At 57.0% G+C, this 57,671-nt stretch carries 50 protein-coding genes (2 of these 50 running past the window's edge); 38 read left to right on the top strand and 12 right to left on the bottom strand.

Annotated elements, in window-relative coordinates; all coding sequences use genetic code 11:
- Positions 1–815 carry the 3' portion of an Rpn family recombination-promoting nuclease/putative transposase gene (locus ERE07_RS12905; RefSeq protein WP_167670881.1) on the top strand. The gene continues 187 nt to the left of window position 1, outside the view, so only the last 815 of its 1,002 coding nucleotides appear in the window; its start codon lies off the left edge, out of view; the stop codon is at positions 813–815.
- A gap of 98 nt (positions 816–913) precedes the next feature.
- On the opposite strand, the gene ERE07_RS12900 is transcribed toward ERE07_RS12905, so the two are convergent.
- The 3 genes from ERE07_RS12900 to ERE07_RS12890 form a co-directional block, all read right to left on the bottom strand.
- Positions 914–2,377, bottom strand: coding sequence for a glutamate synthase subunit beta (locus ERE07_RS12900; protein WP_130009343.1), 1,464 nt, complete (start codon positions 2,375–2,377; stop codon positions 914–916).
- Between the two features lie 10 nt (positions 2,378–2,387).
- Positions 2,388–7,136: a glutamate synthase-related protein gene (locus ERE07_RS12895; protein ID WP_130009341.1), complete on the bottom strand. Its 4,749-nt coding sequence runs from the start codon at positions 7,134–7,136 to the stop codon at positions 2,388–2,390.
- Between the two features lie 288 nt (positions 7,137–7,424).
- On the bottom strand, positions 7,425–8,330 hold the full coding sequence (locus tag ERE07_RS12890) for a LysR family transcriptional regulator (protein ID WP_130009339.1): 906 nt from the start codon (positions 8,328–8,330) through the stop codon (positions 7,425–7,427).
- 137 nt (positions 8,331–8,467) lie between these two features.
- Here ERE07_RS12890 and ERE07_RS12885 point away from each other — a divergent pair, with 137 nt between their 5' ends.
- The 6 genes from ERE07_RS12885 to ERE07_RS12860 all read left to right on the top strand — a co-directional run bounded on the left by ERE07_RS12885 (position 8,468) and on the right by ERE07_RS12860 (position 16,479).
- Positions 8,468–9,250 (top strand): enoyl-CoA hydratase-related protein, encoded by a 783-nt coding sequence (locus tag ERE07_RS12885; protein WP_130009337.1) that lies wholly within the window; start codon positions 8,468–8,470, stop codon positions 9,248–9,250.
- Positions 9,251–9,252: 2 nt separating this feature from the next.
- The gene (locus ERE07_RS12880; protein ID WP_130009335.1) at positions 9,253–10,788 is read left to right on the top strand and encodes a 3-hydroxyacyl-CoA dehydrogenase; all 1,536 of its coding nucleotides are present in this window, start codon (positions 9,253–9,255) and stop codon (positions 10,786–10,788) included.
- Positions 10,789–10,814: 26 nt separating this feature from the next.
- Positions 10,815–12,014 carry an acetyl-CoA C-acyltransferase gene (locus ERE07_RS12875; protein WP_130009333.1) on the top strand — a complete coding sequence of 400 codons (1,200 nt, stop codon included), beginning with the start codon at positions 10,815–10,817 and terminating at the stop codon, positions 12,012–12,014.
- 72 nt (positions 12,015–12,086) lie between these two features.
- Positions 12,087–13,262, top strand: a complete 1,176-nt coding sequence (locus ERE07_RS12870; protein ID WP_130009451.1) for an acyl-CoA dehydrogenase — start codon at positions 12,087–12,089, stop codon at positions 13,260–13,262.
- Between the two features lie 32 nt (positions 13,263–13,294).
- Positions 13,295–15,403 (top strand): acetate--CoA ligase family protein, encoded by a 2,109-nt coding sequence (locus ERE07_RS12865; protein ID WP_245153697.1) that lies wholly within the window; start codon positions 13,295–13,297, stop codon positions 15,401–15,403.
- Between the two features lie 62 nt (positions 15,404–15,465).
- A complete protein-coding gene (locus ERE07_RS12860; protein ID WP_130009329.1) occupies positions 15,466–16,479 on the top strand; it encodes a Bug family tripartite tricarboxylate transporter substrate binding protein in 1,014 nt (337 codons plus the stop codon).
- Between the two features lie 38 nt (positions 16,480–16,517).
- Here the strand turns inward: ERE07_RS12860 and ERE07_RS12855 are convergent, their stop codons facing one another.
- On the bottom strand, positions 16,518–17,414 hold the full coding sequence (locus tag ERE07_RS12855; RefSeq protein WP_130009327.1) for a LysR family transcriptional regulator: 897 nt from the start codon (positions 17,412–17,414) through the stop codon (positions 16,518–16,520).
- Between the two features lie 109 nt (positions 17,415–17,523).
- Here ERE07_RS12855 and ERE07_RS12850 point away from each other — a divergent pair, with 109 nt between their 5' ends.
- From ERE07_RS12850 to ERE07_RS12815, 8 genes are all read left to right on the top strand, one after another.
- A complete protein-coding gene (locus ERE07_RS12850) occupies positions 17,524–18,270 on the top strand; it encodes a succinate dehydrogenase/fumarate reductase iron-sulfur subunit (RefSeq protein WP_130009325.1) in 747 nt (248 codons plus the stop codon).
- The gene (locus ERE07_RS12845; RefSeq protein WP_245153695.1) at positions 18,267–18,626 is read left to right on the top strand and encodes a succinate dehydrogenase/fumarate reductase transmembrane subunit; all 360 of its coding nucleotides are present in this window, start codon (positions 18,267–18,269) and stop codon (positions 18,624–18,626) included. The genes ERE07_RS12850 and ERE07_RS12845 overlap by 4 nt, the downstream gene beginning before the upstream one ends.
- The gene (gene sdhC, locus ERE07_RS12840) at positions 18,623–18,976 is read left to right on the top strand and encodes a succinate dehydrogenase, cytochrome b556 subunit (RefSeq protein ID WP_130009323.1); all 354 of its coding nucleotides are present in this window, start codon (positions 18,623–18,625) and stop codon (positions 18,974–18,976) included. Before ERE07_RS12845 ends, sdhC begins: the two co-directional genes overlap by 4 nt.
- A gap of 8 nt (positions 18,977–18,984) precedes the next feature.
- Positions 18,985–19,863, top strand: a complete 879-nt coding sequence (locus tag ERE07_RS12835; RefSeq protein ID WP_130009321.1) for a fumarate hydratase — start codon at positions 18,985–18,987, stop codon at positions 19,861–19,863.
- An 18-nt stretch (positions 19,864–19,881) separates the two neighbouring features.
- Positions 19,882–20,490: a FumA C-terminus/TtdB family hydratase beta subunit gene (locus ERE07_RS12830; protein ID WP_130009319.1), complete on the top strand. Its 609-nt coding sequence runs from the start codon at positions 19,882–19,884 to the stop codon at positions 20,488–20,490.
- Entirely contained in the window at positions 20,487–22,232 is a 1,746-nt protein-coding gene (locus ERE07_RS12825; protein ID WP_245153694.1) for an L-aspartate oxidase, read from the top strand. The genes ERE07_RS12830 and ERE07_RS12825 overlap by 4 nt, the downstream gene beginning before the upstream one ends.
- An 82-nt stretch (positions 22,233–22,314) precedes the next feature.
- Positions 22,315–23,952, top strand: a complete 1,638-nt coding sequence (locus ERE07_RS12820; RefSeq protein ID WP_130009317.1) for a thiamine pyrophosphate-binding protein — start codon at positions 22,315–22,317, stop codon at positions 23,950–23,952.
- A 21-nt stretch (positions 23,953–23,973) separates the two neighbouring features.
- The gene (locus ERE07_RS12815) at positions 23,974–24,723 is read left to right on the top strand and encodes a sulfite exporter TauE/SafE family protein (protein WP_130009315.1); all 750 of its coding nucleotides are present in this window, start codon (positions 23,974–23,976) and stop codon (positions 24,721–24,723) included.
- 24 nt (positions 24,724–24,747) lie between these two features.
- Here ERE07_RS12815 and ERE07_RS12810 read toward each other — a convergent pair whose 3' ends face one another.
- The 3 genes from ERE07_RS12810 to ERE07_RS12800 all read right to left on the bottom strand — a co-directional run bounded on the left by ERE07_RS12810 (position 24,748) and on the right by ERE07_RS12800 (position 27,405).
- Positions 24,748–25,743 carry a Bug family tripartite tricarboxylate transporter substrate binding protein gene (locus tag ERE07_RS12810; protein ID WP_130009313.1) on the bottom strand — a complete coding sequence of 332 codons (996 nt, stop codon included), beginning with the start codon at positions 25,741–25,743 and terminating at the stop codon, positions 24,748–24,750.
- A 150-nt stretch (positions 25,744–25,893) separates the two neighbouring features.
- On the bottom strand, positions 25,894–27,069 hold the full coding sequence (locus ERE07_RS12805) for a UxaA family hydrolase (protein WP_130009311.1): 1,176 nt from the start codon (positions 27,067–27,069) through the stop codon (positions 25,894–25,896).
- A 54-nt stretch (positions 27,070–27,123) separates the two neighbouring features.
- Positions 27,124–27,405: a UxaA family hydrolase gene (locus ERE07_RS12800; protein WP_130009309.1), complete on the bottom strand. Its 282-nt coding sequence runs from the start codon at positions 27,403–27,405 to the stop codon at positions 27,124–27,126.
- A gap of 217 nt (positions 27,406–27,622) precedes the next feature.
- On the opposite strand from ERE07_RS12800, the gene ERE07_RS12795 reads away from it, so the two are divergent.
- The 3 genes from ERE07_RS12795 to ERE07_RS12785 all read left to right on the top strand — a co-directional run bounded on the left by ERE07_RS12795 (position 27,623) and on the right by ERE07_RS12785 (position 30,381).
- On the top strand, positions 27,623–28,372 hold the full coding sequence (locus ERE07_RS12795) for a GntR family transcriptional regulator (RefSeq protein WP_130009307.1): 750 nt from the start codon (positions 27,623–27,625) through the stop codon (positions 28,370–28,372).
- A 64-nt stretch (positions 28,373–28,436) separates the two neighbouring features.
- Complete coding sequence (locus tag ERE07_RS12790) at positions 28,437–29,363, top strand: hydroxyacid dehydrogenase (RefSeq protein ID WP_130009305.1); 927 nt, start codon at positions 28,437–28,439, stop codon at positions 29,361–29,363.
- A gap of 25 nt (positions 29,364–29,388) precedes the next feature.
- A complete protein-coding gene (locus ERE07_RS12785; protein WP_130009303.1) occupies positions 29,389–30,381 on the top strand; it encodes an Ldh family oxidoreductase in 993 nt (330 codons plus the stop codon).
- Between the two features lie 31 nt (positions 30,382–30,412).
- Here ERE07_RS12785 and rfbB read toward each other — a convergent pair whose 3' ends face one another.
- A complete protein-coding gene (gene rfbB / locus ERE07_RS12780) occupies positions 30,413–31,435 on the bottom strand; it encodes a dTDP-glucose 4,6-dehydratase (RefSeq protein WP_130009301.1) in 1,023 nt (340 codons plus the stop codon).
- A 552-nt stretch (positions 31,436–31,987) separates the two neighbouring features.
- Between rfbB and infA the strand changes: the two genes are divergently transcribed.
- From infA to ERE07_RS12765, 3 genes are all read left to right on the top strand, one after another.
- Positions 31,988–32,245 (top strand): translation initiation factor IF-1, encoded by a 258-nt coding sequence (gene infA / locus ERE07_RS12775; protein WP_130009299.1) that lies wholly within the window; start codon positions 31,988–31,990, stop codon positions 32,243–32,245.
- A 77-nt stretch (positions 32,246–32,322) separates the two neighbouring features.
- Positions 32,323–33,918: a glucose-6-phosphate isomerase gene (gene pgi, locus ERE07_RS12770; protein ID WP_130009297.1), complete on the top strand. Its 1,596-nt coding sequence runs from the start codon at positions 32,323–32,325 to the stop codon at positions 33,916–33,918.
- 2 nt (positions 33,919–33,920) lie between these two features.
- Positions 33,921–35,051 (top strand): zinc-dependent alcohol dehydrogenase family protein, encoded by a 1,131-nt coding sequence (locus ERE07_RS12765; RefSeq protein WP_130009446.1) that lies wholly within the window; start codon positions 33,921–33,923, stop codon positions 35,049–35,051.
- Here ERE07_RS12765 and ERE07_RS12760 read toward each other — a convergent pair.
- Both ERE07_RS12760 and rfbC read right to left on the bottom strand, forming a co-directional pair.
- On the bottom strand, positions 35,000–36,037 hold the full coding sequence (locus ERE07_RS12760; RefSeq protein ID WP_130009295.1) for an SDR family oxidoreductase: 1,038 nt from the start codon (positions 36,035–36,037) through the stop codon (positions 35,000–35,002). The genes ERE07_RS12765 and ERE07_RS12760 overlap by 52 nt on opposite strands.
- 34 nt (positions 36,038–36,071) lie before the next feature.
- A complete protein-coding gene (gene rfbC, locus ERE07_RS12755; protein ID WP_130009293.1) occupies positions 36,072–36,641 on the bottom strand; it encodes a dTDP-4-dehydrorhamnose 3,5-epimerase in 570 nt (189 codons plus the stop codon).
- A gap of 167 nt (positions 36,642–36,808) precedes the next feature.
- Between rfbC and ERE07_RS12750 the strand changes: the two genes are divergently transcribed.
- Complete coding sequence (locus ERE07_RS12750) at positions 36,809–37,765, top strand: Rpn family recombination-promoting nuclease/putative transposase (protein WP_130009291.1); 957 nt, start codon at positions 36,809–36,811, stop codon at positions 37,763–37,765.
- Between the two features lie 4 nt (positions 37,766–37,769).
- Here ERE07_RS12750 and ERE07_RS12745 read toward each other — a convergent pair whose 3' ends face one another.
- The gene (locus ERE07_RS12745) at positions 37,770–38,984 is read right to left on the bottom strand and encodes an acetyl-CoA C-acyltransferase (protein ID WP_130009289.1); all 1,215 of its coding nucleotides are present in this window, start codon (positions 38,982–38,984) and stop codon (positions 37,770–37,772) included.
- Positions 38,985–39,008: 24 nt separating this feature from the next.
- Complete coding sequence (locus tag ERE07_RS12740) at positions 39,009–41,411, bottom strand: 3-hydroxyacyl-CoA dehydrogenase/enoyl-CoA hydratase family protein (protein WP_425330980.1); 2,403 nt, start codon at positions 41,409–41,411, stop codon at positions 39,009–39,011.
- 179 nt (positions 41,412–41,590) lie between these two features.
- Here ERE07_RS12740 and ERE07_RS12735 point away from each other — a divergent pair, with 179 nt between their 5' ends.
- From ERE07_RS12735 to ERE07_RS12660, 16 genes are all read left to right on the top strand, one after another.
- A complete protein-coding gene (locus ERE07_RS12735) occupies positions 41,591–42,301 on the top strand; it encodes a hypothetical protein (protein ID WP_130009288.1) in 711 nt (236 codons plus the stop codon).
- Between the two features lie 263 nt (positions 42,302–42,564).
- Positions 42,565–43,890 carry an O-antigen ligase family protein gene (locus ERE07_RS12730; protein WP_130009286.1) on the top strand — a complete coding sequence of 442 codons (1,326 nt, stop codon included), beginning with the start codon at positions 42,565–42,567 and terminating at the stop codon, positions 43,888–43,890.
- A complete protein-coding gene (gene galE, locus ERE07_RS12725; protein WP_130009284.1) occupies positions 43,883–44,896 on the top strand; it encodes a UDP-glucose 4-epimerase GalE in 1,014 nt (337 codons plus the stop codon). Before ERE07_RS12730 ends, galE begins: the two co-directional genes overlap by 8 nt.
- Positions 44,897–45,030: 134 nt before the next feature.
- A complete protein-coding gene (locus ERE07_RS12720) occupies positions 45,031–45,399 on the top strand; it encodes a MarR family EPS-associated transcriptional regulator (RefSeq protein ID WP_342366242.1) in 369 nt (122 codons plus the stop codon).
- The gene (locus ERE07_RS12715) at positions 45,396–46,340 is read left to right on the top strand and encodes a Gfo/Idh/MocA family oxidoreductase (protein ID WP_130009280.1); all 945 of its coding nucleotides are present in this window, start codon (positions 45,396–45,398) and stop codon (positions 46,338–46,340) included. The genes ERE07_RS12720 and ERE07_RS12715 overlap by 4 nt, the downstream gene beginning before the upstream one ends.
- Positions 46,337–46,918 carry a UDP-2-acetamido-3-amino-2,3-dideoxy-D-glucuronate N-acetyltransferase gene (gene wbpD, locus ERE07_RS12710; protein ID WP_130009278.1) on the top strand — a complete coding sequence of 194 codons (582 nt, stop codon included), beginning with the start codon at positions 46,337–46,339 and terminating at the stop codon, positions 46,916–46,918. Before ERE07_RS12715 ends, wbpD begins: the two co-directional genes overlap by 4 nt.
- A 1-nt stretch (position 46,919) precedes the next feature.
- Positions 46,920–48,005 carry a DegT/DnrJ/EryC1/StrS family aminotransferase gene (locus ERE07_RS12705; RefSeq protein ID WP_130009276.1) on the top strand — a complete coding sequence of 362 codons (1,086 nt, stop codon included), beginning with the start codon at positions 46,920–46,922 and terminating at the stop codon, positions 48,003–48,005.
- Between the two features lie 133 nt (positions 48,006–48,138).
- The gene (locus ERE07_RS12700; protein WP_167670878.1) at positions 48,139–49,299 is read left to right on the top strand and encodes an oligosaccharide flippase family protein; all 1,161 of its coding nucleotides are present in this window, start codon (positions 48,139–48,141) and stop codon (positions 49,297–49,299) included.
- 20 nt (positions 49,300–49,319) lie between these two features.
- Positions 49,320–50,690: a hypothetical protein gene (locus ERE07_RS12695; protein ID WP_130009272.1), complete on the top strand. Its 1,371-nt coding sequence runs from the start codon at positions 49,320–49,322 to the stop codon at positions 50,688–50,690.
- A 9-nt stretch (positions 50,691–50,699) separates the two neighbouring features.
- Complete coding sequence (gene hisH / locus ERE07_RS12690; RefSeq protein ID WP_130009270.1) at positions 50,700–51,323, top strand: imidazole glycerol phosphate synthase subunit HisH; 624 nt, start codon at positions 50,700–50,702, stop codon at positions 51,321–51,323.
- Positions 51,317–52,084, top strand: coding sequence for an AglZ/HisF2 family acetamidino modification protein (locus tag ERE07_RS12685; RefSeq protein WP_130009268.1), 768 nt, complete (start codon positions 51,317–51,319; stop codon positions 52,082–52,084). The genes hisH and ERE07_RS12685 overlap by 7 nt, the downstream gene beginning before the upstream one ends.
- Positions 52,084–53,229, top strand: coding sequence for an N-acetyl sugar amidotransferase (locus tag ERE07_RS12680; protein WP_130009266.1), 1,146 nt, complete (start codon positions 52,084–52,086; stop codon positions 53,227–53,229). The genes ERE07_RS12685 and ERE07_RS12680 overlap by 1 nt, the downstream gene beginning before the upstream one ends.
- 34 nt (positions 53,230–53,263) lie before the next feature.
- Positions 53,264–54,388 carry a glycosyltransferase family 4 protein gene (locus tag ERE07_RS12675; protein ID WP_130009264.1) on the top strand — a complete coding sequence of 375 codons (1,125 nt, stop codon included), beginning with the start codon at positions 53,264–53,266 and terminating at the stop codon, positions 54,386–54,388.
- Positions 54,389–54,393: 5 nt separating this feature from the next.
- Positions 54,394–55,458: a non-hydrolyzing UDP-N-acetylglucosamine 2-epimerase gene (gene wecB / locus ERE07_RS12670; protein WP_130009262.1), complete on the top strand. Its 1,065-nt coding sequence runs from the start codon at positions 54,394–54,396 to the stop codon at positions 55,456–55,458.
- A gap of 72 nt (positions 55,459–55,530) precedes the next feature.
- On the top strand, positions 55,531–56,760 hold the full coding sequence (locus ERE07_RS12665; RefSeq protein WP_130009442.1) for a glycosyltransferase family 4 protein: 1,230 nt from the start codon (positions 55,531–55,533) through the stop codon (positions 56,758–56,760).
- A gap of 122 nt (positions 56,761–56,882) precedes the next feature.
- Positions 56,883–57,671, top strand: the start of a protein-coding gene (locus ERE07_RS12660) for a D-glucuronyl C5-epimerase family protein (protein ID WP_130009260.1). 879 nt of this gene lie beyond the right edge of the window; 789 of the gene's 1,668 nt are visible here — the first part of the coding sequence; the start codon lies at positions 56,883–56,885; the stop codon falls past the right edge of the window.

Below are 57,671 nucleotides of genomic sequence, written 5' to 3'. Positions count from 1 at the left end.
CCTGCAGCGAGGGGTCGGACGCGCATGTGTTGCTAATGCTGGAACACCAGTCGTCATGCGAGCGATTCATGGCGCTGCGCATGGCGTCCTATTGCAGCTTGCTGTGTGAAAGCCTGTTGCAGCGACGCGTTCAAAAGCCGCAGCGGCAGTTGCCGCGCCTGCTGCCCGTGGTGCTCTATAGCGGTGTTCGTCCATGGCGCGCGCCTACCAGCACGCGCCATCTGTTTGATGCACTGCCCGCGGCGCTCGAACCGTATCTTCCACAGTTCGAATACCTGTTGATCGACGAGGGTGAGTGGGTGCGGTCAGGCAAACTGCCGGATCAAAACCTGGCTGCATTGCTCTTTCGTCTTGAACACAATCGCGGTATTGAAGATACGATTAATTTAATGCAGACTATTGGCCTGTGCACGCAGGGGGAAGCGCATGCTGAACTGCGGAACGCTTTTGCAAATTGGATACGCCGCGTGTTGCTGCCGCGCTCGCTGCCTGCGGTTCAGCTGCCGGCCATAGACGATTTCATGGAGATCAAGAATATGCTTGACCATCAGTCCCGATCCTGGACGCATCAATGGAAGATGCAGGGTCTGAGCGAAGGCCGCAAAGAGGGCCGCAAAGAAGGTCGCAAAGAAGGCGGAGCAGTATTGTTGCAGCGTCAATTGGCCCATAAGTTTGGCCCTCTGCCTGCCTCGGTGGCACAACGCCTGGCGACAGCATCCATACGGCAGATGGAAAAGTGGTCTGTACAACTGCTCGGCGCGTCAACGCTGGACGAGGTCTTTGCCGATAGCCGGCGGCCGCGCTCCCGCCCTTAAGCCCGGCCACGAGCAACCTGTATCCCGGCGCCAGATCCATGCGACAAGGCCGCTTCTAAAGTAGCGGCCTTGTTCATCTTCATCGTGATGCGCAACGGTTAGCGGGGCAACGTCGTGCTACCCATCAGGAACTCATCCACCGACCGCGCGCATTGCCGGCCTTCCCGAATCGCCCAGACGACCAGCGACTGTCCGCGCCGCATATCGCCGGCTGCGAACACTTTGGCGTCACTGCTGCGATAGTCCTCCGTATTGGCCTGAGCATTGCCGCGGGCGTCCAGGTCCAGGCCAAAGGCATCAAGCACATTGCGAACAGGCGACACAAAGCCCATGGCCAGCAATACCAGATCGGCAGGCAGCTCGAATTGCGAGCCCTCCACTTCGCGCATCTTCAGTTGTCCGGTTGCCTTGTCCTTGATCCATTCCAGGCGGACCGCGATCAGCTTGTTGATCTTGCCGTCCTTACCTTCGAAGCACTTGGTGGACACCGCCCAGTCGCGCTCGCAGCCTTCTTCATGCGACGATGAACTGCGCATCTTGGCGGGCCAGTAAGGCCAGGTCAGTTCTTTGTTCTCCACATCGGGCAGGCGTGGCATCAGCTCGAATTGCGTGACGGACGCAGCCCCCTGGCGGTTGCTGGTGCCGACACAGTCCGACCCGGTGTCGCCACCCCCGATGACAATGACGTGCTTGCCCTTGGCGGTAATCTGCTTGCTGATCCGATCGCCATTATTCACCTTGTTCTGCTGGCGCAGGAAATCCATTGCAAAATGAATGCCCTGCAACTCCCGGCCAGGGGCGGGCAGGTCACGAGGCGTTTCGGCCCCACCCGCCAGGACGATCGCGTCAAACTCTTCACGCAGCGAATCGGGCGTGCGAACCGTCAGGCCTTCCTGGGCGTCTTCGGGGGCGCCGACATACGTGGAGGGCGAGAATTCCACGCCCTCGGCCTCCATCTGTGCCAGGCGCCGGTCGATATGGAATTTTTCGAGCTTGAAGTCTGGAATGCCATAGCGCAGCAGGCCACCAATGCGATTGCTTTTTTCGAAGACAGTCACTGAATGGCCGACCCGTGCCAGTTGCTGGGCGCAAGCCAGCCCGGCAGGGCCGGAACCGACAACGGCCACTTTTTTTCCCGTGCGCCGATGTGGTGGCTGAGGCGTGACCCAGCCCTCGTTCCAGCCTCTGTCGATGATGGCATGCTCAATAGACTTGATACCGACAGCATCGTCATTGATATTCAGTGTACAGGCCGCTTCGCAAGGGGCCGGGCAGATCCGGCCGGTAAACTCCGGAAAGTTATTGGTGGAGTGCAGTACAGCCAGCGCCTGACGCCATTCCTGCCGATACACCAGATCGTTCCAGTCCGGAATGATGTTGTTGACCGGGCATCCGTTGTTGCAGAAGGGTATGCCGCAGTCCATGCAGCGAGCACCCTGCTTTTTTGCTTCCGCGTCAGTCAGTGGCGCAACGAACTCGCGCCAATGTTTCAGCCGCGTCAGTGGTGCCTCATAGGTCTCTTTGACACGTTGAAACTCCAGAAAACCAGTAATCTTGCCCATCTTAAGACCCTCAGGCAGCAATTTGTTGTGGATTGGCTGCGCGCCAGAGCTCACCGAGCGCGCGTTTATACTCAATAGGCATGACTTTGAGGAAAGTCAGGCGGCTGCGGCTCCAGTCGTCCAGGATGTCCCGGGCCCGGAAGCTGCCGGTCAGGCGGTAGTGTTCTTCGATCATACGGCGCAGTATGGTTTCGTCCGTTTCCCGTTCAGCGCCCCGCGTTTGACTGTGCCAGCCTTGGACCTGTCCCTGATCCTCCTGCTCCTGATGCGACATCATGCGTTCCAGCTCTACCATGGACAGATTGCAGTTGCGGCGGAAGTTGTCCTGCGGATCCCAAATGTAGGCCACCCCACCGGACATGCCCGCCGCAAAGTTGCGGCCCGTTTGGCCCAGTACGACGACGGTGCCGCCCGTCATGTATTCACAACCATGGTCGCCTGTGCCCTCGACCACCGTCGCCGCGCCGGAATTACGCACCGCAAACCGTTCGCCCGCTACGCCGTTGAAATAAGCTTCGCCCGCCAGCGCGCCATACAGCACCGTATTGCCGACAATGATGTGATCAGGGCCGAATCCCCTGAAATCGTTGGGAGAGCGCACGATGATGCGGCCTCCCGACAGGCCCTTGCCGACATAGTCATTGGCCTCGCCCACCAGATCCAGGGTAATGCCCTGGGCCAGGAATGCGCCGAAACTCTGCCCGGCAGTGCCGTTGCATTGAATGTGTATCGTGTCGTCAGGCAGCCCGTCATGTCCATAGCGTGACGCGACGACGCCGGACAGCATGGCGCCGATGGTGCGGTTGCGGTTCCGAACGGGCGTAATGAACGATACTTTCTCGCCACGCTCTATGGCTGCCTTGCTGCGCTCGATCAGTTGATGATCCAAGGCATGATCCAGTGCATGGTCCTGGCTTTCGGTCTGATGCAGCGCGCCTTGCGCCTGGACGGCGTGAAAAACGCGGCTGAAATCCAGGCCCTGCGCTTTCCAGTGCTCTATCCCCTTGCGCATATCCAGCAGGTCGACACGCCCAATCATGTCATCGAAGCGGCGAATACCGAGCTGCGCCATGATTTCTCTTACTTCTTCGGCGATGAAGAAAAAGAAGTTCACCACGTGCTCCGGCTTGCCCTGAAACTTCTTGCGCAACACCGGATCCTGCGTCGCGACGCCCACCGGGCAGGTATTCAGATGGCATTTGCGCATCATGATGCAGCCTTCGACCACCAGCGGCGCTGTGGCGAAGCCGAACTCATCGGCGCCCAGCAGCGCGCCGATCACGACATCGCGGCCGGTTTTCATCTGGCCGTCGGCCTGCACACGGATGCGAGTCCGCAGGTTGTTCAACAGCAAGGTCTGCTGCGTTTCGGCCAGGCCAAGCTCCCAGGGCGTACCCGCGTGCTTGATGGATGACACCGGAGACGCACCGGTGCCGCCATCGTGGCCGGCAATCACCACATGATCGGCCTTGGCCTTGGCGACGCCGGTTGCGACGGTGCCCACGCCTACTTCCGACACAAGCTTGACTGAAATAGACGCCCTGGGATTGACGTTCTTGAGATCGTGAATGAGCTGCGCCAAATCCTCGATGGAATAAATATCGTGATGGGGCGGTGGTGAAATCAACCCGACGCCAGGGACTGAATAGCGCAGCTTGGCGATATAGTCTGTAACCTTGTGTCCAGGCAACTGGCCGCCTTCGCCGGGCTTGGCGCCCTGCGCCATCTTGATCTGTATTTGGTCTGCACTGCTCAGGTATTCGGCCGACACGCCAAAGCGCCCGGAGGCCACTTGCTTGATCCGTGAACGCAGCGAATCGCCTGCGGCCAGCGCAATATCCGCTTCAATGCGCTCATGGCCCAACACCGACGCCATGGTGTCGCCCTTCTTGATGGTTTGCTTACCCGTGCGCATTTCCTGACGATAGCGCAGTTCATCTTCACCGCCTTCGCCCGTATTCGACTTGCCGCCAATGCGATTCATCGCCACCGCGAGCACAGCATGCGCCTCGGTGGAAATAGACCCCAGCGACATGGCGCCTGTTGCAAATCGCTTGACGATTTCCTTGGCGGGTTCGACCTCGCTGAGCGGGATTGCACGCGCAGGGTCAACCTTGAATTCAAACAGGCCGCGCAGCGTCATGTGGCGGCGTGTCTGGTCGTTGATCAGTTGAGCATATTCCTTGTAGGTGCTGTAGTTGTTGGCGCGCGCCGAGTGCTGGAGCTTGGCGATGGAGTCTGGCGTCCACATATGGTCTTCGCCGCGGACACGCCAGGCATAATCGCCGCCCGCATCCAGATCGTTGGCCAGCACCGGGTCATCGCTGAATGCCGCATGATGCACGCGCAGCGCCTCCTGCGCGACTTCGAAGATGTTGATCCCTTCGATATTGCTGGGGGTGCCGGTAAAGTACTTCTGTACCAACGCGGAGCTCAGGCCTACGGCCTCGAAAATCTGTGCGCCGGTATAGGACATATAGGTCGAGATGCCCATCTTGGACATGACTTTGTTCAAGCCCTTGCCTATGGCCTTGATGTATTGCTTGATGGCCTGTTGCGGTTGTGGCAGCGTGGCCAGTGTTTCAAGGGCCAGGTAGGGGTGGATGGCTTCGGCGCCGTAACCGCCCAGCAAGGCAAAATGGTGCACTTCGCGCGCCGATCCCGTCTCGACGACCAGGCCGGTATTGGTGCGCAAGCCTGCGCGAATCAGATGCAGATGGATGGCGGATGTTGCCAGCAAGGCTGGAATCGCCACGTGTTCGCTGTCGACGTTGCGGTCAGTAATAAGCAGGATGTTGTAGCCGCTGCGTACGGCATCCGCCGCATTGGAACAGAGCCCGGCAATACAGGCCTCGATGCCGTCCGGGCCCCAGGCAACTGGATAAGTGATGTCCAGTTCCAGGCAGCGGAATTTGTTGGAGGTAATGTCGGCAATATGACGGATCTGCGCCATGGCCGAGAAATCCAGGATGGGCTGGCTGACCTCCAGCCGCAGCGGCGGATTCACATTATTGATGTCGAGCAGGTTGGGTTTGGGGCCGATGAACGACACCAGGGACATCACCAGTTGTTCGCGAATCGGATCGATCGGTGGGTTGGTCACCTGGGCAAACAGCTGGCGGAAATAGTTGTAGAAAGGCTTGGCGCGGCTCGACAGCACGGCGAGCGGCGCATCGTTGCCCATAGACCCGGTGCATTCTTCGCCATTGGCGGACATGGGCTGAAGGACGAACTTGAAGTCTTCTTGTGTCCAGCCAAAAGCCTGCTGGCGATCCAGCAGTGAAACATCCCTGCGCGCATCTTCGACTTTCTGGGCGGGCAGAGACTCAAGCTTCAGGCGCAGGCGCTCAATCCACTGCCGATACGGCCGCATATTGGCCAACTGCGACTTGATTTCGACATCGTCGATGATGCGGCCTTGCTGCAGGTCGATCAGAAACATCTTGCCAGGCTGCAGGCGCCACTTCTTGACGATGCGATGCTCGGAAATCTGCAGCGTGCCGGCTTCCGAGGCCATGATCACCATGTCGTCATCGGTGATCAGGTAGCGGGCGGGGCGAAGGCCGTTGCGGTCAAGTGTTGCGCCGATTTGCCTGCCATCGGTAAACGCCACCGCCGCGGGGCCATCCCAGGGCTCCATCATGGCCGCATGGTATTCGTAGAACGCGCGGCGGTTTTCATCCATGTCGTCATGCTGTTCCCAGGCTTCGGGAATCATCATCATCATGGCATGGGCGAGTGAATAGCCCGACATCACCAAGAGTTCAAGACAGTTGTCGAAGGTGGCTGTGTCCGACTGCCCCTCATACACAATGGGGTACAGCTTGGGCAAGTCGTCTCCGAGCACGGCTGACTGCATCATGCCTTCGCGGGCGCGCAGCCAGTTGAAGTTGCCCTTTACCGTATTGATTTCGCCATTGTGCGCAATCATGCGATAGGGGTGGGCGAGCGGCCAGGCAGGGAAGGTATTGGTGGAAAAGCGCTGGTGTACCAGCGCCAGCGCCGACACCGCGCGCGTATCCGCCAGATCGCGGTAATAGCAGCCCACCTGATTGGCCAGCAGCAAGCCTTTGTACACCACGGTACGCACGGAAATAGACGGCACAAAATACTCTTGCCCGTGCGCCAGCTCCATGTGCTGGATGGCGTGGCTGGCTGTTTTTCGGATGACGTAGAGCTTGCGCTCGAGCGCATCAGGCACCATGATGTCCGCGCCACGCCCAATGAAGAGCTGACGGATCACCGGCTCACAGGCGTGCACAGTGGGAGACATGGGCATGTCGCGGTCGATCGGCACGTCGCGCCATCCCAGCACGACCTGGCCTTCGTCGCGCACGGCGCGCTCGAGCTCTTGCTCACAGGCCAGCCGCGAGGCGGTTTCCTTGGGCAAAAACACCATCGCAACGCCGTATTCGTCGGGCGGGGGCAGCTCGATGCCTTGCGCCGCCATTTCCTCGCGATACAGCTGGTCTGGTATCTGTATGAGTATGCCGGCGCCGTCGCCCATGAGCTCATCGGCCCCGACCGCGCCGCGGTGATCAAGGTTTTCGAGGATCTTCAGACCCTGCTGGATGATCGCATGGCTTTTGCGCCCCTTGATGTGGGCCACAAAACCAACCCCACAGGCATCATGTTCGTTTTCGGGGTGATATAGGCCCTGGCGCGACGGCGCGCGCTGGCGATCACTTTGTTGGTCGGCGAGGCGAGCAGCGGGCGCGCGAGGTACCACGGTGGGAGTGGGTGCATAAGACTGTGACATGGCGGACTCGTGTATTGGTGCGGTGCGCAAAGATGGGCGCAGAAGATTGAAGATACCGCGTAAGTCCAGTGTGCGCAACAGAAATTTGATGGTGCGTCCCTTATTTTATATGCACAAAAATAGTGCGTAATTAAATAGGGACGCATCTAAATAGCTACATCATAATGATTTATCTAACCCCGTTTAAGGGATGTCGGTGGAAAATCGCGCGCCCGCGGTTCTCGATATTGCACCCTCGCTGTTGACGCGCTGCCGGAACGCCGAGCCGTTATGTTGCGCCGAACAACGCTATAGCTGTTTGCATAAGTCGATGAACGATTCTCTGAGCCACCGGTGCGCGACATCGTCGTTGGCGGATTGATGCCAGATCAGATAGACCGGAAAGTCCGGGGTTCGCACAGGAGGCAGATAGTGCTGCAAGCCGAAGTTGTCGGCATACAGAAGCGCCATGCGTTTGGGCATTGTGCAAAGCAAGTTCGTGTTCTGCACTATCACAGGCATGGATTGGAAATAGGGCACCTGTACGGCAATATGGCGCTGCAATCCTCGTTTGGCCAGCGCAAGGTCAATCATCGGCGTGCTTTTGGTCCGGGGAATCAGCGCAGCATGTCCCAGCGTCAGAAAGGTATCCAGGGTGAGGCGGTCCGCGATGGCGGGATGGTCGCGGCGGGCCAGGCTGAGCAAGGTATCGGTCATGACGCAGTGATTGCGGAATTCGGTCATGCCTGGAACAAAGTAGCTCAAAGCCAGATCCACGGCTCCTTGCCGCAACTCGTCTCGCAACTGGATGCCTGGCTCGGGTCGGATAACGATCCGTATGCCCGGCGCAGCCAGGTTCAGCCATTTGAGAAAGCGGGGCAGGATGACATTTTCGCCATAGTCTTCCAGGGCAAACTCAAATGTGCGTGTGGAACTGCTGAAATCGAACCCGCTGCGTGAACTCAGGCCCTCCCGCAGAAGGTCGAGTGCGCGCTGTATGGGTTCGGCAATCGTTTTTGCCCGCGGCGTCGGTGCCATGCCTTCCGCCGTTCTTTCGAACAAGGGATCGCCTACTCTGTCGCGCAGCCTGGCCAGTGCATTGCTCACGGCCGGTTGGGTGAGATTCAGGCGCAATGCGGCTTTCGATATGCTGCGTTCAATATAAATGGCATCGAATACTCGGAGCAGGTTCAGGTCGAATGTTTCAAGATTCACATCGAACTCCCGGGAAAGCAACGGATCTTCAATTTATATTCATGTGATGAATATAAATTATTATGAAAATAAATTTCAAAAATACACCTCCGCTTTCTACTATAGCTTTATTGATTTCAATGTACGGAGGCGGTTCGATGCCAGACGTCACGGATAATCTACTTTGCCACATCGGCGATTCAGGGGTGGCGCTTGTGCAGTTGAATCGGCCTGATGCACGCAATGCATTAAATCTTCCATTGCGCAGGCTTCTTTCAGAAACGTTTACCACGCTTCGGGCTGATGACCGCGTCAGGTGTGTCGTGATCGCTGGAAAAGGCCCCTGCTTCGCCGCTGGAGCGGACCTGCGAGAGATGGCCGGTTTGGGGCCATCTTCAGTCTGGGCGATGGACGTATTGAGCTATTGGCACACCATCAGCGATTTTCCGAAGCCGCTGATTGCCGCGGTTCATGGCGCGGCGTTGGGTGGCGGTTGCGAGCTGGCCATGCATGCGGACATTATCGTTGCCGAAGACAGTGCGCGGTTTGGGCAACCGGAAGTCGCCGTCGGCATCATGCCGGGGGGCGGTGCGACGCAAAGGCTGATGCGTGCGATAGGCAAGTTCAGGGCCATGCAAATGCTGCTGACAGGCGAGGCAATATCGGCGCAGCGCGCGTACGAGGTCGGGCTGGCCAGCGAGCTGACGCCAGACGGCAAAGCCCTTGAACGGGCGATGCAGATTGCCGACACCATCGCCAGGCGACCGGCCATTGCGGTCAGGCTGACGAAAGAGGTCGCGCTGGCCGGCGCCGATGCGCCGCTTGCTACCGGATTAATGCTGGAACGCAGGGCATTCGAGACGTTGTTCGATACGCAGGATCAGAAAGAGGGCATGCGTGCATTTCTCGAGCGTCGAGCCGCAAATTTCAAAGGAGCATGAGAATGTCGTCTGGAATTTCGCGCGTTGGTGTCGTCGGGTCGGGCGCAATGGGCCGCGGCATAGCGCAAATATGTGCGTTGTCGGGCAAAACCGTCATGCTGTTCGATGCGGGCCATCAGGTTGTTGAAAAAGCCCTGGCCGGCATCGCCCAAGCGATCAGCATCGATGTACAGAAAGGGCGCCTGGATGACCGTGCCGCGCAACAGGCGGCAAAGGCGCTAATCGCCATAGACAACCTAGAGGCACTTCGAGATTGCGAACTGGTGATCGAGGCCATTACCGAAGACCTGGATGCCAAGCTCCATCTACTTTCGTCGTTGGACGATGTGGTCGACGCATCGTGCATACTCGCGTCCAACACTTCGTCGTTGTCGATTACATCGCTCGCCTCGAAATGCCGGTATCCAGGGCGAGTGGCGGGTATGCATTTCTTCAACCCGGTGCCACGCATGCGTCTGGTGGAAGTGATTCGCGGCCTGAAGACAGAGGATGCCGTTATCGCGCAGCTCAAGGCGGTGGGGCACGATATCGGCAAGGAGGTCGTGGAGGTCAACGACACCCCTGGCTTTCTGGTGAATCAGATCGGGCGCGGCTATACGCTGGAAGCGGTCAACGTGGTCGCGGAAGGCGTGGCGAGCTATGCGCAGATCGATCAGATTATGCGCGAGGCGGCGGGCTTTCGCATGGGGCCGTTCGAGTTGCTTGATCTGGTCGGGCTTGACGTCAACCACCCTGCGACGGAACTCATTTACAACCAGCTTTTTCAAGAGCCACGCTACCGACCTTCTTCGCTGATGAGCCTGCGTTTGCAAGCGGGAACGCTGGGACGAAAAACCGGAGAAGGGTATTACCGTTATGAGGTTGGCGCTCCAGGTAAGCATGGAGCGAAGCCATTGCAGGCAAATTTGCCTGCTCCCAGCGCGCCCCACGTGAGTGCCCCTGTGTGGGTTAGCTCGGCAACGCCCGAGGCGGGTGACACGCTGCGCGCATTGGCCTCCTCGCTCGGTGCCAGCATAGAAGCGGGAACGCGTCCGAGTGACAAAGCACTGTGCCTGGTGACGCCGATGGGTCGCGATGCTTCACGCACAGCGGCGATCGAGGGCTTGGATCCAGTGCGTACGGTCGCCGTTGATACGCTGTTTGGCTTGCAGACACATCGCACGCTGATGACTACCTGCGTCACGAGTCGCGCATGGCGCGACATGGCTCATGCGATTTTCAGTGCGGATGGTGTGCCGGTCACTGTTATTCGCGACAGTCCGGGCTTTGTTGCTCAGCGGATTGTTGCCATGATCATGAACATCGGCGGCGCCTTGGCGCAATCGCGCACTGCGGCGCCCCAGGATATCGATCGTGCAGTCGTGCTGGCGCTGGCTTATCCGCACGGCCCGCTGGGATTCGCCAATCGCCTTGGCGCGGCGTCTGTGAGCCGGCTGCTTGACGGACTATACGAAAGTTTTCGTGATCCTCGTTACCGCCCCGCTTTGTGGCTGGCACGTCGGGCTGCGCTGGATATGGATTTTTGCGAGGGTGATTGACGCTCGCAACACGTTGGAGAAACAACATGCTGGATGCCTACATTTATGACGGAATTCGATCTCCCTTTGGCAAGCAGGCGGGTGCTTTGGCAAGCATGCGCCCGGATGATCTCCTGGCGCAGGTGTTTGCAAAGCTCCTGACCCGTAGCGGTGTGGATCCCGCACAACTGGATGACATCGTTGTCGGTTGCGCGAATCAGGCAGGCGAAGATAGCCGGTGCGTGGCGCGCCACGCCGGGCTGCTCGCCGGATTGCCGGTTGAACTTGGCGGCACCGTGGTGCAGCGCAACTGCGGTAGCGGGTTGGGCGCGCTCATTACGGCGGCGCACGCATTGACGTCAGGAGAGGGCGCGCTGATGCTTGTGGGGGGTGTGGAAAGCATGAGTCGCGCGCCATTTGTGGTGGGCAAGGCGGAAGCCGCCTACAGCAGAGCCATGACGGTGTTTGACTCTGCGGTGGGCGTGCGTTTTCCCAATCCAGAAATCAGTGCCGCATATGGCGACGACAGCATGCCTCAGACGGCCGACAATCTGGCCATTGAATATGGCATAACGAGAGAGCACGCAGACAACTTTGCTCACGCATCGCAGGAAAAATACCGCGAGGCCAACGAACGCGGCTGGTTCGACGACGAGCGGACCGCGATCGATTTGCCTGCCAAAGGCAGAAGGGCCGCTGCCAGCGTGGTCGGCGATGAACACCCAAGATCTACCACGGTGCAGGCACTCGCCTCGTTGCGAACATTGAACGCTCAAGGTGTGACCACTGCAGGCAACGCATCCGGCATCAATGATGGGGCTGCGGCACTGTTGGTGGGCAATTCGGCGATCGGGGAGCGCTTGGGGCTCATGCCGCTGGCGCGGATTGTATCGAGTGCCGTCTGTGGTGTACCGCCCCGGATCATGGGTATCGGTCCGGTGCCCGCGACCGTGAAAGCGCTGGCCCGCGCGCAGCTCGATGTTGCCGACCTTGGGGTCATTGAGATCAATGAAGCGTTCGCGGCTCAGGCACTTGCCTGCATGAAAGGATTGGGCATGTCGCTGGACGATGAGCGTGTCAATCCAAATGGTGGCGCAATCGCATTGGGCCACCCACTGGGCGCCTCTGGGGTAAGGCTGGCGTTGACCGCAAGCAGGCAATTGCACACGGCAGGAGAAAAATATGCAGTGGCCACGATGTGCATCGGGGTAGGCCAGGGGATCAGTGTTGTGCTTGAACGCTGCTGACATGTTATGCAAGGACACTTTATGCAAGCACAAACTTATGAGCAGAATGAAGCCGCGCGAGATGCGGTGAGCATGGGCAATAGCGGCTTTGACTGGCGTGATCCTTTCCTCATTGACCAGTTTCTTACTGATGATGAGCGCATGATGCGCGATAGCGTGGCAGCTTACGCCAAACAAAAGTTAATGCCCAGGATAGTGCAGGCGCATCGGCATGAAACCTTCGATATCGAGATAATGCGCGAAATGGCGGAGCTTGGCCTATTGGGTGCAAATCTTCAAGGGTACGGCTGTGCCGGCATAGGCTATGTCGCGTATGGCCTGATATCCCGCGAGCTGGAGAGAATAGACTCCAGCTATCGGTCTGCCCTCGGCGTGCAAAGCACGTTGACCATGGTTCCCATTTACCTGTTCGGCACTGAAGCGCAGCGCACGCACTGGTTGCCCAAACTGGCCCGGGCGGACGTGCTGGGCTGCTTTGGTCTGACCGAGCCGCAGTCGGGATCAGACCCTGCCTCCATGGCATCCAGGGCTCGAAAAGTGGACGGCGGGTATCGTCTGAGCGGAGCCAAGACCTGGGTAAGCCACGCCAACATTGCCGACTTGTTCATTATCTGGGCCAAGGATGACACCGGTATGGTCCGGGGATTCATCCTGGAGCGCGGGATGGATGGGCTGGCAACGGCGAAGATCGAGGGTAAGTTCGCCGTCAGGGCTTCGCCCACCGGCCAGATTTTCATGGACGATGTATTTGTGCCGGAGGACCATGTGTTGCCTGCCGCCCAAGGGCTTTCCGCGCCCTTTGCCTGCCTGGCCAATGCGCGCTTTGGCATATGCTGGGGAGCGATCGGGGCGGCTGAGTTCTGCTGGCATACAGCCAGGGATTATGTGCTGGAGCGGCAGCAGTTTGGCAGACCTCTCGCAGCGAGCCAGCTTATACAGAAAAAACTGGCTGACATGCAGACTGAAATTACCCTTGGACTGCTGGCCTGCCTGCATGTCAGCAGGCTGCGGGAGGCTCAGAAGGCCACGCCGGAGATGATTTCGCTGCTCAAGCGAAACTGTGCCGGCAAAGCGCTGGAGGTGGCACGGACCGCCCGCGACATGCTGGGGGGCAATGGCATCAGCGACGAATATCATGTGGTGCGCCATCTGATGAATCTCGAGGCGGTCAATACGCTCGAAGGCACACACGATATTCATGCGTTGGTCTTAGGGCGTGCGCAGACAGGCATCGCCGCTTTTTCCTGAGGACACACATGAGCGCCGTTATGAGCAAAACCATGAAAGCACTATCTCGCCATGACATATTGGCCAGGATGCTGCGCCCTGGCTCCATTGCAATTGTCGGTGCCTCATCGCAACTGTCCAAAGTCAATGGTCGGCCGCTCAAGCACCTGCTGGAAAAGGGCTATCCGGGTCGCATTTACCCAGTCAATCCTAAGTACCAGGAGATTGCCGGTCTGACGTGCTATCCCAGCGTTGATGCGTTGCCGGAAGCCCCTGATCTGGCTGTCGTCGTCGTTCCGGCACAAGAAGTCGCGACAAGCCTGATAGCCTTGGGAAAAAAGGGTGCGCGAGCCGCGGTCGTATTCAGCTCGGGATTTGGCGAGACGGGAGAACACGGCCTTGCCAATGAACATATGCTGCGCGACATCGCACGGGAATATGGGATGGTGGTTTGCGGCCCTAACTGTCTCGGCTTTATCAATGCGTTCGAACAGGTGTATGCCACCTTTAGTCAATATGCCGATGGCGACGTCGATTCCGGACCAGTGGGTTTTGTCACTCAGTCGGGGGCATTCGGAACCGCCATTGCGGCGTTGGCGAGAGACCGGGGACTTGGCTTGGGCTACTTCGTCAATACGGGCAACGAAGCGGATGCAACGTTCTGCGAGTTGATGCATGTTGTCGTGGAGGACCCCAGGATAAGCGTTGTAGCCGGTTATCTTGAAGGTATTCGGGATGGCGAAAGCCTGATCAACCTGGCGAGACGTTGTCATGCACTTGGAAAGCCACTGGTGCTGGTAAAAGTGGGGAGAACGACGTCTGGCGCCCGGGCTGCCTCATCGCATACCGGCGCGCTGGCTGTCGAGGACGCGCTGTTCGACTCGGTCGCAAGACAATATGGCATTCTGCGCGCCGGCAATGAAGAGCAACTGCTTGACATGGTTCAGGCTTTATCGGGATGCGCACTCCCTGCGGGGAATGGGCTTGGAATTGTGACGCAATCTGGTGGCGCGGGCGTCATGATGACTGATCGCGCAGAGGAACTGGGCATGACTGTACCCGCTCCACAAGCTGAAACCAGCGTTGCGCTGGCAGCGGTCATGCCCGCGTTCGGATCCAGCGGCAACCCGGTTGATGTGACAGGGCAGTTTGTCGCAGAGCCGCAGTTACTTCGAGATGCTGTCTTGCTGCTGCTGGCGGATGCGCGGGTTCATGTAGGCATTATCTGGATACAGCTGATGCATGCGCATGCGGACATGCTGGTCGATCTGCTTGCAGAGATTCGCGCAAGAACGGATACCCCCTTTCTGATCTGTTGGGTGGCGGCGCCGTCGGGCATGGCCAGACGGTTGCGCGAGAAAGGCGTCGTGATGTTTGGCGCTGGCGAACGTGCTGTGGAGGCTGCCGCCGCGCTGTCGCGGTACGCCGTCATACGCGAAGCCTGGGCTTGTCCAGAGCATGAGATGCGTGACCCGCCGCCCGCGCATCTGGCGCTGAAGGATGGACCGGTGCCTACCGTTGAAGCGGTGGCGTTGCTGAGCCGCGCGGGGGTCACCATGGCTCCGGTTGTGCTGGCGAAAAATGCCGGTCAGGCCGTGCAGGCGTGGCGCCAGTTCAGTGCGCCGGTTGCACTCAAAATCGAGTCGCCGGACATTCTGCATAAAACCGACATTAGTGGTGTGGTGCTCAACCTGAATGACGCGGCAGATATTCAGTCAGCGTTTGACTCGCTCATGGATCGCAGCCATGCCCGTGTGCCAGAGGCCAAGCTGCTGGGCGTCATTGTTCAGCCAATGCAGGCAGGCGACATTGAGCTTGTAGTGGGCATCAAGCGCGATAACGTATTTGGCGCCATGGTCATGGTTGGCTACGGCGGCATTTTTCTGGAAACGTTGCGCGATGTGGTTTTTCGTCGCGCTCCGTTCACAGAACGCGAGGCGCGGAGCATGCTGGCGGAGATGCGCATGCGGCCGATACTGGATGGCGTTCGTGGGCGACCGGGCGCGGACATCGACAAACTGTGCAGCCTGCTGTCCCGTTTATCGTACTGGGCAGCATCGGTCGCGTCGCAGCTGGCAGAGCTGGATCTGAATCCTTTATTAATAGACTCCGATGGTCCGGTTGGAGTCGATAGCATCATGATCATTCGGACCAAAACATAGCATATATAGGCCCAGGAATAGGCCTCAATACCGAATTCCGCAAGGCGGAAGAGGAGACAAGCATGTTACAGGAGAGTTTCAGAGCGATCGCAATACCCTCATTATTTTCAATAACCGCATTGGCAGGCAGCCTGGCAGCGACACCGTCATGGGCTCAGGACAAGTACCCTTCTCATGCGATTACGCTGATCACACCCTACAGCACGGGCGGTGATTCGGACCTCGCCGCCCGAAATTTCAGCGCTGTTGCGCAGAAGCACTTTGGACAGCCCGTTGTGGTCATCAACAAGCCGGGTGCCAGCGGCGTGATCGGTTCCGAGCAGGGCAGAATGGCACCGCCAGATGGATATACCCTGCTGCTTTCAAGACCTGGTTCACAAGCGATTCTTCCTGCGATAGCGCCGTCGAAAACCAACTACAAGTGGAGCGACTTCACGCCAATAGGGTTGTTGGAGCTGAACCCCTACGGCTGTTATGTAAAGGGTACGTCCTCCTACAAGACATATAAAGACCTGGAAACCGCATTGCGCACCAATGCCGGCAAAATGAATTATGGGTCGGCCGGTTCCTTGACGACCAATGACATGGGGCCGAAGCTGCTCTTCAACATCCTTGGCCTGAAGACTTTACCTACACAGATACCCTACAAAGGCACCGGAGAAGCGACCAGTGCCCTGTTGGCTGGGCAAGTCGATTTTTCCTGCAGCAGCATAGGACCAGCCTATGGTCTGATCAAGGCTGGCAACCTGCGCGCCTTGTTTGTGACAACGCCTGAGCGTCTGAAAACCCTGCCTGATGTGCCCACTGCGTCCGAACTGGGCATAAAGAAGATGAATCAAATCACCGGGTGGAGTGGCATTTCGGGGCCGCCGAATATGCCACCTGAATTGGTACAGAAGATCTGGTCGTTTATGGAGCAGACCGGTAAAGATCCAAAATGGATCCAGGCTACCGAAAATGCCGGCTCGGTTCCTTACATGAAAGGTCCGGACGAGGCAGCGGCATTTACCGAGGAGCAGTTCAAGGTCTATCGTGAACTTGGCGAATCTCTGGACATGATAGACAAGACGATGTAAAGACAGGAGAGGCGCAGTGGCTTGCGCGCCTCTCCTTTCTATAACGGCGATTCGGCGTGATAACGCGTATGGTTCTGCTCATCGAACAGCGCGCACAAAGCCTGTGTGATGGGCTTCTTGCTGTGCTGAAGGCGCTCGAGCATACCCACCGCGCGCATAATGGGGCGACCCGGCAGCGGCTTGACGATAAGCTGCTGCTCGGACCATTCTGCATTGGCAAGATGGGGCACGATGGCCACGCCATAGTGCTGTCGAACCAATTGTGCAATGGCCTCGATAGAGTTGAGTTCCATGGCGATGGTTGGGGCGACTTCCAGCATGTCCAGTGCGTAGTTCACGAGCCGCCCTGTCCATAGCGACCTATCGAACTGCAGAAAAGGTTCGGTGCGGAGCAATTCGAGCACGGGCTTGCGGCCAGACGCCAAGGGCGCAATGAGTACCAGGGGCTCCTGGTAGAACGGCGTCCACATCAGCCCGTCCGGCACGAAACCCGGCGGTTCGGTCACTACCGCCGCATCCAGCTCGCCCTCGGAAACCATTCTCGCGAATTGCGCCGATTGGCCTGCAAACAGGCGAACATCCAGGGCGGGATAATCCCGTTTGATGTGCGCCAGCGCACTGCCAAAAGAACCCATCAGTGCCGATACCAGGGCGCCGATGTGCAAGGTGCCCCGCAGAACGCCATCGGCGCGAATACGCAGGCTGTCGTAGTCCGAAACGATGGCATTCAGCCGCGCCAGTACTTGCCGGCCGTCGGGGGTTACGGTGAGTGAATGTGCGCCGCGCTCAAACATCCTGATCTCAAGCTCGTTTTCGAGATTCTTGATCTGCAGGCTGACGGCTGCCTGGGTCAAACCGATCTGGCGGCCAGCCTCGGCAAAACTGCCCAGCCGGGCTGCGGCAAGCGCCGTGCGAAATTGCCGTATGGAAGACATGATTGCCTATAAAAAATACTTGGTCTGAACAAAATAATTAATAGTTTTACTTTTGTCAAAGAGAAAGGCATGATGACTTATCCCCTTCCAGGCATTTGGACGCGAGGCAATGGCTAATCCAACCGAAACTTTACATGTGGATGTGTGGCGCGGTGGCGCGCAAGGCGAGTACCAAACGTTTGAGGTGCCGCGCCGCGAAAGCCAGACCGTGCTGGATGTTGTGACCTATATCCAACGCTATCAGGACGCCACGCTCTCTTACCGGTTTGCCTGCCGGGTAGGGATGTGCGGCTCGTGCGCCATGCAGGTCAATGGCGTTGCCCGCTGGACCTGTCGGACTCATGTTGCCAAGGTGTGCCCGGGCAACCGCTTGCAATTGGCGCCATTGTCCAACCTGCCTGTTGTCAAGGATCTGGTTGTCAACATGGATGATTTTTTCAACAAAATGCAGGCGGCGCGGGGGCGGTTTCTGGGCGCAAGCACGCGCGATGAACCTGTCGCCCTGGTAAAGCCGGACTCGCCTGCCCGGCAGGAGGCTGAAGCGGGCATCGAATGCATAGGCTGCGGCGTGTGTTATTCCTCATGCGATGTCGTGAGCTGGCGGCCTGACTTTCTTGGCCCTGCCGCGCTGAATCGCGCCTGGACACTGGTGAATGATGAGCGGGATATCGACGGGCAAATGCGTCTGGCCGCGGTGGCAGGCGATGCGGGCTGCCACGCCTGTCACACACAAGGTTCCTGTACGGTGCGTTGTCCCAAGCATCTGTCGCCAACTGCCAGTATTGCGGGACTCAAGCGTACGGTGAGCAGGGCGGTCATGCGCGGCGAGCGGTTTGAAACAACCGGAGAGTCATGATGAATAGCCATGCCATCAAATCTGTTCGTCGCTGGTACTGGCAGCGCGTGACCGCCATGGTGATGACGGTGTTTGTGCTGATTCATATCGTCGTCATTGTGTACGCCATACAGGGAGGGCTGAGCGCCGAAGAGATTCTTGCCCGTACACGCGCAAGCCTGATCTGGGGACTCTTTTATACGGTGTTTGTCGGACTCGTGGCGGTGCATGCTTCCATTGGTTCGCGAACGGTATTGCTTGAGTGGTTCAGACTGAAGGACAGCACGGCGGGGATTGCCGCCAACCTGTTGGCCTTGGCGCTGCTGGTATTGGGATGGCGGGCGGTCTGGGCCGTTACGTTCGGAGGCGCAGCGTGAAGAGGAATGATTTTCGCGCACGATCGCATGCCAGTTGGATCGCATTCTGCATCCACCGCATTTCGGGAATATTGCTCACGCTGTTTCTGCCGATTCACTTCTGGACGTTGGGGCTTGCGCTGGAAGGCGAGGCAAGCCTGGATTCGGCGCTGAGATGGTACGAGGCACCCGTCTTCAAATTCGGAGAATGGGCCTTGGTGTTTCTGCTGGCCGCTCACGCGCTGGGAGGCTTGCGTATTTTGCTGATCGAGTTCCGCCCGTGGCGCGGACTGCGGCGGGGTTGGATTGCCGCCAGTCTTGGCACCGCATTGGCGGTCTCTGTCGTTTTCATTGTTGCAGCACTGAATTGAGTCACATCATGAAAGAAATCGATTATGGCCAGGTGGAGGAAGCGTCCCGCGAACTGTACATACGAGCATTGAAATTGTTGCCCGACGATATCAAGCAAGGATTCGGCACCTTGCAGGGTATGGAAACATCGGAACGCGCGCGCACTATTCTCGACACCATGGTCACCAATATCAAGGTCGCCGAGTCCAACAACAATCTGCTGTGCCAGGATACGGGGATACCGATATACAACGTATTTCTCGGGCGCAATGTCGCTGTGGATGGCTGGCGCCTGAAACAGGCCATACGCAAGGGCTGCGAACGCGCAACGCGGGAACATCCGTTGCGCTCCAGCGTGGTTCATCCGATTAGCCGGGAAAACAATCACACCTCCTGTGGCATCGGCGTGCCGGTGATTCACGTGGATTTCGTCGAAGCGCCCGACACGCTGGAAATTCAGATGATTCCAAAAGGCAGCGGATCCGAGAACAACTCCTTTCTGCGAATGGCGATACCTGCTGAAGGCCTGGCGGCGGTCAAGCGTTTTGTGATCGACTGCGTCATCAATGCTGGCGGTCGCACCTGTCCACCGACCATTGTGGGTGTTGGCGTGGGAGGAACATCCGACCTATGTGTTCATCTGGCCAAAATGGCCGCAACGCGAAAACTCGGCTCAGCCTGTGATGACCCCTTGGGCGCGGAACTGGAGCGGGAACTGTCTGTTGCGGTCAACAAGCTGGGCGTTGGGCCGCAGGGTCTGGGAGGCGATGCGACTTCCTTTGCCGTGCATGTGGAGTTGGCTGCCACGCATATCACCATGAATCCTGTGGCCGTGAACATGCAATGCCATTCGGCGCGGCGCGCCCTGGCGCGATTGGGCAATGGCGAGATCGAATACGGATTCTGAAAAGAGAGAGGCGCGATCATGGCTCATTACGAACTCGATATGCCCGTGACGCAGGCCCAGATACGGGAACTGCATGTCGGGGATACGGTAACACTGCAGAAAACCCTTTTTGGAATACGCGACGCGACGTATATCGCGATGTTCGACAAGGGGAGAACAACGCGTTTTGACTTGGAAGGTCATGCTGTCATCCACACGGCGCCCAATGTGCGCAAGGTGGAGGTGTCCGAAGAATTCCCGGCAGGCTATCAGTCGGTCTGCATCGGCACAACGACCTCTTCCCGCATGGAACGCTTTACCCGTCAGCTGATGTCACAGTGCGGTGTGCGCATCATTATCGGAAAAGGGGGAATGCATGAGGGATCGCTCAAGGCATTCCAGGAACTCGGGGGGGTCTACCTTGGCATTGTCGGCGGCACCGCCGCGCTGGAAACAACCTGGATAGAGCAGATCGAGGATGTGGACCTGGATGACCTGAATCCAGAATCATTATGGAAGTTTCGCATACGCGACTTTGGCCCGTTGCTGGTCGCCATGGACAGTCATGGCGCTTCGCTGTACGACCAGATCAGCGACGACGTTCAAAGCCGCCGGGACGCGATTCTTGCGTCGCTGGGGGCCTCATGATGCCCGCTGTCGACGTGGTCACGACGGATGTCCTGATCCTGGGCTCAGGCGGGGCGGGGCTGTTTGCAGCATTGCATGCGCACGATGCAGATCCCTCGCTGGACATCACGGTAGCAGTTAAAGGGTTGCTGGGGAAATGCGGCTGTACCCGTATGGTTCAGGGCGGCTACAACGTTGCGCTCGCGGCGGGTGACTCGCCCGAACGGCATTTCATGGACACCATCACCGGCGGCAAATGGCTGCCCGATCAAGACTTGGCGTGGACATTGGTCAATACGGCAATCAAGCGGATTCACGAGCTCGAAAATGAGCTGGGCTGCTTTTTCGATCGCAATCCAGACGGCTCCCTGCATCAGAAAGCGTTTGCCGGCCAGACATTCGACCGTACCGTTCACAAAGGCGATCTCACTGGCATAGAGATCATCAATCGTTTGGCTGAGCAGGTCTGGGCGCGCAACATCAAGCGTTTGGAAGAGCATCGCGCCATTGAGCTGATTCCTTGCGCCGACGGCAGTGCGATCGCGGGCGTCCTGATGATCGACATACGCACGGGCAGCTATCGCCTGGTGCGGGCTAAAGCGGTCTTGCTTGCCACGGGTGGCGGGCCCACGATGTATAAATTCCATACCCCATCAGGCGACAAAAGCTGCGACGGGCTGGCCATGGCCTTGAGGGCGGGGCTCGGCCTTCGCGACATGGAGATGGTGCAGTTTCATCCCACCGGCCTGTTGGCCGGGCCGGATACGCGCATGACGGGCACGGTGCTGGAAGAAGGCTTGCGCGGTGCGGGCGGCCATCTGTTGAATGGCGATCACGAGCGTTTCATGCACAACGTGGACGCGCGTGGCGAGCGGGCCACGCGCGATGTTGTCTCGCGAGGCATCTTCGCGGAGATGCGTGCCGGCCGCACGTCGCCCCATGGCGGTGTATACATCAAGATGAGCCATCTTGGCGCAGACAAAGTGCGTAAGCAGTTCAAAGGCATGGTGGAGCGTTGTGCGGACTGTGGATTCGATTTGGCCGGAGGCCTGGTAGAGGTGGTTCCCACCGCGCACTACATGATGGGGGGCGTGGTCTTCAAGCCCGATTGCAGTACAGCATGGCCCGGGCTGTTTGCCGCCGGGGAGGACACAGGCGGCGTGCATGGCGCCAACCGTCTGGGTGGCAATGGGGTTGCCAACTCCACTGTATTTGGCGGCATTGCGGGCGACAGTATCGCAAAATGGGTCAAGGACAAGCCGCTGAGGGAGTACAGGCAAGAGAAGATCGAACATGCCATCGAAGCTGTCGAACGGCCTTTCGGCGTGCCGGCGGGGGATCTTCATGGATTGCGGGAAAGGCTGGCCGAATGTATGTGGAACGATGCCGGCATTGTTCGCGATCAGGCGGGACTGCGGCGCGCCGCTGCTGAGCTGGAGGTGCTGCATGAGGCGCTGTTGAACACCGGTCTGGAGGACAGCAACCGCGCGTTCAACCTGACCTGGCAAGACTGGCTTAACATCGACAGCCTGATTCATGTCAGCAAGGCGATTGTTCATGCAGCGCTTGCACGCGAGGATTCTCGTGGCGCGCATTTTCGCGAAGACTTCCCGGAGGTGCGCGACCTTGAGAACTCCTGGTTTTCGGTCATCCATCTACACAATGACAGCTTGCAGCTTACGCGCCAGCCTGTCATGTTCACACGCGTATCCCCTGGCAATACAATTCTGAACGATCAAGATCTTGCGGCAGCCCAGGCTTGATGGTCGAAATCATGCATGCCGGCACAACTGTTGCACGCGATACCGCAGGCAAGACACATAGTATTCATATAAGGAGTGATTGATGAGCGGCCCCATGCGTGGTTCAGATATGCTGGTAAGTTCAATGAGGCAGGCAGGCATTCACACACTGTTCAGCCTGTCTGGCAATCACATCATGCCTATCTATGACGCTTTGCTCGGTCAGAACATCAGGTTGGTGCATGCACGACACGAAGGCGCGGCAGTGCATATGGCTGACGCTTGGGCTCGCCTGAAAGGCGAGGTGGGCGTCGCCCTGGTAACGGGCGGCCCGGGCCACGCCAATGCCGTGTCCGCGCTGTACACGGCATTGATGTCCGAGTCTCCGGTGATATTGCTGTCTGGCCATGCACCTCTGTCGCGTCGAGGCTATGGCGCCTTCCAGGAAATGGATCAGGTGGCGATGGCCTTGCCCGCGGTCAAGGCGGCGTGGGTCTGCGGCAGCGCCGACGAGCTCGCCCATGATTTTGCCAAGGCCTGCCAGATTGCGCTATCAGGCAGACCAGGGCCCGTGCATCTCAGTCTGCCAACGGATGTACTGGAGGCGCTCGCCAATAACCAGCAATTGCCCGCTGCCGACCGCTACCAGGCCGTTGCCCAAGCCTTGCCGGACACAGCGGCACTGGAAATGTTGACGCAATTGCGGCAAGCCGAACGCCCTATGGTGGTGCTTGGCCCCCAAGGCTTGACCGATGCCGGTCGCGCCGCCGTTGCATCGCTTCAGGCGGCCCTGGGGATACCGGTTGTGGCCACAGAAAGCCCGCGCGGCGGCAATGATCCCAGCCTTGGCGCCTGGGCGTCGGCATTAAGCCAGGCGGATTGCATTTTGCTTGTCGGCAAGAAGCTGGACTTCACGCTTGGTTTCGGACAAGCGCCGGTCGTTGCGCCAGAATGCATCTTCCTTCAAGTCGATGCCGATGAGGCAGAGTTCGCGCGATCCGTCCAGGCCGTGGGAAAGCGATTGCAGTTGCGCCATCAGGCAGATGTGCCCGCTGCGCTGCAAACGTTTACCCGTCTGGCGGCGGGTCAGCAAAGTGACGCCCATCGGGCATGGCAAAAGCAAGTGGCGTCCGATCTCGCCTATCGGCCCTTCGGCTGGCATGAGGCCGCTCCGGATCCCAGCGGCTCTGTGCATCCCGCTCAAGTATGCCGGTGCGTGCAGGATGTGCTCAACCGCCACAAGGACGCTGTACTCGTGGTCGACGGCGGCGAGTTTGGCCAGTGGGCCCAGGCCTGCCTGACAGCGCCTCACAGGATCATCAACGGTGCGGCAGGCGCCATCGGCGCTGCCCTGCCTATGGCCGTGGCGGCCAAGCTGGCTTATCCCGAAGCGCCTGTCGTTGCCCTGATGGGAGATGGCACGTTCGGCTTTCATTGCGCGGAGCTGGATACGGCGTTGCGCAATCAGGCGCCCATCCTTTGCGTGGTGGGCAATGATGCGCGCTGGAATGCGGAATATCAAATTCAGGTTAGAGACTACGGCGCGGATCGCACGATAGGCTGCGAACTGTTGCCTTCGCGTTACGATAAGGTTGCCGCGGCCTTTGGCGGCCATGGCGAATGGGTGGCGTCATTGCAGGCCCTGCCTGTGGCCTTGGACGATGCGGCCGCATCGGGCTTGCCCGCATGCATCAACGTGATGCTGGCAGGTCTTCCCGCGCCCGTCATGCGACGTGCGTAGCCTTATCCGGACAACGAATTGATGAGTATTTGGCTGGTTCTGGCTGTGGGCAGTATTGCTGCGGGCTTTGTGCAAGGCCTGGCGGGCTTTGGCTTCGGGCTGGTGGCGTTGAGCGTATGGTCGTGGTTCATCCAGCCCAGCATGATGGTGCCGCTGATCGTGTTCGGATCGCTGGTCGGGCAGTTGCTGGCAGTTGGATCCCTTCGCCATGGATTCAGCCTGCGCCGTCTTTTTCCTTTTTTGATAGGCGGCATCCTGGGCGTGCCAACCGGGTTATGGCTCTTGACCCTGATGGATCCCTTGTTCTTCAAGTTCGGTGTGGGATTGCTGCTGGCGGTGTATTGCCTGACCGCATTATGGATAGCGCATATTCCACGTATTACAGTGGGCGGCCGCGTTGCCGACGGCGTGATTGGATGGGTAGGCGGAACCATGAGCGGGTTTGGGGGCTTGCCGGGGGCCGTGCCTACCTTGTGGTGTCAGCTCAGAGGCTGGCCTAAAGACCAGCAGCGCACTGTCTTTCAAGCATTCAACTTATTCATGCACATGCTGACCATCACCGCATTTGCGGCAAATGGCCTGATCACGCGCGAGATGACAGGGTATTTTGCAGTGGTCGGTGCAGCCATTCTCTTACCCTCCCTGCTCGGCATTCGCCTGTACAGGCGTTTTTCCGACAGTTCCTTCAGAGGCATGGTCTTAGTCATGCTGACGATATCGGGGATCATGCTGCTGATCTCGACGGCGCCCCAGGTTTGGCGCTTGCTCTAACTGAAAGGCCTGGGGCGCAGAGGCTTACTGTGCAATGCTGATATTGCGTTCCGCAATGACACCGGCCCACATCTTGGATTCCTTGTCGATTTCCTGGGCGAACGCTTCCGGCGTATTGGCAATGGGCGTCATCCCTTGATCGGCCAGGCGCTTCTTGATGTCTGGTTGCGCCAGTACGTCGGCTGTATCCTGCTGGATTTTGTGAATGATCTCATTTGGCGTGCCTGCCGGAGCAATAAAGCCGAACCAGCCATAGTTCTCGAACCCCTTCAGGCCAGCCTCGTCGGCGGTGGGAACATTGGGCAGCATGGGCGCGCGCTTGCTGCTGGTGACCGCCAGCGCGTTGATACGTCCAGATTCGTACAAGGGTGTGACGGCGCCGATATTGCCGACCACAACATCAATCTGACCCGCCATCAGGTCCGTATACGAGGCGGCTTCCCCCCGATAAGGCACGTGCGTCATGTCTATGCCTGCGGAGTATGAAAAGTTCTCTCCGGCCATATGCACCTGGCTCCCCAGGCCCGCGGAACCCATATTGATCGTCTTTGGATTCTTCTTGGCCATGTCGATCAGTTCTTTCAGCGTCTTGGCTTTCAGCTGCGTGGAGGTCGCGATGACCATGGGTCCACTGGCGACGTTTGTAATGGGCGCGAAATCCTTTTTGATGTCGAAAGGCAGGTCTTTGTACAAGTGAGGGTTGACAGTCAGTATGCTGCCGGAAGCCATCAGAATGGTATAGCCATCAGGCCGGGCCTTTGCGACAGTGGCGGTGCCTATGTTCCCGCCTGCGCCCAGCTTGTTGTCGACGACAACGGATTGCCCCCATTTCTGGCCGAGCTTGTCGCCAACGAGACGAGCGACGATGTCTGTCGTGCCGCCTGCGGAAAATGGCACAACAATGGTCACGGTGCGCTCGGGCCATGATGCCGCACAGGCGGCCGACATAAAGCCGAGCGAAGCGAGCGTGACGACAGCGAGTTTTTTGATGCGAGCCTGCGTAGTGAATCGGTATTGCATGGACGTCTCCTGATCGGTGTGGGTGGCATTGATTGCCATCTAACGGGCGATACCCAGAACAAACACAGCGACCTCTTTATTGGAAGCCGCTGCGTCTGGGATAGTGCTGATACGGTGTGACCCTGTGCTGCTTTGATTCCGGAACTGTGCTTAGGCGCTTTCGAACAGCCTGGTCAGCACAAACTCGCGATGACCCAGGACTTCAGCCGCTGTCCAACGCCCGTTTGCGGTTTCCAGCATGCATTCAAGCAGCTTGTCTCCTGCTTGATCGAGATCCAGCTCACGTTGAAGCAACGCCGACGTATCCACGTCGATGTGTTCCGACATGGTGCGTACCGTACGAGGATTGGCGCAAAGCTTGATAACCGGCAGAATCGGGTTGCCGATCACGTTGCCCTGGCCGGTGGGGAAGAAGTGAACGGCATAGCCCGAGGCGGCGCACAGTGTCACCATTTCTGCGGCAGCCGAGGACGAATCCATGAACCACAGGCCTTTGCCGGTAGGGGTTTCGGCTTTGTCGAGGACGCCGTCCACCTTGCACTTTTTGCCTATCTTTTGGATATTGCCCATCGCCTTCTCTTCGATGGTTGTCAGGCCACCCGCGATATTGCCCTTGGTGGGCTGGGATTCGGACAAGTCACTGGTCTTCCAGCGGTTGATCATGTCCTGATACCGGTTGAACATGAACATGAAGCGCTCTCGCACTTCGTCATTGGCGCAGCGGTCTGCCACAAACTGCTCGCCGCCGGTGATTTCCGACGTTTCGCCAAAGCACAGCGTGCTGCCAAGCTCATAAAGCTTGTCAAACGCGTTGCCGACCGTCGGATTGCTGCCACAGCCGGATGTCGTGTCGGATTCTCCGCATTTGGTCGATACCCATAGATCGCTGATCGGGCAGGCGGTCCGAGAGAGCCCGGTGGCATAGTGCACGAATTCCTTCGCCTTCTTGGACGCACGCATGATGGTGTCGTGGTCGCCATGCAACTCAATACTGAAACCGGCGACCGGCTTTCCTGTGGCGGCGATGCCATCGACGATGCGCTTAGTCCATCCTTCTTCGATGCCGATCACGATGACAGCTGCCACATTGGGATTGCTGCCCGTGCCGATGAGCGTGCGGAAATGCAGATCCAGATCTTCGCCGAATTGCAGGCGACCATAAGGATGCGGCAGCGCGATCGTGCCTTTGATGTTGTTGGAGACGGCTTCGACTGCTGCGTTGGAGATATCGTCCACGGGCAGAATGACGACGTGGTTGCGGACACCCACGCGCCCGTTGTCGCGACGATACCCCATGAATGTGGTGGATGATGAGATGACGGCCATGTTGAAAATCCTTTCGCTCTAAAGGCGGACTATGTGTGTAGTGGAGACAGCGGCTTACCAGCGCTTGGTCTTGATGTTCTGTACGTGGGCGTGATCCCCCGCCGAGATCGGCGCGACAACCTTGCCAATATCCACGCCGTACTTGAACACTGTGTCGCCGACTTTCATGTCTTTCAGGGCGACCTTATGGCCGATAGGGATGTCCTGTTTTGCGGTTACATGGATCATCTTGTCTTCGTCCATGATCCATGCGGTCAGTTCGGTGCCGGCGGTAAGCCCCTCCACGACGGCGACCGCCACCGTATCTTTAGCGTCATGCAATATGGCGTGAATCATTTTTCCCTCTCTCTAGAAAAGAAGCCGCCGAATGAACCGGGATGGTCGGCCGGCCGATATGCAATTATTAGATAAGCTACTGATATATGTCAAGCAGATCATCTATATGAATTATAAGATATGGGTTAATATAAACTACAACGCAGGAACCGCTGCACGCGATCGCTGATCCGATGACGCTGCGGCGGCTTGTGATGACGTTTTTTCAGGAATAACCATGAGTGCAACGATTTCGCATCTCAGTCCGTCTGGCACCCCGCTGTATCAGCAGGTAAAGCGGGCCGTACTCGGCACGCTTGCGTCCGGAGAATGGAATCAGGGGGAGGCGATCCCCCCCGAGAAAATGCTCGCCCAGCGTTTTGGCGTATCCATAGGCACCTTGCGCAAGGCGATCGATGAGTTGGTCCTCGAGAACATACTCATACGGCATCAGGGGCGCGGCACATTCGTTGCCATCCATGCCCATAACCAGCATTTTTTTCGCTACTTCCGCATCGTTCGCCAGGACGGCGTCAAAACCTATCCAACACCGCAGTTATTGAGTTTTCGGCGCATGCGGGCGAATGGCGAGGCCCGCGAGAAACTGCTGCTGGGGCCGGGTGCCTATGTCTTTGAGTTTGTCAATCTGCTGACGCTGCACGATTCCCAAGTGATGGTCGATACGATTTGCGTGCCGGAAGCCCTGTTCAGCGGGTTGAGCGAAGAGCAAGTCCGCAACCGGCCTGGCACCGTCTATAGCCTGTATCAGGAAGATTTCGGCATCAACGTCATTGGCACCGTCGAGAACGTAAGGGCATGCACTGCGGATGCGGACCATGCGGGCTGGCTGCATGTGCCTCGTGAGACGGCATTGCTGGAAATCCGCAGATTGGCGTTTTCGTACAACCAGCAGCCTGTGGAGTGGCGAGTGTCGCGCGTCAACACAGAGCATTACGAGTATATAGGGCAGGAACACCAGAGCCACTGACGAATGTCGGCGGTCCTCGCATGGCCCCGCTCGTTGTTTTCAACACTGCTTTCGGAGTCCGTTTATGAACATCGTTATTTCAGAATTCATGGATGCTGCGGCTGTGGATGTCCTGCGCCAGCGTTTCGATGTCGTTTACGACCCTGAGCTGGTCGACCGGCCCGACGCGTTGCGGGCGGCTCTGCCCGGCGCGCACGCCTGGATTGTCCGCAATCGCAGTCAGGTGGATGAGTCTATGCTGGCCATCGCCCCTGCGCTCAAAGTGGTGGGCCGGCTGGGGGTGGGGCTGGACAATATCGCGGTACAGGCCTGCCAGAGCAGAAACATAGCGGTGATTCCCGCCGTGGGCGCAAACGCTCAGGCAGTGGCGGAATACGTGATTGCGACAAGCATGATGCTGTTGCGCCGGAGCTATGCCTCTTCTTCCGACGTCGCCAATGGGCGCTGGCCCAGAGCGGAACTGTCCCAGGGCCGGGAAACTGCCGGCAAAACCCTGGGTCTGGTGGGTTTTGGCGGCATCGGCCAGTTGGTAGCGAAGCTGGCACGCGCCTTAGGCATGGAAATCGTCGCCTACGACCCTGCAATTCCCGACAACGCCTCACTTTGGCAAGATTCGGGTGCGAAGCCCATGCCGCTTGATGATCTGCTTGGCGAAGCCGATGTGGTCAGCCTGCATGTGCCCCTGCTTGACAGCACCCGCAAGCTGTTTGATGCCCAGCGTCTGCGCAGGATGAAACAGGGCGCCATTCTGATCAATACCGCCAGAGGCGGCATCGTGGACGAACCCGCGCTGGCCCAGGTGTTGGTGTCCGGGCATTTGGGCGGGGCCGCGCTGGATGTCTATGAAGACGAACCATTGCCGGCCGGCACGGCGCTTTCAGGCATACCAAGCCTGATTCTGACGCCGCATGTCGCAGGCGTGACGAACGAGTCCAACCAGCGCGTCAGCTGGCTGATCGCCGATCGGGTAAGCGCTTATCTACAACAATAATCCAACCCCTTATACAGGAACGCACATGGCAATTTACCAGGCTGATGTCCTTACAGAACGCGTCACGAAGACACTCCTCGCAGCGGGCGCATCCGCTGAAATGGCCCGCAGCACGGCGGAGGCGCTCGTGGCGGCGGAAATGCAGGGGCTGAGTTCCCATGGGCTTTCGAGGGTTGGGCAGTACGCTTCGCATATACGCAGTGGCCGTGTCAACGCTCAGGCCTGCCCCACCATCTTGCGATCACATGGGGCAGGGGTGCTCATAGATGCCGATGAAGGACTGGCATTCCCGGCCTGCGAGCTTGCCGTCCAGGAAGGCATCCGCAGAGCACGGGCGTTCACCATCGCTTTTTCCGGCGTCACCCGCAGTCATCATTTCGGTGCCGCCGGCTTGCATCTGGATGCGGTTGCGCGGGCGAACATGATAGGCTTTGCATTCACCAACTCACCCGCCGCGATGCCGGCATGGGGCGGCCGCCGGGCGTTATTTGGCACAAACCCCATCGCTGCTGTTTTTCCCCGTCGCAATGATGCAGCCGTCAGCATTGATTTGTCGCTGTCCGAAGTGGCGCGCGGCAAACTGATGGTCGCCGCGCGCGAGGGCAAGACTATTCCCGAAGGCTGGGCGCTGGACAAGCAGGGCCTGCCAACAACGGATCCCAAGGTTGGCCTTGACGGCATGATGTGTCCAGCGGGGGGCGTTAAAGGTGCGATGTTGGCCCTCATGGTGGAAATGTTGTGCGTATCGCTGACGGGCGCGTCCTTTGGTTTCGAAGCGGATTCGTTTTTCTCGGACGAGGGCAACCGGCCTCACATAGGCCATGTCTTTCTGGTGATAGACCCGGCAGCGCTGGGTGGCTTGGATACCTATTACGCGCGCACGGAAACCTTGCTGGCCGCCATGCTGGCCGATGATCAGGTGCGTTTGCCCGGCAGCCGCCGTCAGCAACTGGCGCAGCAGGCTGCCCAAGCGGGCATCGACGTGCCGGATGCCATTGCCAGTGAACTGGTTGCGTAAGCGCTGATTCACCGTAGGTACGGCGCGCCGACTACGCGCGCCTCAGCCAATCTCTATTCGCCAGATACCACGCGACCGTCGTCCGCAAACCGAGGGCGAAATCGTAAGTGGGGCGCCATCCCAGCTCATGCTGAATCCGGGACGCGTCGATGGCATAGCGGCGGTCATGGCCAGGCCGGTCCGTCACATGCGCAATCAGCGCCGCATAATGGGACACACCGGCAGGCTTTTCCGGCGCCAGCTCCTCCAGCAAGGCACACAGACTGCGCACAACATCGATATTGCGCTGCTCGTTCTGGCCGCCAATGTTGTAGCGGGCGCCGGGCGCAGCCTGGGTAAGCACCAAATGCAAGGCGCGCGCGTGGTCGTCTGCATATAGCCAGTCGCGCACCTGCAGGCCATCTCCAAATACGGGCAAGGGCAGTCCGAGCAGGGCTCGTTTGATGATCAGCGGAATGAGCTTTTCGGGGTACTGCCAGGGGCCATAATTGTTCGAGCAGTGGGTAACGACGGTGGGCAGGCCATAGCTGCGGGCCCAGGCGCTCACCAGGTGATCCGCGCCTGCCTTGCTGGCGGAATACGGAGAGCTGGGCGAATAGCGGCTGGTCTCGGAAAAGCAGCCGCCATCCTTCCCCAGATCGCCAAACACTTCGTCGGTGGACACATGATGAAAGCGGAACGCCTTGCGCGCCGCGGGTGCGAGCTCCTCATAGTAGGCGCGTGCCACCTCGAGCAGTATATAGGTGCCGATAATATTGGTTTCGATGAAGGCGGCGGGGCCGGCCAGCGAGCGATCCACATGCGATTCGGCGGCCAGGTGTATGACCGCGTCCGGCCGGTGCTTGCGAAAGATGCGCTCCAGGCCAGTACGGTTGCAGATATCCAGATGCTCAAACGCATAGCGCGGACTGTCCGCGACTGCGGCGAGGCTGTCCAGGCTGCCGGCATAGGTAAGCTTGTCAATATTGATCGCCGCATCGCCCGTGTGCTGAATGATATGGCGAATGAGTGCCGAGCCGATAAAGCCAGCGCCACCTGTGACCAGGATTTTCATTTAAATGCTCCGTCACGCGTCACCGTGTCTCCCGCAGCACGCTTGCCAGGGGGAGCCCGGGGTGTTTTCAGGCAGGCAGTGTACCGCTCAGCGGTCTCGAGTGTTGTTTGCGGTGCACAAAACCATGGTGTAAAACACCCTGCTGTGGTAACATGTAAAAGCTAAATGCTTGTGCATTCAGCAAAAAGTAGCCCATCAAGATCCCGTCAATACAAGCGGGCACGCCTCAAACGCGTATCGCTTGCCACGCATTTAACCCTAGCGTCCTTCTCGTTTCGTAGCAAGGTAAACCAGCAGGTCTTGCGCGCTGCTTGGATATTTCCGGTAAATGCTTTTCCGAAGCGCAGCATCGGACACCTTTGCCGGTGTCATCGCAGCAATCTTTATCCTCTTGTCCATAGCGGACGACAGGCGCCGTTCCAGACGCGGCCTGCCCGCATCGGTACGCTGGCTTCATGGGTCACGGCACGGTTGCAGCACGGTTTGACTGGTAGATCCACAGTCCGGATCCCGTCTACGTGCACATCTATTGGCTTTTTACAGGAGTAATCTATGGCTAAAGAAGAACTGATTGAAATGGGCGGGCTCGTCACAGAAGTCCTCCCGGATTCTCGCTTTCGCGTTACCCTGGACAACGGACACCCTGTCGTTGCCTACACTGGCGGAAAAATGCGCAAGCACCATATCCGCATTCTCGCTGGCGACAAAGTGTCGCTTGAAATGTCGCCCTATGACCTGACCAAGGGCCGTATCACCTATCGTCACATCGCCGGCCGTGCGCCTGGCGCGAGCAGCCAGCGCCGCCGTTAATACCGATTTTTGCGGCATCACCGCTGCGCTCCTCTGGCATTACAATCAATCGATAAACATGCCAACAAGGAGCGTCAGTGGTCAGCACCTCTCCCTCAAGCGGTTCTGCCGAATTTCGCGCGTTGCGCGACCTGCCCGAATGGCAGGCTTTTGAGAGCGCCGCAACACAATCCCCCATTCACGTACATCGCCTGCGCATTCTCAGCGCGGCGGGCCTTGATGTGGACATCAGCGGCCAAGGCTCATCGCCGGAACTGGCGCAAGCCACCCGTGCACTGCTGGAGGCGCGGCGCTTCACCGCCATGCGCGAACAATTGCTCGACGGCGGTATCGTCAACATAACGGAACATCGGGCCGCCTGGCACACAGCCTTACGCGCGCCGGATCCTGTCGACGAAATTGCCATAGAACGCCAGCGCCTCACCGAGTTCGTTCGGCAGGCCGATTCTGAGCGCCGTTGGCGCAATATCGTTCATATTGGTATTGGCGGCAGCGATTGGGGCGTGCGCCTGGCGGTCAACGCGTTCGGTTATGCGGGGGCATGGAGAACCGTGCATTTTGTGGCCAATATTGATGGCCATGCGATGCAGGGCGGATTGTCCGGCTTTGATCCACATGACACGCTCATTGTCATGGCATCCAAGTCTTTTACCACAGCCGAAACACTGCAAAATGGCACGCGCGCACTGGAATGGCTTCAGGCTGCGGGCATTCAGAACCCTTACGATCAGGTCGTTGCGGTTACCGCGCGCGCAGACGTTGCCGAAAAATGGGGCATCCCCAAGAGCCATATATTTCGATTATGGGACTGGGTAGGAGGTCGGTTCTCCCTGTGGTCGTCGGTCAGCCTGACAACCGCGCTTGCCGTCGATACCGATGTCGTCGCGGGCATGCAGGCAGGCGCAGCGGCCATGGACACGCACTTTGCCGAGGCGCCGCTTGAAGATAACGCACCCGTGCAAATGGCAATTTCGGGGATCGTCAACCGCAGCGTGCTGGGTTATGGCTCGCTCAATATTGCGCCTTATGATTTTCGCCTGGCCGAACTCGTGCCTTACCTGCAGCAACTCGAAATGGAGTCGCTGGGCAAGTCGGTGGATGTGTCCGGCGCACCGGTGGGTGTCCCTACTGGTCCCGCTGTCTGGGGCATGCCTGGTACGGATGCACAGCACACTTTTTTCCAATGGCTGCACCAGGGCAGCGATGGTGCACCGGTAGACTTCATTGTGTGCCGTCACGCGGATCACGGTTGGCCGGCCCACCACCAGAGCCTGCTCGCCAATTGCCTGGCCCAGCGCGAAGCCTTGCTCAAAGGCAAAACCTACGAAGAAGCCTTGCAGCAATGCCTCGATTCGGGCATGGCGCCAGACCAGGCCAAGTGGCTGGCGCATCATAAAGTGCATGCCGGCGGGCGTCCTTCCAATCTCATTGTTCTGCCGCGCCTTTCTCCTTACGCCCTGGGGGCGCTGCTTGCGCTCTACGAGCACAAGATCTTTGTGCAGGGTCTGGTATGGGGCATCAACCCTTTCGATCAGTGGGGCGTTGAATATGGCAAGGTGCTGGCGCAGGGGATCGCCTCTGAACTCGCAGGCACATCGCCGGTGGATCCCAATCACGACGCCTCGACGGCGCATTGGGTCAATTTGCTGGCCACTTCGAAGGAGGCAACGTGAGCATGTCAATCCGGGCTGCGATATTGCGGGAGATGGGCTTGCCCGCGCCTTACGCAAACAGCCGGCCGCTGGCCGTTGCCGACATCGAGCTCGATCCGCCGGGCGTTGGCGAAGTGCTGGTCAGGATCAAGGTTGCAGGGCTCTGTCATTCCGACCTTTCGGTCATCAATGGAGATCGCCCGCGCGGCTTGCCCATGGTACTGGGGCATGAGTCCTCGGCCGAAGTGGTGGAGGCCGGCGCTGGCGTGACCGATTTGAAAGCCGGTGACCATGTGGTGACGGTGTTCGTGCCCAGTTGTGGCTGTTGCCAGCCTTGCATGAAAGGCCGTCCCGCCTTGTGCGAGCCCGGCGCGGCGGCGAACGCCGCAGGTACGCTGCTCAATGGCGGGCGACGCGTCCGTATCGGCGATGAATATCTCAATCATCATATCGGCGTGTCGTGTTTTGCCGAATATGCTGTCGTATCGCGCCGATCATGCATAAAAGTTGAGGCTGAAATCTCTCATCGCGAAGCCGCGCTATTCGGCTGTGCTGTGCTCACTGGGGCGGGTGCCGTGATCAATCGCGCCAAGCTCAAGGCTGGCGATACGGCAGCGGTGGTCGGCATGGGCGGCGTTGGATTGAGCGCATTGATCGCTTGCGTGGCATCGGGCGCGCGCCGCGTGGTCGCGGTAGACTTGAGCAACGACAAACTCGCGTTGGCCAAGCAGCTTGGCGCAACGCATTTGGTCAATCCGCGCGATATAAAGTCTGATGCAGCGCTTGTCGACGCCGCTGGCGGGCGCGTCGATATCGGATTCGATATGGCTGGCGCGTTACCAGCTTTCGAGACGGCTTATAAGTTGACGGATCGGGGCGGGGCAACGGTTACCTCTGGTTTGCCCAATCCCAGCATCAATTTTGCCTTGCCGCTTGCGCAGATGGTTGGAGAAGAGCGCGAAGTTCTCGGTAGCTACCTGGGCTCGGGCGTGCCATCCGTCGATATCTCCCGGTATATCGGCCTGTACCAGGAAGGCCGGTTACCTGTCGATAAACTGCTGGGCAATACCTTCACGCTGGATCAGATCAATGAAGGCTTCGATCATCTGGCATCAGGCAATGGATTGCGAGACGCGATCATCTTTGATGACTGATCAAGCCACTGCTTGACGACTTTTGCAAGGCTGCGTTCCAGCGGCCGGCTGACAATGCCCATTGCCTCTATTTTCTTGCATGACAGCACCGACATTGCCGGACGGGCGGCGGGTGCCGCGTAATCCAGCGTCTTGATCGCATGCAGTTCGGGCATGATCAGCGACTCGTTCAGCGCTTTTGCACAGGCGAGAATTTGCTGCGCGAACGCATACCATGTCATGGCGTTTGCGCCGCAGTAATGATAGATCCGGTTCGTGTCAGGCTCATTGGCGTGAGGCGTTTTGGTGTCCACAGAAGAAGTATTGGGGTTCTGCCCGGCGCTCTGCCTTGAGGCCAGCGTGATAATCGCTTCGGCCAGGTCGCCGGCATAGGTGGGGCAGCCGGTCTGGTCATCCACCACACGCAGTGGCGCAAGTTGTGCTGCCGCATGCATATCGGGCTTGTTCTGCCGACTCGCGCCAGTGTCCGCATTCGTGCTGTCCAGGACCAGCTTGAGTATGGTGCGTACAAAATTGTGCCCATATTCGCTGTACAGCCATGAGGTCCTGATCACGATGGAATCCGGCAGTGTGCTCAATACGTTTTGCTCTCCCAGCATTTTGCTGAGTCCATATTGATTGATCGGAAATGGCGCGTCGGGTTCGATATAGGGGTGCGATGCCTTACCGTCAAAGACATAATCAGTCGAAATGTGCACGAGCCGCGCCTGAGCCTGCGTAGCGGCCGTGGCCAGGTTGGCAGGCCCCAGCGCGTTGACAGCATGCGCCTGAACCGGATTGCGTTCGGCCAGATCCACGGCATTGAAGGCCGCGGCATTGATGATAATGTGCGGTGCGTGGGCGCTGACATACGCCTGGACAGCCTGTGCATGGGCGATATCCAGTTCGTCGTGACGAGGGGCGAGCACCTGCCAGTCGGCAGGCATACGGTCGAGCAAACAGCGTCCGAGTTGGCCACTGCCACCTGTTAACAGGATTTTACTCACGGCAGGCTCCAATGATGTGCAGGACGCGTGCGTGTCAGGGCAGCAGCCCTGACTGTTTCAGCACGGCCAGGGTCATGCCTTGCGTGTCCTTGCCGGACAAAATGGGGCCGGCGGGACACTCAGGCCAAAGAATGCCTACATCGGCATCGTCCCATCGAAGACAGACTTCATCCCCTGGATGATAGTAAGCCGTGCATTTGTATTCAACCACGGCATCTTCAGACAGTACCAGAAAACCGTGGGCAAATCCGGCCGGCACCCATAATTGTGTTTCTGTTGCATTGTGCTGGCATGCCGACAGCGTTGTGCCATGCCAGTGGCCAAATGTCGGGGAATCCCGCCGCAGATCCACCGCAACGTCAAATACCTTGCCGTGGATTACGCGCAACAGCTTGCCCTGCGGATATTCACGCTGGTAGTGCATGCCGCGCAAAACGCCTTGGCGGGAACGACTGCAATTATCCTGCACGAACTGCAGATCTGTTCCCAAGAGCGCGGCGTAACGGCTGGCCTGGAAAGTTTCCAGAAAAAAGCCGCGCTCATCATGAAACACGGGTACTTCAATCAGCATCAGCCCAGGTAGCGGTGTGCCCTGTATTTTCATAAATGAAGTTTCTCTGGTTGCTGCGGGTGCGCACTCCGGTACTGTGTTCCTGCTTGTGCTCTGTAGAGGGGATGGTTGAGTAGAACTCCGGGTGGCTGAACCCATTCACGAGGGGGCCACTGAGAGAGGGCGCTCGCTATATTGGAGCCTTTTCCCAACGAGTAAGTATGACCCTTCACGATGCGAGCTATCGGAGTCTGTTCAGTCATCCCATCATGGTCCGCAGCCTGTTTGACGGAATTATAAAGCTCGAGTCTGTTGACAGCCTGCATTGGCCTGGCATGCAGGCCATCACAACACCTTATATCAGCCAGGATCTGCAATTGCGCCAGGGAGATCATGTCTGGCGCATTCCCCGTCATGAAGGCTCCGATCTCTATCTGTTGCTCATGCTGGAGCATCAATCAAGCTGTGATCGTTTCATGGCTTTGCGCATGAGCACCTATTGCGGGCTTTTATATGAAAATATGCTCCGTCGTCGCGTCATCCAGGGTAAAGGTCTATTGCCAGTGCTGTTGCCGGTCGTACTTTACAGCGGTGTACGCCGATGGCATGCGCCGATGCAAATGAGTCTGCTGCTGGATCCGATACCAGCGGTATTGCGCCCTTACCAACTTCAGTTCAAGTATTTGTTGATTGATCAGGGGGCGCTGGTGTTGTCAGGCACGTTGCCAGAGCACAATCTTGCGTCACTGTTGTTCCGGTTGGAACACAACAAGGGTATTGAAGATGTCAGCGAAATAATGCAGACTATTTTGTCGTGCGCGAAGGGTGAGGACCATGCAGAAGTGCGCCGTGCCTTTGCGGGTTGGATACGCCATGTGTTGTTGCCGCGCGCGCTGTCGCAAATCGAGTTTCCACCGGCTCAAGATTTTACGGAAATCAAAGACATGCTGACTGAACACGCTCGGTCCTGGACGCATCAATGGAAAACGCAGGGGCTAAGAGAAGGCCGCAAAGAAGGCCGCGCAGCGTTGCTGCGTCAGCTCCTGATACAAAAGTTTGGCCCACTGCCCGAGGAATACGCTCAGCGACTGCTGGCCGCTTCCTCCCGACAGATGGGCGTCTGGTCCGGCAGGCTGCTTACTGCCGCCACGTTAGAAGACGTTTTTCGCAAGTCATAGCCGCTCACACACGTTCAAATATCCCCGCAGCGCCCATGCCCGTGCCGACACACATCGTCAGCATCCCATAGTCCAGCTTACGACGGCGCAGCCCATGGATGACGGTTGCGGCGCGGATCGCCCCCGTGGCGCCCAGCGGGTGGCCCAGCGCGATGGCGCCGCCCAGCGGATTCACAATATCGGTGTTCAACCCCAGCTCGCGGATCACAGCCAGCGATTGTGCGGCAAAGGCTTCATTGAGCTCTATCCAGCCCAACTGATCCAGCGTCAGCCCTGCCAGTTTGAGTGCCTGGGGAATCGCCTCTTTGGGCCCAATCCCCATGATCTCCGGTGGCACGCCTTTGACGGCAAATGAGACGAATCGCGCCAGCGGCGTCAGATTGTGCGTCTTCAACGCCTTTTCAGACACAACCAGCAACGCGCCCGCACCGTCGGATGTTTGTGAGCTATTGCCCGCGGTGACGCTACCCCTGGCGGCAAATACGGGCTTGAGCCGGGCCAAGGCCTCCAGGCTGGTGTCGGCGCGAGGGCCTTCATCCAGATTGATGGTTCGCCGCTGCACCGTGACGTCCTCCTTCTTGTCTGACGCGGCAGCAGCCAGATCAGGCAAGCGACGAATCACTTCCACGGGCAATATCTCGTCGGCGAACTCGCCGGCCTCTTGTCCCGCCAGGGCCCGCTCGTGCGAACGCAGGGCGAAGGCGTCCTGATCTTCCCGGGAAACCTTCCAGCGCCGTGCCACTTCTTCTGCGGTCAGCCCCATCCCATATGCCATGCCCAGATTCTCGTCCCGCTCAAAAATGGCAGGACTGAAGCTGGTATTGATGCCCATCGTTGGCACCATGCTCATGGACTCAACGCCGCCGGCCAGAATAACGTCTGCCTCTCCGACGCGGATGCGATCCGCCGCCATGGCGATCGCCGTCAAACCCGATGCGCAAAATCGATTCACTGTGACACCCGCCACCGAGGCGGGCAGCCCGCCCAGCAGCACGCCCATGCGGGCCACATTCAGCCCTTGGGGGCCTTCCGGTATCGCGCAGCCAATCATCGCGTCTTCAATAGCCGAAGGGTCCAGGCCAGGCGCCTGCGCCAGCAGGCCCTTGATGACCGCGGCCAGCAGTTCATCCGGGCGCGTATGAGAGAAACAGCCGCGAGGAGCCTTGCCGATCGGGCTGCGCGTCGCGGCGACAATGTATGCCTGTTGCAATGTAGCCATTTTCGAATCCTTATCGGACAACCATCAATTACGTACCGGCTTTCCCGTTTTGAGCATGCCTGTAATGCGCTCCTGCGTTTTCGGCTGTGCCAGTAGCGCCAGAAAGGCATCCCGCTCCTGCCGCAGCATCCACGCTTCGTCAACGAGCGAGCCCGAATCCACATCGCCGCCGCATATCGCGTTGGCCACATGACTGGCCACCAGGAAATCATGCTCAGAGATATAACCGCCGATTTTCATGTTGACAAGCTGCGCCTTGAGCGTTGCAATGCCATCTCGCCCGGCAATCGGAAAACGGCGGGGAAATGGCGGGCGCCAATTGCTGTCCGCCAGCATTCGCGCCAGACGGGTGGCTACGTAAAGCACCTCGTGGCGGTTCATGACGATGGGGTCCGACGGCAACAGATAGCCAATCTTGCGCGCGTCCAGCGCCGAGCGGGATACCTTGGCCGTAGCCACCGCCATCACAAAATCCTTCAGAAAGCCCAACAACGGGGCTTCGGGCGCTGACATGGCCTGCAACTCAGCGGCGCGGCGTGCGCACCACGTCAATCCACCTGCGCCAGGCACCAGCCCAATGCCCACTTCGACCAGTCCAATATAGGTTTCAAAATGCGCAACGCGCGCCGCGCAGTGCAGGGAAAGCTCGCAGCCCCCGCCCAGCGCCATGCCCGCCAGCCCTGCCACCACAGGCACCTGCGCGTAACGCAGTCGCATGACCATGTCCTGCATTTCGCGCTCAATCGGCGCAACGCCTTGGGGCCCTTTCTCCTGGAACACCGGCATCAAGGCCTTGAGGTCAGCGCCTGCGGAGAAAGGCTCGCCGTGCTGGCCAATCACCAGTGCCTTGTAGGACGATTCGGCCAGCTCCACCGCTTTGACAAGGCCTCGCACGACCTCAGGGCTGAGCGTATGCATCTTGGTCTTGAATGAAACAATCAGCACGTCGTCCGGGTGGGGCGCTTGCAGCGTCCAGCAGCGTACGCCTTCATCCTCGTACACGATACGCGGCGACTGCGTGGAGCCCTCTCCCACCAAGCGCGGCGCATCGATCTGCCTTTCGTATACCGGCAGCGTGTTTCGCCCCTCGAACTGTCGTTGTTTTGGGTTCCAGGAGCCCTCAGAGGTATGCACAGCCTGTGCGTCCCAGACCGGCCCCTGGGTGGCCCACTCGGGCAAGGGCGCATCCGACAGCGCCTTGCCCGACTTGATGTCATCCATGATCCATTCGGCTACTTGCTGCCATCCCGCAGCCTGCCATAGTTCGAACGGCCCCTGCGCGTGCCCGAAACCCCATTTCATCGCCAGATCCACCTGGGCCGCCGTGTCCGCGATCTCTGCCAAGTGCACGGCACTGTAATGGAAGCTGTCACGCAGTACCGACCATAAAAACTGTGCCTGCGGATGATCCGAATCATGCAGCGCGGCCAGCTTCTTGCCGGGATCACGCTCTGCAAGCATCGCCGCCACCGGTTCATCAATGTGCGCCCCAGTCGCCACGTATTCTTTCTGCTGCGGATCAAGCCGCAGAATGGATTTGCCGTCCTTGCGATAAAAGCCGGCGCCGCTTTTTTGCCCCAGCGCGCCCTGTTCGATCAAGGCGGCCAGCACGGGCGGCGTGCCAAAGTGCGCCTTGAACGGATCATCCGGCAACTGGTCGCGCATCGTTGCAATGACATGCGCAAGCGTATCGAGCCCCACCACATCTGCCGTGCGAAAGGTGCCAGACTTGGCGCGTCCCAGCCGCGTGCCTGTCAGCTCATCGACCAGGTCGTAAGGCAAGCCAAATTTCTCAGCCTGAGCGAACACCGACAGAATGCCGAATACGCCTATGCGATTGCCAATGAAATTGGGCGTATCCTTGGCTCGCACCACACCCTTGCCCAACTGCGACACCAGGAAAGCCTCCAGCGCGTCCAGCATCGCGGGATCTGTCTCGGCAGTGGGAATCAACTCTACCAGCGCCATGTAACGGGGGGGATTGAAAAAATGCACGCCGCAGAAGCGGTGTCGCAGCGTTTCCGGGAGCGCTTCGGACAGGCTGGTTATAGAGAGCCCAGACGTGTTGCTGGCGATATAGGCATCTGGCCGTAGCGCAGGCGCCAACCTGTGATACAGATCCCGCTTCCAGTCCAACCGCTCGGCGATGGCCTCAATGACCAGGTCACACTCAGCCAGAAGGGCAAGGTCATCCTCATAGTTGGCGGCAGTAATGAAGTCGGCCAAGTCGGGCGTGCCCAGCGGCGCTGGGTTCAGTTTCCTGAGTTGATTGATGGCCTTGTTGACGACCCCATACTTGTCGCCCTCTTTAGCCGGAAGGTCGAACAGCACGACGGGGATGCCTGCGTTGACACAATGTGCCGCGATTTGCGCGCCCATGACACCGGCGCCGCACACGGCTACCTTGCGTAAGGCGGCCTTGCGCAGGGGGGCAGCCCCCCGGTGGCCAACGTTCGCTTGCATGGATGGACTGGACTGCATAGGGATCTCTCCACTGAAAATGGTCCGGTAACGGTAGTGCAAGTGTTAGGGTAGAGGATTCCAGGCCCACACACCAGACACCAGGCGTTAGAATAAATAATCAACCCGTCCAGTCTTCCGCCGCCATGGCTCGTCTAGCCCGACTTTATGTTCCCGACCTCCCCCAACTGGTTCAGGCCGAGTTCCTGAGGCCCTTGGCGGCCATATCCGATCCCACCCCGGCCACGCAGCTGGACCAGTTGCTGGGCTGGCTGCGCACGGAAGCGGACGCCCAGGGGGTCGCCCTGCATGGGTGGCTGCTGCTGAACGACAGAATCACATTGCTCGGCACGCCGCGCGATGCGCGAGCCTTTTCGCGCCTGGTCCAGGGACTGGGCCGGCGCATGGCGGCGGGCATGCGCCATGGCCGTGTGTTCAAGGGCCGATATCGCAGCGCACCGGTACAGCCAGGCCGTTGGGTGCTGCCCAGCTTGATTTGGCTGGAATCATTGCCCGCGCAGCTGCACTACGTTGATGCGCCAGGGCGCTGGCCGTGGTCATCAGCAGCCTCCCATTCCGGCCTGCCAGCCTCTCACCAGGATCTCCTGATGGATCATACGGATTACTGGAATCTGGGTAATACGCCGTTTGCGCGGCAGGCGCAATATCGAAGTCTGCTGGATCGTGGCCTGGGGGCAAGGCAGGCCGAACGCATACACCTCGCGCTATTCGGCCAGTGGGCGCTGGGCGAGGCGGACTTCCTGGCAGCCATACAGGCCAAGGCCAGCCGGCGAATTGTGCCCGCGCCCCGTGGGCGCCCCAGAAAAGAAGAACGAGCACAAACGCCGCAAGTGTGAGCCAGACACTATAGAATGGGCGCAAACAGGATCACGCATTTTCGTAAAAACTGCGCTCCTGCCTGAAAAAGCGCGCGAGCGGTCACCAACGGACTATCTTGCGCGTAACTATTCGGCGTCGCAACAGATACAATTGTTGCGGATATTTTCCATGCAGTAGGTGATCGACGGAGTTGTCAAGCTAGGCTATTCGATAAATAGCGAATGCCACAGGGTGCTGTTAATATTTGATAGTTTTAGTAGTATTTTGTAGGTTATCGCTCATGGGGCAGCGCCTAAAATCACCGTCCATGCTTCATACCTCTACCCGCAGCAAAATCCTCCCTGGATTTGTGTCGCTGGCGATCTTTCTGTTTTTTGCAATGATGCTTTCCGTGCCCCGGGGTTATGCGGTGGGGGCGATCATGCTATTTCTGGCCAGCCTGTACTACCTGGCCAGCCGGCCGCGCATTGTGCTTCAGCGGGCCGACAAAATCCTGATCGGATTGTTCCTGGCCGTGTTCCTCGCCGGTTTGATCAGCTGGCTTTATCACGGCAATGAAATGGCCAGCCTCGATCTGTCTACCCGCTATTTAATGGCGGTGCCTATTTTTCTTTTGCTGCTTGCCCATCCTCCGCGTCTGGAATGGCTGTGGGGCGGGATGATCGTGGGCTGTATGTCGGCGGCCGGGCTGGCCGCATGGCAGGTATGGATACATCAAAATTCCAGGGCTTTCGGTTTCACGGGTGGGATACAGTTCGGGGATATTGCGCTGATGATGGCGGTGTTGTGCTCGGCAGGCCTGGCCTGGGCCGTGCGTCTGGATCGCCGCGCCTGGTTGTGGCGGGCCGCGCTTCTGCTGGGAACATTATCCGGCCTGTATGCGTCGGTCATGTCCGGAACCCGTGGCGGCTGGATTACCCTGCCCATCGTGCTGATGGTGTTTGGCGCGGCTTATTTGCGCAGGTCCAATCTGTCACTGGTGATCGCGGTGTGCGTCACTTTGATTGTGGGTGGCCTGGTTGCGTTGGCAACGGTGCCCATGGTGCAGGAGCGCTACAACGAAGCACTGACGGATGTGCAGAAATTCCAAAAAGGTAACTCAAACACGTCGATAGGTAATCGCTTTGAGATGTGGGAGGCCCTCACCGTTATCATCCCGCAAAAACCCTGGATGGGATGGAGCGACACAGACTATAACGCCGAGAAAGAGCGACTCATCAAGGCGCAAGTGCTTGCGCCCGTGGCAGGCCGGCTTGCCAATACACATAATATGTTTTTGGAAACCTGGGTACACCAGGGCTTACTGGGCTTGGTGACGCTGGCTGCCCTGCTGCTTGCAACGCTTTTGCACTTTGGCAGGCACCTGCGCTGCCCCGATCCCTTTACACAGCTTCATTCGATAGCCGGCGTTGCGCTGGTCTCGTGCTATATCATCTTTGGGCAGACCCAGATCATTCTGGGGCGCAATAACACGCTGCTGTTTTTCATTATTACATTATCGGTATTTTGGTCAGTGATGAGATCCAGCCAAGCGGTTTCAAGCTCATGCCGGTGCACCAGTAGAAGTCGCCTGGATAAGGAAAGGAATCAGCAGGATCATGACTGACACGATATTGGTTACGGGTGGAACAGGCTTTATCGGGAGCCATGCGGTCGTTTCGCTGCAGCAGGCCGGATACCGTGTGCAGATTCTCGATAATCTGTGCAACAGCGATATCAAGGTACTGGATGCCATAGCGTCCATCACCAAAACCCGCCCGGACTTCATGGAAGGGGATATTCGGGACGGCAATCTGCTGGCCAAGATTTTCGACAAGCGTCGGTTTGGCGCGGTCATGCATTTTGCCGGGCTCAAGGCGGTAGGGGAGTCTTCAGCAATGCCGCTGGCCTATTATGACAATAACGTCAATGGCAGTGTGCAACTGCTCACCGCCATGCAACAGGCCGGGCTCAAGAATTTCATATTTTCTTCTTCTGCCACGGTATATGGAGAGCCGCAGAAACTGCCGCTAACGGAGGACCATCCTCGATCTTCCACCAATCCCTATGGGCACACTAAACTGGTCATAGAAGATATTCTGGCCAATCTGCGGAACAGCGACAATGCATGGCGTATTGCGTGCCTGCGTTACTTTAACCCTGTGGGCGCGCATCCCAGCGGGTTGATAGGCGAGGCGCCCCAAGGTGTGCCCAATAATCTTATGCCTTTTGTGGCGCAGGTCGCCGCCGGCCAGCGCCCGAATTTGCAGGTGTATGGCAACGACTACGACACACCTGACGGCACAGGGGTGCGCGACTATATACATGTGATGGACCTGGCAGATGGGCATGTCAAGGCGCTCGATTATTGTCTGAAGGCTCAGCCAGGCCTGACGACCGTCAATCTGGGAACCGGCAAGGGTTACTCGGTGCTGGAAGTAATAGCGGCTTTTGAACAGGCAAGTGGAAAACCCGTTCCCTATCAAGTGGTTGCACGCAGGCCGGGCGATGTGGGTGCGTGCTGGGCCAGCACGACCAAAGCCTTCGATCTGCTGGGCTGGCGCGCTGAAAAGTGTCTTGACGACATGTGCCAGGACGCCTGGCGGTGGGAGTTATCCCGGCACGATGTGTAATGGCCGCGGCTGAAATACTTGATTGCAATACGCCAACTGGCGCATATGGCCCATCCAAAATCACCGTGATATAGTCGTGTTCAGCCATTGAACGCATCCCTAATCCAGAAATTCACTCTATAACGCACTGCATTTTGTCCGACGAAAATCACCTGAAACTGCTGCGATTACTGGAAGAAAATCCAGACATGAGCCAACGCGAACTTTCGCGGCGGCTGGGCATTAGTTTGGGTAAAACAAATTATTGCCTCAAGGAGTTATTGCGCGGCGGGCTGATCAAAATACAAAATTTCAAGAACAGCCATAACAAGCTGGCCTATGCCTACCTGCTCACGCCTGCAGGGGTCAGTACAAAGGCCGAACTCACGCTGCGATTCTTGAAGATCAAGGTAGGCGAATACAAAACGCTAAAAGCCGAGATCGAGCAATTGCAACAGGAAGCCGAGCGTTTTACGGCGGTATCCCGGTACAGTTCCCATATCAACAGAAGCCATATCAAATGAAAAATTTCGCACTCATCGGTGCCGCAGGCTATATTGCGCCCCGGCATATGCAGGCCATCAAGGCCACCGGCAACGAACTGGTCGCGGCCATGGACCCGAACGATTCGGTCGGCATTATCGACAGCCATTTCCCGCAAGCCGAGTTCTTTACCGAATTCGAGCGTTTTGACCGGCACATCGACAAGATGCGACGCAAGACCGACGGCAGGCGCGTGGACTACGTCTCGATCTGTTCCCCGAACTACCTGCACGATTCGCACATGCGCTTTGCGCTGCGCTCGGACGCCGATGCCATCTGCGAAAAGCCCCTGGTGCTCAATCCCTGGAACATCGACGGCCTGCTCGAGATCGAAAAAGACACCGGCCACAAGATCAACACCATTTTGCAACTGCGCGTACACCCGTCCATCGTGGCGCTGCGCGATAAGGTGCGCGCGGCCAAGCGCGATACCAAGCACGAGGTGGATCTGACCTATATCACCTCGCGCGGCCACTGGTATCTGCAAAGCTGGAAGGGCAACCTGAAAAAATCGGGCGGCATCGCCACCAACATCGGTGTGCACTTTTTTGACATGCTGCACTTTATCTTTGGCGACCTGCAGCAAAACCTGGTGCACCATTCGGGCGACACCAAGGCGGGCGGCTATCTGGAGTACGAGAACGCGCGCGTGCGCTGGTTCCTGTCGGTGGACGTCAATGACGTGCCCGAGGCCATCCGCGCCAAAGGCCAGCGCACCTATCGCTCCATTACCGTCGATGGCGAGGAGATCGAGTTTTCCGGCGGCTTTACCGACCTGCACAACCGCAGCTACGAAGAGATTCTGGCCGGGCGTGGCTTCGGGCTGGAGGAGAACCGCACCGCCATTGCCACGGTGGCGGCCATCCGCAATGCCGAGCTGACTCCATTGCAGGGCGACTACCACCCGTTCCTGAAAAAATGAGCTACTACCAGCACGAAAGCGCCATTGTGGACGAGGGCGCGCAGATAGGGCAGGACTCGCGGGTCTGGCACTTTGTCCATGTGTGCGCGGGCGCGCGCATTGGCCAGGGCGTCTCGCTCGGGCAGAACGTCTTTGTGGGCAACAAGGTGGTGATTGGCGATCGCTGCAAGGTGCAAAACAACGTATCGGTATACGACAACGTCACCCTTGAAGAGGGGGTGTTTTGCGGGCCCAGCATGGTGTTCACCAATGTGTACAATCCGCGCTCGCTCATCGAGCGCAAGGATGAGTACCGCAACACCCTGGTCAAGAAAGGGGCCACGCTGGGGGCGAACTGCACCATTGTGTGCGGTGTCACCATCGGCCAGTACGCCTTCGTGGGCGCGGGCGCGGTGGTCAATCGCGATGTGCCCGACTATGCGCTGATGGTGGGCGTGCCCGCGCGCCAGATCGGCTGGATGAGCGAATTCGGAGAGCAGCTGGACCTGCCTGTCCAAGGCCAGGGCCAGGTGCAGTGCCAGCATACCAACGCCCAGTACGTGCTCAAGGGCAAACAACTACACAAGCAGGAAGCCTGAGATGATTGACTTTGTTGACCTCAAAGCCCAGCAAGATAGGATCAAGGACAAAATCGATGCCGGGATCGCCCGTGTGCTGGCGCACGGCAAATACATCCTGGGCCCCGAGGTAGCCGAGCTGGAGGAAAAGCTGGCCGCCTTTGTGGGCGCCAAGCACTGCATCAGTTGCGCCAATGGCACCGATGCACTGCAGATCGCACAGATGGCGCTAGACATCGGGCCAGGCGATGAGGTGATCACCCCGGGCTTTACCTATATCGCCACGGCCGAAACCGTGGCGGTGCTGGGCGCCAAGCCTGTGTACGTGGATATTGATCCGCGCACCTACAACCTGGACCCCAAGCAGCTTGAAGCGGCCATCACCGCGCGCACCAAGGCCATCATCCCGGTCTCGCTCTATGGGCAGTGCGCCGACTATGACGCCATTAACGAAATCGCCAACCGGCACGGCATTCCCGTCATCGAGGACGCCGCCCAAAGTTTTGGGGCCACCTACAAGGGCCGCAAGTCCTGCAACCTGACCACCATTTCGTGCACCAGTTTCTTTCCGAGCAAGCCGCTAGGCTGCTATGGCGATGGCGGCGCAATCTTTACCAACGACGACGAGCTGGCCAAGGTGATCCGCCAGATCGCCCGCCACGGCCAGGACCGTCGCTATCATCACATCCGCGTAGGCGTGAACAGCCGGCTCGACACCCTGCAGGCGGCCATCCTGCTGCCCAAGCTGGAGATCCTGCCCGAGGAAATTGAATTGCGCCAGCAGGTAGCGAGCCGGTACGACGCGCTGATGCGCGAAGCCGGTATCGAAACGGCGCCGTTCATCGAATCCTTCAATACCAGTGTCTATGCGCAGTATTCGCTGCAGGTGGACAATCGGGATCAGGTGCAGGCGAGGTTGAAAGAGGCGGACATCCCCACGGCGGTGCATTACCCGATCCCGCTGAATAAGCAGCCGGCAGTGGCCGACGCAGACGTTCGCTTACCGATCGGAGATCAGGTGGCTGAGCGTATTATCAGTATTCCGATGCATCCGTATATCAAGGATGCAGATCAGCGCCACATTGTGCAGAGTTTAGTGGTGCGATGAAGCGGGGCGTGAATTCGGAGGCGCCAATTTGAGCACGCTAAGGTCGGGCTACTGGCACAGAGTGGCATCCGTGTTCACTGGCGCTGCGGTAGCCCAGGCAATTCCCATTCTGGGCTCTCTGTTGATTGCCCGTTTGTACGCGCCCGACGCTTTTGGCGTTTTTTCGACCTGGCTCGGCATATCCCTGGTCATTACGGTGTGCATTACCTACCGGCTGGAACACGCCTTCGGATTGGAGCCGGATGGTGCGGCGAGAGAGAACCTGGTCGTAACCACCGTGCTGATGCTTCTGATAACAGGCATCGTATTGTTGGTGATCGCGGCGCTGGCAGCTTTTTTCTTTGGTGAGCTGTATGGGCACATGTCGCCCGTCTTGACAGTTCTCCTTGTTCCCATGAGCATGGGCGCGGCACTGTCGCTGGTTTGGCAGTCATGGGCGGCAAACAACGGAGATGTCAAGAATCTTTCGTTGATACGAATCACCCAGACCCTTTGCATTACGGTGTTGCAGATTCTCGCTGGCTGGGTACAGCCGACCGCACTGGTGCTGGCCCTTGCGCAAGTTGCAGGCGCGTGGATTGCAGTGCTAATTGCCTACAGATTGCTGCCGTTCAAGTATGCGTTGCCTGGCTCGGCCGGACAGGCAGCGGCTTTGGTGCGTGACGTACTTGCCAGATACAAGCGATTTCCCATGCTTTCACTGCCCGCTGACCTGATCAATACCGCGGCGGCACAAATGCCTATCATCGTGCTGACAGGTCGATTTGGACCAGAAGTGGCTGGTTTCTACGCCCTGGCGACCCGTATGATGGGAGCACCAATCTCAATATTGGGCAATGCAGTTCGCGACGTATTCAAACGCACGGCCGGGGAGCATTTTCGTGCGGACGGCAACTGTGTAGCTATCTATCTGCGTACGTTTTTTGTGCTTTTGATCTGCTCGGCAGCGATGGTCGCCATCGTCTACCCATTTTCAGAGTCAATTTTCGCGGTCTTTTTTGGTGAAAAATGGCGCATGTCAGGAACCATAGCAGCCTGGCTGCTTCCGATGTACGCGCTTCGCTTCATCGCGAGCCCACTGAGCTATACCTTTTACATCGTGCAGAAACAGCATGTTGATTTGTTGTGGCAGATCAGCTTGCTGGCCATGACAATCCTCACATTGTTTTTGTTCCAACGTTACGAAACGACTCTGATCTATTACAGCGTTGGATACGCTGTTTTGTACTTGGTGTATATCTATCTTTCCTATCAGTACAGCAAGGGAGGTAGATCCCTTGCCGTTACTCGATAATGACGATAGGGCTAGAGACCATGGTGATTATTAACCGATTTTTCAAACGTTATCTGCTTATCTCAGGTATCAGCCTGATGATTTATCTGCTGTATGTATATCAAATACAGCCGCGTAACGCATATATGAAAATGGAGCCTTTGGATACAGGATTTCCGGAAATCTGCTTGTGGTTGATATGGAATTGCATCACCGCTTTGTTGATGCCGTCGCGATTGGAAAAGCCTTCCGATTGTTTTTTGATGACTTACTCGCTTTTTGTCGTGCTTTGTGGCGCGTCAATGTGGGGTGCCTCCGGGATATTGGACATCAGCGGCGGCATTGTACTTCTCGTGTTTTTTACGATTTCGCTTTTGCTCTATCGGATTCTCGTCATTGTTCTGGAAAATTTCCTGATAACCAATGTTCGCATGATTTATTTCTTGCGTACATCCTCCTATGCTTTTCCACTTTTGATCCTGCTGCTTATTGGAGTTGCTGTCGGTGCCTTGTCTGGTCAGTCAGGTGGTTTCGACCTAGCAAGCTCCTACGTTCGCAGAATATCAGGTAGAGCACATTTTCCTACGGGTGCCCTCACCACCTATCTGTTTGTGATGGCGCTTAATGGCGTTGCGCCATTCATGGCGTTTTTGGCTACGTTCAGGCGCAAGCCTGCCTTGCTGATCATTTCAATATTGTTTAGTGTTTACGCATACTGGTTGATTGGGACCAAGGCACCGGTCCTGATGGTTGGATTATTGGCATTTGTCGGCATGATCTTTCGTAGAAGTGATGGAGCCAAAATCCCGATGCGGGTCGCAATGCTAATCTTCGCTTTGCTGGCCTTTGCGCTCGCTGAATTCTTCACGACTGGTTACTCGTATATCTCAGACTATTTTATACGTCGGGCATTTTCCGTTGTGGGCCAATTACAGGCGGTCTATGCTAGCTACATATTGCAGTTTTTCCAGGGTGCGGAATTGCTGTTGGGGAGTGCGTCAGCGAGCGGACAAAGCGCTAGCCTGTTCCTTGGAAACTGGTATTACGGTAACGAAAGCACTAACGCCAACACCAATACGCTACTTTATTCGATGCTGCAACAGGGATTGGTTGGTTGGTTTGTCGCGATATGTTTTATTTCAGTGGTATTTTCGCTGATGAATTATCTTTATACGCAACGTCGAACGCGAGAAGTTATGGGGCTAGCATTTCTTTACGCCCTGCTTCTCGCCGAACAGGCATACTCGACGGCTTTTCTCAGCTCAGGGATCGGATTATTGCTTGTCTTGATGACATTATTCAAGCTCGATTTCCGTCGTTTTGGCGTAAATCGGGAAACTGCAGAACTGCAGGGACCCATTGCTTCTGACGGGTCGTCCGCAGCTAGCCTGAAAACCGCCATAAAAGGATAGTAGGCTCAAATGATAGCGATACTGGATTACGGCATGGGTAACATCGCCTCTATCCGCAACATGATGCGCAGAGTTGGCGGGGATGCCGTCATTACCTCTGATTTGGAAAGTGTGGACGGGCTCTCGGGCATTATCCTGCCTGGTGTGGGTGCCTTTGACAATGCGATGCAAAAGCTGAATGCTTCCGGTATTGCGGACACGCTGCGTGATTTCGTACTAGAGAGAAAAATTCCTTTCCTGGGAGTTTGTCTTGGCATGCAGTTGCTGTTCGAGTCAAGCGAAGAAGGAAAGCTGCCCGGCCTAGGCTTCATTCGTGGCGAAGTCAGGCGTTTTAAAGGTCCGGGATTCGATGCGGGAAAACTCAAGATTCCGCATATGGGTTGGAACATTGTCAGACCCATCGATAATGCTGCTTTGTTTGTCGGACTGGATCAAGAGCCTCGTTTTTACTTTGTTCACTCTTACCATGCGGTTTGCACCGATGACGATGATATCGCTGCAACATGCAGCTATGGGTACGATTTCACTTGTTCGGTAAGTAAAGAAAATATTTACGCTGCACAGTTCCATCCAGAAAAAAGTCACCGATTTGGTATGAAATTATTCGAAAATTTCATGGAGCGCGTATGCTGAGAATTAGAGTCATTCCCACGCTCCTACTCAGAAATGCGGGGCTGGTAAAAGGTGAAAAGTTTGCCAGTCATAAATATGTCGGCGACCCCGTCAATGCGGTAAAGATATTCAACACCAAAGAGGTGGATGAACTCGTTTTCTTCGATATCACGGCAAGCCGCGAGCATCGAAAACCAAACTACGAATTACTTTCAGATATCGCCTCCCAGGCCTTTATGCCTTTTGGTTACGGGGGAGGGCTTACCCAGTTGGAAGATATTGAAAAACTGTTCAAGATCGGTGTGGAAAAGGCCATCATCAATACGGCCGCGGCCAATAACCTGAATTTTGTGAGAGAGGCCAGCAGCGTCGCGGGATCACAGAGTATTGTTGTGGCAATCGATGCCCGAAAAAATTTGCTTGGCAGATATCAGGTCTATACGCAATCTGGCACCCACAACACCAAATTAGATCCGATAACTTACGCGAAGCAGCTTGAAGAGGCTGGAGCGGGCGAACTGATTATCTGTTCGATTGACCGCGAGGGCACGGGAAAAGGATATGACACGGACCTGATAAGCCGGGTGGCGGAGGCTGTATCGTTGCCTGTCGTGGCCTCTGGCGGCGCTAACTCGCTCGAAAATCTGCGAGAGGCCGTGTGCGCCGGTGCGTCGGCGGTAGCTGCGGGCAATATGTTTGTGTTTCACGGAAAGCATAAGGCAGTACTTATTACCTATCCGGAATATTCCCGGCTGGAAGAGAACTTCAAGGATATTAACTGATGTCTAGTACACCCTACCAAGTCTGTTCGCGCTGTGTCATGGATACGTCGGATCCGCAAATCACATTCGATGCCGAGGGTGTGTGCAACCATTGTCATGAATTTGACACTGTCACCTCCAAGCGTTGGTTTCCCGATGAAGAGGGCTCGCGACGCCTTCAGGATATCTGTGAAAAGATAAAAAAAGATGGTGCTGGAAAGGACTATGACTGCATTATTGGGTTGAGTGGCGGCATTGATAGTTCCTATCTCGCATTGAAGATACGCGATTATGGTCTTCGCCCTTTGGTGGTCCATGTCGACGGAGGATGGAACAGCGAGCTGGCTGTCTTCAATATTGAACAGATCGTAAAGCACTGTGGATATGATCTCCACACCCATGTTATCGACTGGGAAGAAATGCGGGATTTGCAGGTAGCTTATCTGCGCTCTGAAATTGCCAATCAAGACGTACCGCAGGATCATGCCTTTTTTGCATCTCTCTATCATTTCGCAGTTAAAAACAATATCAAGTATGTTATTAGCGGTGGCAATATCGCTACCGAATCTGTTTTCCCCCGCGCGTGGCATCACCAGGCCATGGACGTCGACAACCTACTCGACATTCACAAAAAGTTTGGCTCAATCCGCCTCAGGAATTATCCGAAAATAGGGATATTTCAATATTATTTTTATTTTCCATTCATCTATAAGATGAAGACAGTGCGTCCACTCAACTACATGCCTTACGACAAGCGCGAAGCACTGGCTTATCTGAAAGAGCATATAGGGTACAAGGATTATGGACGTAAGCATGGCGAGTCAATTTTCACCAAGTTCTTCCAGAATTATTATTTGCCGAAAAAATTTGGCTACGACAAGCGGCGTCCCCATTTATCCAGCCAGATATTGAGTAAAGAAATCACGAGAAGCGAAGCGCTGGAGGCACTGGAGCAGCCGTTGTACGATGAGCGGGAACTTAAAGACGACATTCAATACGTAGCACAGAAGCTGCAGATATCGAGTGATGAGTTGGTGCGTTTGTCGACTGGGCCCGGCAAGGACTATTCTGTTTATAAAAACTGGGATCGTAAGTTCGCGTGGATCAAGAAAGTACAGGGCCTTGTGGAATCGCTACGCGGTGGCGGGATTAAGAATTATTCCTAGCATACATTGGCTCATTGGTTAACCGGCTTTCTATATGATTTCACGTAGCGAATTAAACGTAGTCCATCTCACGTCCGTGCACCGACGGCGAGATATTCGGATTTTTCTCAAGGAATGTCGCTCGCTCGCGAATGCGGGCTATCAGGTAACGCTTGTTGTCGCCGATGGCGCCGGCGATGAGACTATCGATGGCGTCCGGGTTCTTGATACTGGCAAGCCGCAGGGAAAGTTCGATCGAATGCTCAAGGCTTCTCGCCGGGTATATAAGGCGGGCCTATTGCTTGATGCTGATATCTATCATCTTCACGATCCCGAGCTCCTTCCTTACGCGGCCAAGCTGAAAAGACGCGGAAAGCGCGTGATTTTCGATGCACACGAGGATCTGCCAAAGCAGATCCATGGCAAGGCCTATCTCAACGCGGCGAGCAAATGGTTCTTGTACCGCTTTCTGTCATGGTACGAGATGTCGGTGTGCCGCAAGCTCGATCATATCGTCACGGCGACATCCGCTATTCAGAGTAAATTTGAATCGAACGGCGTGAGCGCGACAACGGTGAATAACTATCCGCTTATCGGTGAGCTGAATGAACCTATAGCCTGGGACCGCAAGCAGGATGTGGTTTGTTATGTCGGGGGCATCACGCGAGTGCGCGGCCTGAAAGAACTGGTGCGCGCGTTGGTTCAGGCCCAGACCCCGGTGCGTCTGCAACTGGCCGGGCAGGTTTCCGACCCCGGGCTGGAGGATGAACTCAAGTCTGAGCCAGGGTGGAAGAGGGTTGATGACGTGGGTTTCGTTGACAGAAAGGGAGTTGCGGCGATACTGAGCAAGTCTATTGCCGGCGTGGTGACCTTTCTGCCCTCCCCGAACCATATCGAGGCACAACCGAACAAGATGTTCGAGTACATGAGTGCGGGCATTCCCGTTATTGCCTCTCATTTTCCATTATGGCGCGAAATCATTGAGGGAAACGATTGTGGCATCTGCGTTGATCCTGAAAATCCTCAGGCCATTGCCGAGGCCATTGACTATCTTTCTACAAACAAAGAGGAAGCGCGCCGGTTGGGCGAGAACGGTCTTGCCGCAGTAACGACGCGATATAACTGGGCTGCAGAGGAGCAGATTCTTCTGAACATTTACGACGATATATTCAAGGAATAGTGCACATGAAATTGTTGACAGTGGTGGGCGCTCGTCCCCAGTTTGTAAAGGCAGGCGTCGTCTCTCGTGCGATCGCGACCCATCCAAAGATAAACGAAGTCGTGGTTCACACCGGCCAACATTTTGACCCCAACATGTCGGATATATTCTTTAGCCAGCTGCAGATGCCGAAACCCGACTTTATGCTCGGGATCCATGGCGGTACGCACGGAGAAATGACCGGCCGCATGCTGGCAGATATTGAGCGCATCATCATTGATACGCAGCCCGACCGTCTGTTGGTCTATGGCGACACGAATTCGACGCTGGCCGGAGCACTCGCGGCAGCGAAGCTGCACGTGCCGGTGGCACATATCGAGGCCGGCCTGCGTAGCTTCAACATGCGCATGCCCGAGGAAATTAACCGCATCCTCACCGACCGTGTCAGCGATGTTCTGTTTTGCCCAACAGATGCGGCGGTGGAAAACCTGAATAATGAAGGTATCACAGACAAGGTTGCCCGCATACTGAAGACCGGCGATGTGATGGAGGACAGCGCCAGACTGTTCAGCGAGGTTTCCGTTGTGCCTGATGTGGCTGCAGATCTTGAAGGTTTCGTCCTTGCCACTTTGCATCGGGCCGAGAACACCGATGATCCCGCCAGGCTTGCAGGCGTGGTCGCCGGGTTGAACTGTGTGCATCGCGAGATCGCCCCAGTTATCCTCCCCGTGCACCCACGAACCCGACAAGCTATCGCAAAGGCAGGCCTTGCACTTGATGTGATTACGATGGAGCCGGTTGGCTACCTGGAAATGTTAGGGTTGCTTAAAAAGTGCGCTATCGTCGTAACCGACAGCGGCGGCGTTCAGAAAGAGGCATTCTTTTTTCGAAAGCCGTGCGTTACCGTGCGAGACCAAACCGAGTGGGTAGAGCTTGTTTCCATCGGTGCCAATAGGCTTTGTCCTCCCGAAGAGGGCATGATCTTAGATGCTGTGAGGAAAGCGTCACTTAGCACGGTTGAGGACAAAGAAGATCTGTATGGCGGCGGAAAGGCTGCAGGAAGAATCGCGGATTTCTTGGCCGGGAAGTAGAAACATATGTAGGCGTTATGCAGACATGGAATGCATGCGCTCTCTTTACAATCATCGAACCCACATGTTCTCATGAAAATCTGGTACATACATCCTTCTGCAGGAGGGCCGGGCGTCGGGCGCTACTGGCGTGCCTATTATTTTGCTAAACACTGGGCCAAATCTGGACATCAGTGTTTGGTCATATCGGCCTCTTATCACCACCTGCTCGAGCCGGACAGCCCGCGACGTGGTGATGAGCAAAAGGATGGCGTGCGTTACGCATTCGTTCCCACCATCAAATACAGCGGCAACGGCATTGGCCGTAAACTATCGATGCTGCTGTTTTCTGTTCTGCTGGCGCCTTACTGTTTGCTCAGGGCGCTCAAGCAGGGCCGCCCCGATGCGATCATCTACTCGTCACCCCATCCGTTTGGCTACGTCGGTGCTTGGTTGGCCGCCAAGTTGCTGCGATCAAAGATTTTGTTCGAAGTTCGGGATATCTGGCCGTTGAGCCTTGTAGAGCTGGCAGATATGAGCCCTGAATCAGGTGTCGTTAAAGTGACTGGATGGATTGAGCAATTTGCGTACAAAAAGTCCGACAAAGTGGTCAGTCTGTTGCCTTGTGCGAAAGATCATATGGTCAGCAGAGGGTTGGAGCCAGAGAAGTTTGTCTGGATTCCGAATGGCGTTGGCGGCGTAGAGCTCGATTCGGATGAGGCGACAACGATTGCTCCTCTAGAGCAGCATGTAATCGATTTGCGAAAGCAGGGAAACTTTGTCGTGATATATGCGGGGGCGCTCGGCGAGCCTAATGCAATACATACTGTGCTGGAGGCATTTAGCCTGATCAAAACGTCCCACCCAGCTATCAAGTTATTACTCGTTGGCAGAGGGGTGATGAAATCCCAGTTAATGCAGTACGCAGAACGCGAAGCGTTGAGCAATGTTGAGTTTCACGATCAGATTGATAAGGCTGATGTAATGAAGGTCATGAAACAGGCGTCGGCGGGTTATATTTCCTTGAAACCGCAACCCATTTTCCGTTTTGGCATTAGCCCGAATAAACTTTGGGACTATATGCTCGCCAAGTTGCCCGTTTTATTTGCCTGCAAGGCCGCAAATAACCCAGTAGAAGATCATCAATGCGGGCTTACTGCTGATCCAATGGATCCGGAGTCGATCGCTGAGACCATCAAGGCCATGAGTCGGTATACCGATTCTGATCGGCAGCGTATGGGGGAGGCGGGGTACGAAGCGGTACTCAGGCTGTACGAATACAAAGCTTTAGCGGCACGTTTTGAGAATGAACTTGCATCCTAGATAGAAAAATAAAATGTTTTTGGCGTAGTTTGAACCTATTGCCCACGGCACTTAGCGGAAATTGACTAAAAAGTCCGTTAATATTAATCTTTAAATAATCACGGTTTTATTAGAAATATACTATGAAAATAAGAAAAACTAACCTACTAAAAATTAATTGTTTAATAATCGTGTTGTTCTATAGCATTTTATTTTCTCAACCGTCTAAAGCATTGAGCGTCAAAGAATGCTTGCGATTTCCTATAGCTCCTAGAACCTTGAATGCAGCCGCGTCAGAGTATGCATCTTCAGGAAAATTTGGCCTAGATGAGAATGGAATATTGGTTTTCGATTATGGTACAGCGTATGATGGATTGGGAAAGTTTAGGAATCCTTATTTTATATCCAATTATGCTAATGCTCTATATAGGGATTATTTAAATACTAAGTGCCAAGATGACGAGTTGAAAAATCAGTTCTTGATGCAGGCGGATTATTTGATGCGCTCAGCGATTTATGAAAATGATATGGCATTATGGCAATACCCATTCAAAAATGACGCATTCAACTTACCGCCGGGGTGGATATCCGGTATCGGACAGGCCCGAATCGCTAGCGTTTTAGTTCGAGCATTCGGAATGACAGGCGATGAAAAATACAAGAAGGTCGCATATGATGGCATGGAGGTATACAAGCATGGACTGATTAATGGCGGAGTTGTGAGTCGGGATAAAGACGTGACATGGATTGAGGAAACTCCAAGCCACGATGGCACAAGTTACAAAATCCTGAATGGGCACATTACTGCTTTGTCCGGTATATTGGACTTTGCTGGATTGACCAATGATTCTCAGTGGGAAGATCTTTATCAAAGAGGCATCGCCGCAGTCAGAAGAGATTTGCCTTTGTTTGATGCTGGGTTTACGTCATAT

Origin of the sequence: Allopusillimonas ginsengisoli (assembly GCF_004153455.1) — a bacterium.
Taxonomy (GTDB): domain Bacteria; phylum Pseudomonadota; class Gammaproteobacteria; order Burkholderiales; family Burkholderiaceae_B; genus Allopusillimonas; species Allopusillimonas ginsengisoli.
Note: the sequence above shows the minus strand (reverse complement) of the source record. Positions and strands in the feature narration are given on the sequence as shown.

Bases quoted from the DNA above. Each gene is read 5' to 3' on its own strand.
- ERE07_RS12745 (WP_130009289.1), bottom strand. From the start codon at position 38,984: ATGGCTACATTGCAACAGGCATACATTGTCGCCGCGACGCGCAGCCCG.
- ERE07_RS12880 (WP_130009335.1), top strand. From the start codon at position 9,253: ATGTCGTCTGGAATTTCGCGCGTTGGTGTCGTCGGGTCGGGCGCAATG.
- ERE07_RS12675 (WP_130009264.1), top strand. From the start codon at position 53,264: ATGATTTCACGTAGCGAATTAAACGTAGTCCATCTCACGTCCGTGCAC.
- ERE07_RS12790 (WP_130009305.1), top strand. From the start codon at position 28,437: ATGAACATCGTTATTTCAGAATTCATGGATGCTGCGGCTGTGGATGTC.
- ERE07_RS12850 (WP_130009325.1), top strand. From the start codon at position 17,524: ATGGCTAATCCAACCGAAACTTTACATGTGGATGTGTGGCGCGGTGGC.
- ERE07_RS12860 (WP_130009329.1), top strand. From the start codon at position 15,466: ATGTTACAGGAGAGTTTCAGAGCGATCGCAATACCCTCATTATTTTCA.
- ERE07_RS12815 (WP_130009315.1), top strand. From the start codon at position 23,974: ATGAGTATTTGGCTGGTTCTGGCTGTGGGCAGTATTGCTGCGGGCTTT.
- ERE07_RS12835 (WP_130009321.1), top strand. From the start codon at position 18,985: ATGAAAGAAATCGATTATGGCCAGGTGGAGGAAGCGTCCCGCGAACTG.
- wecB (WP_130009262.1), top strand. From the start codon at position 54,394: ATGAAATTGTTGACAGTGGTGGGCGCTCGTCCCCAGTTTGTAAAGGCA.
- ERE07_RS12685 (WP_130009268.1), top strand. From the start codon at position 51,317: ATGCTGAGAATTAGAGTCATTCCCACGCTCCTACTCAGAAATGCGGGG.
- infA (WP_130009299.1), top strand. From the start codon at position 31,988: ATGGCTAAAGAAGAACTGATTGAAATGGGCGGGCTCGTCACAGAAGTC.
- ERE07_RS12750 (WP_130009291.1), top strand. From the start codon at position 36,809: ATGACCCTTCACGATGCGAGCTATCGGAGTCTGTTCAGTCATCCCATC.
- ERE07_RS12805 (WP_130009311.1), bottom strand. From the start codon at position 27,069: ATGGCCGTCATCTCATCATCCACCACATTCATGGGGTATCGTCGCGAC.
- ERE07_RS12795 (WP_130009307.1), top strand. From the start codon at position 27,623: ATGAGTGCAACGATTTCGCATCTCAGTCCGTCTGGCACCCCGCTGTAT.
- ERE07_RS12785 (WP_130009303.1), top strand. From the start codon at position 29,389: ATGGCAATTTACCAGGCTGATGTCCTTACAGAACGCGTCACGAAGACA.
- ERE07_RS12885 (WP_130009337.1), top strand. From the start codon at position 8,468: ATGCCAGACGTCACGGATAATCTACTTTGCCACATCGGCGATTCAGGG.
- ERE07_RS12865 (WP_245153697.1), top strand. From the start codon at position 13,295: ATGAAAGCACTATCTCGCCATGACATATTGGCCAGGATGCTGCGCCCT.
- ERE07_RS12810 (WP_130009313.1), bottom strand. From the start codon at position 25,743: ATGCAATACCGATTCACTACGCAGGCTCGCATCAAAAAACTCGCTGTC.
- ERE07_RS12845 (WP_245153695.1), top strand. From the start codon at position 18,267: ATGATGAATAGCCATGCCATCAAATCTGTTCGTCGCTGGTACTGGCAG.
- ERE07_RS12825 (WP_245153694.1), top strand. From the start codon at position 20,487: ATGATGCCCGCTGTCGACGTGGTCACGACGGATGTCCTGATCCTGGGC.
- rfbC (WP_130009293.1), bottom strand. From the start codon at position 36,641: ATGAAAATACAGGGCACACCGCTACCTGGGCTGATGCTGATTGAAGTA.
- ERE07_RS12875 (WP_130009333.1), top strand. From the start codon at position 10,815: ATGCTGGATGCCTACATTTATGACGGAATTCGATCTCCCTTTGGCAAG.
- hisH (WP_130009270.1), top strand. From the start codon at position 50,700: ATGATAGCGATACTGGATTACGGCATGGGTAACATCGCCTCTATCCGC.
- ERE07_RS12665 (WP_130009442.1), top strand. From the start codon at position 55,531: ATGAAAATCTGGTACATACATCCTTCTGCAGGAGGGCCGGGCGTCGGG.
- ERE07_RS12765 (WP_130009446.1), top strand. From the start codon at position 33,921: ATGTCAATCCGGGCTGCGATATTGCGGGAGATGGGCTTGCCCGCGCCT.
- ERE07_RS12735 (WP_130009288.1), top strand. From the start codon at position 41,591: ATGGCTCGTCTAGCCCGACTTTATGTTCCCGACCTCCCCCAACTGGTT.
- ERE07_RS12855 (WP_130009327.1), bottom strand. From the start codon at position 17,414: ATGTCTTCCATACGGCAATTTCGCACGGCGCTTGCCGCAGCCCGGCTG.
- ERE07_RS12730 (WP_130009286.1), top strand. From the start codon at position 42,565: ATGGGGCAGCGCCTAAAATCACCGTCCATGCTTCATACCTCTACCCGC.
- ERE07_RS12830 (WP_130009319.1), top strand. From the start codon at position 19,882: ATGGCTCATTACGAACTCGATATGCCCGTGACGCAGGCCCAGATACGG.
- ERE07_RS12695 (WP_130009272.1), top strand. From the start codon at position 49,320: ATGGTGATTATTAACCGATTTTTCAAACGTTATCTGCTTATCTCAGGT.
- ERE07_RS12800 (WP_130009309.1), bottom strand. From the start codon at position 27,405: ATGATTCACGCCATATTGCATGACGCTAAAGATACGGTGGCGGTCGCC.
- wbpD (WP_130009278.1), top strand. From the start codon at position 46,337: ATGAGCTACTACCAGCACGAAAGCGCCATTGTGGACGAGGGCGCGCAG.
- galE (WP_130009284.1), top strand. From the start codon at position 43,883: ATGACTGACACGATATTGGTTACGGGTGGAACAGGCTTTATCGGGAGC.
- ERE07_RS12870 (WP_130009451.1), top strand. From the start codon at position 12,087: ATGGGCAATAGCGGCTTTGACTGGCGTGATCCTTTCCTCATTGACCAG.
- rfbB (WP_130009301.1), bottom strand. From the start codon at position 31,435: ATGAAAATCCTGGTCACAGGTGGCGCTGGCTTTATCGGCTCGGCACTC.
- ERE07_RS12705 (WP_130009276.1), top strand. From the start codon at position 46,920: ATGATTGACTTTGTTGACCTCAAAGCCCAGCAAGATAGGATCAAGGAC.
- ERE07_RS12715 (WP_130009280.1), top strand. From the start codon at position 45,396: ATGAAAAATTTCGCACTCATCGGTGCCGCAGGCTATATTGCGCCCCGG.
- ERE07_RS12900 (WP_130009343.1), bottom strand. From the start codon at position 2,377: ATGGGCAAGATTACTGGTTTTCTGGAGTTTCAACGTGTCAAAGAGACC.
- ERE07_RS12680 (WP_130009266.1), top strand. From the start codon at position 52,084: ATGTCTAGTACACCCTACCAAGTCTGTTCGCGCTGTGTCATGGATACG.
- ERE07_RS12820 (WP_130009317.1), top strand. From the start codon at position 22,315: ATGAGCGGCCCCATGCGTGGTTCAGATATGCTGGTAAGTTCAATGAGG.
- ERE07_RS12895 (WP_130009341.1), bottom strand. From the start codon at position 7,136: ATGTCACAGTCTTATGCACCCACTCCCACCGTGGTACCTCGCGCGCCC.